Raw genomic sequence first — 47,675 nt, 5'->3', positions numbered from 1 at the left:
GGCCAGCCACCCGTCGCCGTCACGACCGGCCCGACGCGCCACCGCCAGCGCGCGTCCGGCCACGACGACCCCGCCCCGCAGGAGCACGGCCGCCCCGTGACCGTCGGGCCCACACACCACGTTGGCGCACAGGTGGATGCCGTGGCTGCGATAGACGTACAGGTGCCCCGGTGGTCCGAACATGACGCGATTGCGTGCGGTCGGGCCACGGAAGGTGTGGGACGCCGGATCGTCGCGGTCGTAGGCCTCGACCTCCTCGATGCGCACGGTCACCGGCGCCTCGTCGTGGGCCACCGACAATTCCATGCCCAGCAGCCGGGGAGCGACCTGCTCGACCGGGCCGTCGAGCAGGTCAGCCGAGGGACCTGACCAGTCGACCTCGCTCACGTCGCGCCCGGGGACGGACCCATCACCCTGCGCGCACCGCTGCGACCCAGGTCTCGAAGTCGCGCAAAGACCGGGTGTTGGCGATGCGCGCCCTCCGGGCGCGTTCGAGTTGCTCGCTTCGCTCGCAACGTCGCGTTCCTGCCGTCATCCCCCGCTCCGGACAGATGCCACCCAGTCTTCGAAATCAGCCGTGGGCCGGGTGTTGGCGATGCCGTCGGGGGCGAGACCGGCGCGGCGGGCCTGGGCGGCGCCGTGGCGTGCCCGGTCGAGCTCCCGGATCGCGTGCGAGTCGGTCGAGATCACGAACGTGACCCCGGCCTCGATCCCGGCCCGGACGACGTCGACGCTCGCGTCGAGGCGGGGCAGTGCGGCGTTCATCTCCAGCGCGGTGCCGGTCTCGACGCAGGCGGCGAACACCGGCTCGAGGTCGAGCTCGATGCCGGGCCGCCGTCCGAGCTTGCGGCCGGTCAGGTGCCCGATGACGTTGACGGCAGGATTGCGGATCGCCGTGACCAGTCGCTCGGTCTGCTCGGCGACCGGCCGCGTGAAGTGGCTGTGCACCGACGCCACGCAGAAGTCGAACCGGTCGAGGAAGTCCTGGTCGTAGTCCAGCGAGCCGTCCACCCCGATGTTGAGCTCGGTGCCGTGGAACAGCCGGATGTCCCCGCGCGACTCCTCCAGTGCCCGCAGCACGCGGCGCTGCTCGAGCATCCCCTCGCGCGAGATCCCGTTGATCCGCAGGTCCTCGGCGTGGTCGGTGATCGCCGCGTAGTCCAGCCCGCGCTCCACCAGGGCGGCCACCATCGCGTCGAGGGTCTCGCGACCGTCGCCGGACCAGTCGGTGTGGACGTGCAGGTCGCCACGCAGGTGGGCCACCTCGACACGCTCCGGCAGCGTGTCCTCGGCGGCGCGCTGCACCTCCCCGACGTCCTCGCGCAGCTCGGGCGTGACCCAGGCGAGGTCCAGGGCCGCGTAGACCTCCTCCTCGGTCGCCCCGGCAACGACCTCCCCGGACTCGGCATCGGCCAGGTCGTACTCCGACAGCTTCCAGCCTCGCTCGATCGCCCGTTGGCGCAGGGCGATGTTGTGGGCCTTGGAGCCGGTGAAGTACACCAGTGCCGCCCCGAACGACGCCGGGGGGACGACACGCAGGTCGACCGACAGTCCGTCCCGGGTCACGATCGAGGTCTTGGTGGTTCCCGACCCCACCACCTCAGCGGCCAGGTCGTGGTCGCGGAACGCCGCCATCACGTCCTCGGCGTCCGCACCGTCGGCGAGCGTGGCCAACAGGTCCACGTCCCCGATCGTCTCGCGGAAGCGGCGCAGGGACCCGGCCCAGGCCACCTCCTCGACCGCGTCCAGGTCGGCGAGGTCGGCGACCAGCCGCTCGGCGACGGGCAGCACCTCGGCGACCGGTCTGCGCGACGTCTTGGACGCGAGGTGCATCCGTTCGATCGCCTTGGCGAGGTTCTCGGCGGTCTTGTCGCCCAGTCCGGGCAGGTCCGCGAAGCTGCCGTCGGCGATCGCGCCACGCAGGCCGTCGAGGTCGCGCACGCCCAGCACCTCGTCCAGCAGCCCGAGCATCTTGGGACCCAGCCCCGGGACCTGCAACAGCTGCAACTGCCCCGGTGGGTACTTCTCGCGCAGGGACTCGAGCTTGTCGATGTGGCCGTCGTCGACGAACTGGCGGATCTTCGCTGCCGTGGACTTCCCGATGCCCGAGACCTTGGCCAGGGCCGAGGCACTCATGTCGGTCACGTCGGTCGACAGGGACTCGACGGCGCGGGCGGCCCGCTCGTAGGCCCGGACCCGGAACGAGTTCGGGTCCTGCTCGTCGACCTTGGTCAGCCGGGCGAGCTCGTCCAGGGCCGCCGCGACGTCGTCGTTGGTCCGCGGCATCAGGCACCCCCCTCGCGGCCCGGACGGTCGTCGGACTGCGCACCGACCAGCCGGCGTGCGTGCTCCAACTGCACCCGGACACTGCCGGGGGCCGTCCCGAGCGAGGCGTCCCGTCGCTCGACCGCCGCGCGCACGTCCAGCAGCTCCGCCACCGAGGTGTCGAGCGCATCGTGCGCATCGGCGATCACTGCCGGGTCGAGCCCGTCCAGGTCCACGCCGGCCTGCTCGGCCCGGCGCACCAGCCCGCCCACGACCTCGTGGGCGTCGCGGAACGGCACGCCACGGCGGACCAGCTCCTCGGCGAGGTCGGTCGCCAGCGAGAACCCCCCGGCGGCCGCCGTCGCCAGCCGATCGACGTCGAACTGCAGCGACGCGATCGTCCCGGCCAGCGCGGGCAGGACCAGTTCGAGCGTGTCGACCGCGTCGAACACCGGCTCCTTGTCCTCCTGGAGGTCGCGGTTGTAGGTCATCGGCAGCCCCTTGACGGTCGTCAGGAGGGCGACGAGGTCGCCGACGACCCGACCGGTCTTGCCCCGGACGAGCTCGGCGATGTCGGGGTTGCGCTTCTGCGGCATGATCGACGAGCCGGTCGAGAAGGCGTCCCCGACCCGGGCGTAGCCGAACTCCGCGGTCGACCACAGCACGAGCTCCTCACCGATGCGCGAGCAGGTCACCGACAGGATCGCCGCCGCTGCCAGGAACTCCGTGGCCCCGTCGCGGGCGGCGACCGCGTCCATCGAGTTCGGTGCCACCCGTGCGAACCCCAGCGACGCGGCGTAGGCGGCCGGGTCGAGGTCGAGGGTCAGCCCGGCCAGTGCGCCCGAGCCCAGGACGGACTCGTCGATGCGCGCCCGGGCGTCGAGGAACCTCCCGGCGTCACGCTCGAGCATCCAGACCCAGGCGAGCAGCAGGTGCGACAGCAGCACGGGCTGGCCCCGCTGCAGGTGGGTCATCCCCGGGGCCAGCGTGGCCGGCCGGTCGTCGGTGCCCAGGTGGACCTCCGCCTGGTCGAGCAGGGCGCGCTGGACCCCCCGGATCCCCGCCACGACGCCGGTGGTGGCGTCCTTGAGGTACAGCCGCAGGTCGTTGGCGATCTGGTCGTTGCGGGAACGGCCGGCCCGCAGCTTGCCGCCGAGGGGCCCGAGGTCGTCGACCAGCCAGCGCTCGATCGCCCCGTGGACGTCCTCGTCGTCGTCCCGGAAGGGGAACGCCTCGTCGGCGAACAGGTCGGCGCACCGGTCGAGCGCGGCGAGCAACCGATCGTGCTCGGCGTCGTCCAGCACGCCGATGCGGTGCAGTTCGCCCGCGTGCGCACGCGAGCCGGCGAGGTCCTGGCGCCACAGTCGACCGTCGACGGCCGTGGACACGCCCAGTGCCCATGCCGCGTCGGCCGGCGCGGCCTGCAGGCGTGCCCCCCAGAGCCGGCCGGCCCCGGTCGCGTCGGTTCCCATCCTGCCTCCCGGTCACGGGCTCGTCGTGGGCCGCCGGTGCGACCATCGACGAGCCTACTTGTCGGCCGTTGCGACTCGACCAGCGTGGTCGGACAGCTCCCGGGACGTATCCTCCCGGGACACCGGACCCGGAGCACCCCGTGCGCATCCTGATCGTCGGCTCGGGCGCGGTCGGCAGCTACCTCGCCGAGCGCCTGTCCAACGAAGGCCAGGACGTCGTCGTCATCGAGAACGACGACGTCCGCGCAGCCGTGGTCCAAGAGCACCTCGACGCGCTCGTGCTGACCGGCAACGGCGCCAGTCCGGCGGTCCTGCGCAAAGCCGGCGCCTCCCGCGCCGACCTGATGATCGCGGTGTCCAACTCCGACGGCGTCAACGTGCTGGCCTGTCACGCCGCCCACGTGCTGGGCACCAAGCGCACCGTGGCACGGATCGAGGATCCCGACCTGATCGCGGGTGTCGAGGACCTCGGCGTGGACGTGGTCATCGACCCGGGCGAGATGGCGGCCCACGAGGTGCTCGACCTGGTCAGCCAACGTGGTGTGTCGGACCTGGTGCCGTTCGTCGACGGACAGCTGACCCTGGTCGGGGGGATCGTGCGTCGGGACAGTCCGCTGCTGGACCGTGCCCTGGTGGACCTGCGCGCGACCCACGACGGCTTCGACTGGGCGGTCGCCGCGATCGTGCGCCACGGCGAGACGGTGCCGGTCCGTGGTGACACGGTCGTGGAGGAGCACGACCACGTCCTGCTGATGTCGCGGACCGAGGACCTTCCCCGCGCCCGCTGCCTGCTGCGCAAGGAACGTGAGCGCATCCAGCGGGTCGTCGTGATGGGCGCGACCCGGATGGCCGAGCTGGCCACCGACCTGCTGCTCGCCGAGCACCACGAGGTCGTGCTGGTCGACCACGACGAGGCCCGGTGCCGCCGGCTCGCCGATCGCCATCCCAAGGCGCTGGTGATCAACGGCAATCCGACCGACCCGTCGGTGCTGTCGGACCTGTCGCTGGGTGAAGGGGACGCGGTCGCGGCGCTGTCGGGCTGGGACGACGTCAACCTGACCGCCAGCCTGGTGGCGAAGGCACTCGGGGCCTCGACGGCGCTGGCTCGCTTCCACCGGCTCAGCTACGTGGGACTGATGGTGGGCTCCGACATCGACGCGTCGGTGTCGAGCCGACTCGCGGCCGCCAACGCCATCCTGCAGTTCGTCCGGCGGGGCCGCATCCACTCGGTCGCGACCTTCAAGGACACCGACTCGGAGGCCCTCGACATCGAGGTCGCACCGGGCAGCGACGCCGACGGCCTGCGGGTCCGCGACCTCGACATCCCGACCACGGCCGTGATCGGTGGCGTGGCCAAGGACGGACATGCCGCGGTGCCGACCGGCAACACCCCGGTGGGGGCCGGCGACCGCCTGATCGTGTTCGCGCCCGCCAGCGCGATCCACGAGATCGAGGCGATGTGCACGGCCTGACCGACCGGCCCCCCGACGACGACTCCCCGGTCCGGTCCCGGCCGCTGAGGTCCCGGGTCCGCACGTCCCATCGTCGCCAGTTCCGCCGGCTGCTCTACATCATCGGCGCGGTCGTCGGTGCCACCGGTGCGGCCATGCTGGTGCCGGCCGCGGTCGCGCTGGTCTCGCGCGAGTGGAGCGACGCCGGGGGCATCGCCGCGGCGGCCGGCGTCGCCATGGCGGGCGGCCTGGCGATGTGGCGCGGGGTCGGACGGCCCGGCGAGCTCACCACCCGCGAGGGCTTCGCCGCGGTCGGCCTGGCCTGGGTCGCGATGTCGGCGGTCGGCACGTTGCCGTACCTGTTCACCGGGGCCATCCCGTCGATAACCAACGCCTTCTTCGAGACGACCTCGGGCTTCACGACGACCGGCGCGTCGATCCTGGAGGACCCGGGCGCGCTCGGCAACGGCCTGGTGCTGTGGCGATCGCTGACCCAGTGGATCGGCGGCATGGGCATCATCGTGCTGTCGATCGCGGTGCTGCCGTTGCTGGGCGTCGGCGGGGTCGAGCTGGCCCGGGCCGAGTCCCCCGGCCCACGACCCGACCGGCTCACGCCACGGTTCCGCGAGACCGCCAAGCGACTGTGGCTGGTCTACCTCGGCCTGACCGTGCTGGAGATGGTGCTGCTCAGCTTCGGTGACATGTCGGTGTTCCAGGCGATCAACCACTCGCTGACGACGATGTCGACCGGCGGGTTCGGCACCGAGTCGACCTCGATCACCGGGTTCGGGCCCTACACCCAGTGGGTCATCATCCTGTTCATGTTCGCCGCGGGCGCGTCGTTCGCCCTGCACTTCCGGGCGCTGCGTGACCCCGGGGTCTACAAGCGCTCGGGCGAGTTCCGGCTCTACGCCTCGATCGTGGTGGCGGCGATGGTCCTGCTGGTCATCGGGCTGGTCGACGGCGGCGACGTCGACCCGGCGGTGTCCGGCATCGAGCAGCTCGTCCGAGACGGGCTGTTCACCGCCCTGACGATCGTCACCACCACCGGGTTCGCGACCGCGGACTTCGGCACGTGGGTGCCCGGACTCCAGATCCTGGTGGTCGGGCTGATGTTCGTGGGTGGCATGGCCGGGTCCACGGCCGGCGGGGTCAAGAGCTTCCGGGTGGGCGTGCTCACCCGGTCAGCCGCGTCGGACCTGCGCCGGCTGGTCCATCCGCGGGGCGTCTTCGTGACCCGCTTCGACGGGCGGGCGGTGCCGCCCGACCTGGTCCGCAACGTCCAGTCGTTCTTCCTGTTCTACATGTTCCTGTTCATGACCGGGACCTTCGCGCTCAGCGTCATCGAGTCCCGGGCGATCGACGTCGTGGGGCTCGACCTGGTCACGTCGGTGTCGGCCGTGGCCAGTGCACTGGGCAACATCGGGCCGGGGCTGGGGCTGGTCGGGCCCACCGAGAACTTCGCCCTGGTCCAGCCGGCCGGCAAGTGGCTGCTGTCCGGACTGATGCTGGTCGGCCGGCTGGAGATCTTCCCCATCCTGCTCCTGCTCACCCCGGACCTGTGGCGCCGCTAGGCGCCGGTGAGCCATTCGCGCAGGGCGGCGTGGGTCCGCGGCTGCGCGAAGATGCTGGAATGGTGCACGCCGTCCTCGGGCGCGAACACCAACGGGTCGGCCACGATCGCGTCCGGGTCGTCGTCGGTGCCCGACACCCCGATGGTCGGCACGACCAGGTCGTTGGCGATCGGTCCCATGACCCGGTCGACGATCGCGTCCTTCACGCGGTGCTTGAACGCCACCTCCAACGCACCCGTCGGCTCGTAGTCGGCGGCGATGGCACGGTGCACGACGGTGCTGTCGGGAGCGGACCGCACGCCGGCCAGCCACTCCCCCTCCGGCGCCATCGCGCTGATCCCCGGCAGGGTGGCGATCCCGCCGGTGACGGTGGCCTTCACGGCCGTCATCAGTGCCTCGAGCACCACCCGCACCACGTCCGACGGACCACCCGGGAACAGGTTCAGCAGGCTGGTGAGTCGGTCGAGGTAGGTGCCCACGTGGTCCGGGTCGGCCAGCGGCGTGCCGTGGTTCGGGGTCGCGCCGTACACCAGCGTGCCGACCTTGACGCCCGGGACCGGCCCGGCCTGGCCGGCCAGCACCCGCCCGACCAGCCCCCCTCGGCTGTGGGTCAGCACGTCGAGGTCCAGTGCAGGCCCGTCGCCCAGCCGTTCGGACAGCCAGGCGACGTTGTCCACCGGGCTGATCGACATCGACGGGTGCTCCAGCGCCACGACCCGTCCCCCGTAGGCGTGGTGCAGGTCCCCCAGCAGGTCACGTGGCAACTGGCCGAAGCCGGCGACCGCGGTCGAGAAGGTGCCGTGGACCAGCAGCAGGCCACGCCCCTCGCGCAGCCGGGCGAGTCCCTCGCCGTCGACGTCCGCGCCGTCGGCCCGATCGGCCCCGGGGCCGTACCAGCGCAGGCGGGGCGGGCGCTTGGACGCCTCCCACTTGCCGGCCAGCGACTGGACGGCTCGGCCGGCGGCGTCACGCAGCAGGGGGAACACGAACACCTTGAGCAGGGTGGACCCGGCCAGTCCGAGCAGCCCGCGCTGCGTGTCGCCGTCGGCATCGGGATCCGTGGTCGGCGTGGTGCCGGCCTCGGGCAGGCGGATGCGGAAGGTCGTGGTGGCGCCCGCACCCCGCGTGGGCCCGCCGAGGCTGGACTGGTCGGCCGGAGGGTGCCAGGTGACGGCCCCGCCGGGATGGACGGCCATGACGACCTGTCCGACCGTGTCGCCCAGGTCGGGCACCTCCAGCATCACCGTGTCGGCCGCCTCGGCCGGCGGGGCACCACGGGTCGGACCACCGGGGCGCGTGGTGCGCGCCCGGACCTCCAGCAGCTGCACCTCGCGCATGTCGGCTGCATCGAGTGCGTCGACCAGGGCCTCGGTCGGTTGCTCGATGGTGGGGGCCCGGGTGCCGCCGGGCGCGGCAGGGTGGGCCTCGACGTCTCCTTCGAGGCTGGGTGCCGTGACCCAGTAGCCGGGTGCGACCTCGCGTCGCGTGGCGTCGATGCGTGCCATGGTGGTCGCTCCTGGCCCTCAGGGCCGGTCGGGTGCCGGCTGGTCCGGCGTGGGTGCGTCGGTGGCGGCCCCGTCGGCCAGCGACAGTCGCAGTCCGGGATGGCCGTAGTAGACGTAGGACAGGCGAGTCGACTGGCCCTCGACGAAGCCGGCACGGAACCGCCGCATCGCCTCGGACACCGGCAGTCCGCCCTCGAGCGTGTCGGCGTAGAACTCCAGGGCGGCCCGGTTGGCGAGGTCGTCCGCCACCTCCCACAGCGGTGCGACGAACCCGGTGGCGCCCTCGCGCACGAACGCGCCGGCCATGCCGCCGTAGCCCCCGGGATCCGGCGCTGCCTGGCCCACCTGGCAGGCGTTGAGGAACACGAAGGGGTTGCGGCGCTGTGACAACGTCGAGCCCCGCACGGTCGTCGGGCTGAGGGTGCGCCGGTCGTCGGACAACACGATCCCGGTCTCGCGGACGTCGTCGCTGACCCGGCCGTGGCAGGCCAGGTGCAGTGCGTCGATCTCCACCGGACGACCCTCGACGACGATCCGGTCGCCCAGCACCGCGGCCAGGTCGGTGGCCGTCGCGGACTTCCAGACGTAGGGGTAGCGGCGCTTGAGCTCGTCGCCCTCCGCCAGGGCCGCGGGCAGCGGGCGCTGGCCGTTGGCAGCCAGGTAGTCGCCGATGACGAGGCAGAGACGGCCGACCGTGTGGTGGTCCAGCGGTGGCAGCACCGGGGCGGTCATGCGTCCGACCTTGCGCTGTTCGAGCCAGCGGGCGACCCGGAACTGGGCACCCAGGAACATCGGGACGTCGGCGTCGACGACCTCGGGTGGCAGGTAGGCAGGCTCGGTCGAGGCCAGCTCCCACGGGATCCACGCATCGGCCGTGACGAGGAACAGCGAGGGGATCTGGTCCACGACGGCGGCCACGGCGGCCAGGGCCTCCCAGAACTCCGGTGGCATGACGTCGGCCACGATCCGGGACACGCCGGCAAGCTCGGTGCCCTCGAGCTCGGACCCCGCCGACTGGCCCAGCCGCACGACCTGCTGGTGGGCGAAGTCCCGGGCGTCCGCGGCGTCGAGCCCGCGGTCGGCCTGCTCGGGGATGTCGACGTCGTGGGCCGTGAAGAAGCTCCAGGTCAGGACGTCCGGGCGTGGGCCCTCACTGACCATCACGGTCAGGTCCGCCCAGTTGGCCGGGTCCGACACGGTCACCGCGGCCGCGCCCGTCTCGACGGTCGCCTCGACCCGCTCGTCGGTGGGGGTCACCACGACCTCGCGCCAGGCCTGGCCGATCGGCATGCCACCGTGGACGTACTCGACTCGGACCGTCGTGCGGCGGGCCTCCTCCACGGCCGGTGCCACCAGTGGGACCGTCACCGAGGACGCCGAGGGGTCGTCGGTCCGCACGTGCAGGAAGCGACGACCGCCTGCCGGCATGGTGAAGTCGGGCGCCACCACCTGGATCTCCAGGTCCACGGTGGGACCGGCAGCCACCACCCGCATCGGCCCACCCTCCGGTGCGTCCCCGGTCGTGGGCATCGGTGCGTCCCCCAGTCCGACGACCAGTTCGAGCGTGGTGGCCGCCGTCACCTGCTCCGGCGCCTCCATCCGGGGGAAGGTGGTCAGGTCCTGGGTCACGGCGCCGTCGTCCGCTGCCGCCTGGTCCCCGCCGTCCGACTCCACACCCTCGTCCTGCGCCGCGCCGACCTCCCCGTCTGCGCCCGCGCCATCGTCGACCTCCCCGGCCGCACCGGCGCTGGGTGGCTCCGGCATCGGCGGCTGGGGTGGCTCGGCCCCCGATGTCGGCGGGGGGTCCGACCGTGTCGTCGGGGTGTCGGGGAACGTGACGGCCGGCGGCCTGGCGTGGTCCGCGCCCCCGTCGCCACGCAGCGTCGGAGGTGGGTTCCACGAACGCGTGGTCGGCCGCTCGTCCGTCCCGGCGTCGTCCTCGCGACCCGGCAGGAAGAACCCCCGGCGGGGAGGATCGGCCGCCGCGGCGGTGGGCTCGAGCTGGTCGAGGTGCAGCGACCCCACCGGACCGTCCGGACCCACGACGCATGCGGGGCCGTCCGGTCGGGCGACGTCGTCGCCCGGATCCCACGTCGTGACGTCCGGCGCGGCATCCAGGTCCAGCGCCTCGCCCACGGGCACCTCGTCCGGCACCGTGCGGACCTCCCCGACCCGCACCGCCGTCCAGGACGTGTCCAGTCCACGGCGGGTCACCAACACCCAGTCGGCGTCGTCGAGACCCTCCACGGCTCGGTGGGCATGCCTGCCCAGCGTGCGTGCGTCCAGGACGACCACCGGATCCATCGGAGCCCCTCACGTGTCGCGTGCCCATCACTCCGAGCCCGGCGCGGGCGGCGTGATACGTCGACCACCACACCGCGCGAGGACCTGGATCCACCCTAGACGGCGATGGCTCGGTCGAGAAGCCCGAGATCGAGCCCGACGGCGACCTGGTCCCGGGCAGGGGGTTCAGGTGCTCGCCGCGACCAGCTTCTCCACGGTGTTGTGGTTGCGCATCGTGCCCACCACCTGGAGGTGACGTTCGAACCAACTGCCCTGGTAGCGACTGCCCTGGGAGCCGTCGGCGAAGGCCACGAACACCTCCCGTCCCGAGACCGCGAACAGGTCGTCGGAGTCGTCGCGGGCGAGCGAGGCGATCGCCTCGGCGACGGGCTGGGACTGCAGGAACATCGTGTGGACGAACCGGCCCTCACGCGTGCCGGTCCCGACGTCGGCCGCCCACGGGTTGCGCGCCACGGCGTCGGCCAGCTCGGCGTGGGTCCGCATCACCACGTCGATCGGACCGAAGCCCTCGGCCAGCGCCTCCGCCAGGGTGCGGCGCGTGTGTTCGAGGTCGTCCGGTTCCGCCATCACGACGTTGCCGGTGGCGAGCACCGTCTCGACCTCCCGACAGCCCGCCGCCGTGGCGAGCTCGCGCAGGAACGCCATCGTCATCCGGTTCCCACCGACATTGACACTGCGCAACAGGGCCACGGCACGGGCCACGGGAGCTCCTTCGTCCACTCCCGCACGACGCTAGTCAGGCTCGGCGGGTCATCGCGAGGAGGCTGGTGCCGCAGCGACCGCCGCCGGGCGCGTCGGCTCACACGGTGTCGCTGAACCGTTCCATCAGGGTGGGCGGGGGTTCGTGGGCGGCGAACCCGAACCGCTCGTAGAGCGTCTGGGCATCGGAGGTGACCAGGGCCCAGCGTCGCACCTCGGCGAGGTCGGGCGCTTCCACCAGGAAGGCAGTGACGGCCGTCCCGAGTCCCCTCCCCCGGTGGTCCGGCTCGACCCACACGTCGGCGAGCCAGGCATGGGTCACCCCGTCGGTCACCGCCCGGGCGAACGCCACGGTGGCGCCGTCGGCGTCCAGCGCGACCGCGACGCGGGAGTTCGCGAACGCGCGGTCATGGTCGGCACGGGTGCGGCCCCGCGCCCAGTACGAGTCATGCGACATCGCCCGATGCGCCAGGTCCATGTCCAGCGCAGCCAGGTCGCCGACGATCCGGTACTCCCCCACGCGCTCCATGCCTAGTCCGTGCCCCATTCCATGGCGGCGTCGTCCAGGGCGGACTCCTCGTCGCCGGTCACCGACGGGTTGCGGGTGATCCGGTCGGCTCCGCCGGGGGGCAGCTCACCGAACAGGGTGCCGTTCTCGACCAGCAGGGTCCCCTGGTCCAACGGCTGGCGGGCGTACATCTCCAGCTTGTCGCGCGAGTCGGCGATGTCGAGGTTGCGCATCGTCAGCTGGCCGATCCGGTCGGTGGGGCCGAACGCGGCATCCGCGACCCGCTCCATGGACAGCTTCTCCGGGTGGTAGGAGAAGTGGCGACCGGTCGTGTCCAGGATCGTGTAGTCGTCGCCCCGACGCAGCCGCAGCGTCACCTCGCCGGTCACGAGCGACGCGACCCACCGCTGGATCGACTCGCGCACCATCAGCGCCTGGGGGTCGAGCCAGCGACCCTCGTACATCAGGCGACCGAGCGTGCGGCCCTTGTCGTGGTAGTAGGCGATCGTGTCCTCGTTGTGGACCGCGTTGAGCAGCCGCTCGTAGGCGATCCACAGCAGGGCCATGCCCGGCGCCTCGTAGATGCCACGGGACTTCGCCTCGATGATCCGGTTCTCGATCTGGTCGGACATGCCCAGCCCGTGGCGGCCACCGATCGCGTTGGCCTCGTAGACCAGTGCGACCGGGTCGTCGAAGCGCTGCCCGTCGATCGAGGTCGGCCGCCCGTCCTCGAAGCCGATGGTGACGTCCTCGGGCGCGATCTCCACCTCCGGGTCCCAGAACCTGACCCCCATGATCGGCTCGACGCTCTCCAGCGACACGTCGAGGTGCTCGAGGCTCTTGGCCTCGTGCGTGGCACCCCAGATGTTGGCGTCGGTCGAGTAGGCCCGGGCCGCGCTGTCGCGGTAGGGCAGGTCACGCTCGGCCAGCCACTCGCTCATCTCGGCACGCCCGCCCAGCTCGGCCACGAAGTCGGCGTCCAGCCACGGCTTGTAGATCCGCAGCCGCGGGTTGACCATCAGCCCGTAGCGGTAGAACCGCTCGATGTCGTTGCCCTTGAAGGTCGACCCGTCACCCCAGATGTTGACGTCGTCGTCCTGCATGGCACGCACGAGCATCGTCCCGGTGACGGCCCGGCCCAGCGGCGTCGTGTTGAAGTAGGTGCGCCCCCCGGAGCGGATGTGGAAGGCGCCACAGGCGATCGCGGCCATCCCCTCGTTGACCAGCTCACGCCGGATGTCGAGCGTGCGGGCGATCTCGGCGCCGTACTGGGTGGCGCGCTCGGGCACCCCGGTGACGTCCGGCTCGTCGTACTGGCCGAGGTCGGCGGTGTAGGTGCAGGGAACGGCGCCCTTGTCGCGCATCCACGCCACCGCGACGGACGTGTCGAGGCCACCGGAGAACGCGATCCCGACGCGTTCCCCGCGGGGCAGGCTGGTGAGGACCTTGCTCATGGCGTGTGCTTTCCCGGTCGTGGTGGAATCGGGTGCGCGACCCGTTGGTCGCGATCGGTGACGGTAACCCTGCGGGGCCTCGTGTGCAAATTCATGCATTCACTATGCGTTGGTCGACATCACCGGGCTCAGTGGCCGAGGTGGGCGCGGATCCGCTGGGCGAGGTCGGCCCCGGCGAGCCCCTCCGCAGCCACGACCAGGACGGTGTCGTCACCCGCGATGGTCGCGATCGCGCCGTCCACGCCGCCCAGGTCGATCGCCGACGCCACCGGGTGCGCGCACGCGGGCGGGGTGCGCAGCACCACCAGGTTCCCGCTGGCGGTGATGTCGACGACGAACTGGCGGATCGTGGCCTCGACGTCCGCCCAGCCCGAGTCGACCAGGTCGGCCCGGACGCGATAGGACTGGCTGCCGTCGACCCCGCGGACCTTGACCGCCTTGAGGTCGTCGAGGTCACGCGACACGGTCGCCTGGTTGCAGGCGATCCCCTCGGCGGCGAGCGCGTCGACCACGTCGGCCTGCGACTGCAGCGCACGAGTCGCCAGCAGGTCCCGCAGCACGCGCTGGCGTTGGACCTTGTCGACCGCCCGCGCATCGCTCACGGTCGTGCCGTCCCACGGCTCGAGCCGTGGCCGGCCCCCAGCAGGTGCGCCAGCAGGGCCTTCTGGGCATGGAGGCGGTTCTCGGCCTGGTCGAAGACCCGCGACGCGGGCCCGTCGATCACCGCCGCGTCGACCTCCTCGCCCCGGTGGGCGGGCAGGCAGTGGAGGAAGATGGCGTCGTCGGCCGCCAGGTCCATCAGGTCGGTGGTGACGCGGAACCCGTCGAACGCGGTGGCCCGCGCCGCGGCCTCGGCCTCCTGGCCCATCGAGGCCCAGACGTCGGTGTAGACCACGTCCGCCCCCTCGACACCGGCTCGGGGATCGGTCGTGGTGGACACCGAGCCCACCTCACCGACCAGGTCCCGGGCGGCGGCGACCACGTCGTCGTCGGGGGCGTAGCCATCCGGATGCACCACCCGGACGTGCATCTCGGCCAGGGCCCCGGCCAGCAGCAGCGAGTGCGCCACGTTGTTGCCGTCGCCGACGTAGGCCAGCGTGCGCCCGGCGAGGTCGCCGAACACCTGGCGCACGGTCTGGAGGTCGGCCAGCGCCTGGCACGGGTGCTCGTGGTCGGACAGCGAGTTGACGATCGGGACGTCGACCGCCGCGGCCATCTCCACCAGGTTGTCGTGGGAGAACGTGCGGATCACGATGCACTGGACGTAGCGGGCCAGCACCCGGGCCACGTCGGACACCGACTCGCGCCCTCCCAGGTTGATCTCGGTGTTCCACATCGGCAGGGTCGCGCCACCCAGTTCGTGGACCCCCACCTCGAACGACGCCCGCGTGCGCAGCGACGGCTTCTCGAAGACCAGCGCGACGGTGCGCCCGTCGAGCACGTCCGCGGTGACCGGCGACCGCCCGGCGGCCAGGGCCGCGTGGCGTGCGAGCCGGAGGTCGTCGGCGCGGTCGAGGATCGCCTCGAGGTCGGCGGGGGTGGCGTCCGCCACGGACAGGAAGTCCTGCATCGTCAGCTCCAGCTCGTCGGTGCAACGGTGAGTCGGTCCTCCCGGCATCCAGGACCGGGGGCGTCAGGCGTCGTGGGTCGCCAGGGCGGTGTCCAGCGCCTGGGTCAGGGTCGTGATGGCGGTCGCGATCTCGGCGTTGGAGACCGTCAGCGGCGGTGCCATCCGGACCACGTCGTCGGCGACCGCGTTCACGATCAGTCCACCCTCCTCGGCGGCCTGCTCGACGTGGCGCGCCACCGGTGCGGTCAGCTCGACCCCCAGCAGCAGGCCTCGGCCGCGCCAGCCGGCGACCAGGTCGTGGCGCTGCGCCAGGCCGTCCAGCGCCCCGGTGAGGCGGCGCGAGCGGACGTCGGCCGTGGTCAGCAGCCCGTCCCCCTCGATGGTGTCGATCACGGCGTTGGCCGCCGCGGCCGTCACCGGGTTGCCCCCGAAGGTGGTGGCGTGGTCACCCGGCCCGAACACGTCGGCGGCGGCGCCGTGGGCGACACAGGCGCCGATGGGCAGGCCGTTGGCGAGCGCCTTGGCCAGCGTGATGACGTCCGGCACGACGTCGGTGGTCTGGAAGCCGAACCACTCCCCCAGGCGCCCCATGCCGGTCTGGACCTCGTCGACGATCAACAGGGCGTCGTGGGCGTCGCAGGCCGCCCGTGCCGCGGACAGCACGGCCGGGTCGAGCGGACGCACGCCGCCCTCGCCCTGCACCACCTCGAGCATGACGGCGCAGTGCTGGTCGGTGACGGCGGCGGTCAGCGCCTCGGGGTCGTCGAACGGCACGGTGTCGACGTAGCCCAGCAGTGGCGCGAAGGGGGCGTGCTTCTCGGGCTGGCCGGTGGCCTCGAGGGTCGCGAAGGTGCGGCCGTGGAAGGACCGGTCGAGCGTGACCATCCGGACCTTGTCGTCGGCGATGGCCTTGCCGTGGCGGCGGGCCAGCTTGATCGCGGCCTCGTTGGCCGTGGCGCCGCAGTTGGCGAAGAAGGTCCGCGCGTCGTCCCACCCGGTGATGCGCGCGAGTCGCTCGGCCAGGCCCAGCATCGGCTCGGTCAGGAACAGGTTGGAGGTGTGCTGCACCGCGCCGACCTGCTCACGCACCGCGCCGGCGACGGCGGGGTGGGAATGGCCGAGCACCGTGACGGCCAGCCCCCCGAGGAAGTCGAGCCAGCTGTCGCCGTCGGCGTCGAACAGCACGGTCCCCTGGCCACGGACGAACACCGGGGCACGTCGGGCGTAGGTGCCCATGACGTGGGCGGCATCACGCTCGTGGGCGGCCGCGGTCGCGTCGGACAGGTCGGACGACGTGGTGCTCATGGCGTGCTCCCGGGGGTGGAGGCGGACTCGTCGGAGACGTCGGGGGGCGCGGCCGCGCGTTCCGCCCGTCCGGCCTGCTTGCGGTGGGACGGGATGCCGTCGGGCGGTGCGTCGACGCCGGCCGCGGCACGCGTGGTGTCGCGCGGTGACGGGTGCTCGGGGTCGTGGTCGGACGCGAAGGTCAGTCCGGACGCAGTGACGGCACCGCGGCTCACCATCGTGCCGATGCCCTCGTCGGTGAACAGCTCGATCAGGGCGGCGTGGCGCACCCGGCCGTCCAGGAGGTGGGCCTGCGGCACGCCCGCGTCCAGCGCGGCCAGCACGGACCGGACCTTGGGCAGCATCCCGCTGTGCAGGTCGCCGTGGTCGAGCATCTCGCGCAGCCGCTCGGGGGTGACCTGCCCGATGAGGGAGCCCCGGTCGGGGTCGATGCCCTTCTCGGCGTCCCCGAAGTCGAGGTACAGGCCGGGGACGTCGGTCAGGTAGATCAGCTTGGCCGCACCCAGCGCCCCGGCGATCGCCCCCGCGGCCAGGTCGGCGTTGACGTTGTGGTCCACGCCGTGCTCGTCACGGCCGGCCGTGGCGACCACCGGGAGGAACCCGTCGTCCAGCAGGTCGTCGAGGATGGTCGTGTCGACCGACGCGACGTCGCCGACGCGTCCCAGCCTGGTGCCGCCGGGCGAGGTGGCGGGGGTCACGGTCAGCAGCCCGGCGTCCGTGCCGGCCACGCCGACGGCGGGGGCCCCGGCGCGCTCGACCAGCCCGACCAGCTCGGGGTTGACCTCGCCGAGCAGGGCCATGCGCACGACGTCCATCATCGCGTCGTCGGTGATCCGCAGTCCGTCCACGAAGGTGGACTCGATGCCGAGACGGTTGGCCAGGGCCGAGATCTGGGGTCCCCCGCCGTGGACGATCACCGGGCGGAGCCCGACGAAGTGCATCAGGGCGACGTCGGCGGCGAAGGACTGCTTCAGCTCCGCGTCGACCATCGCGTTCCCGCCGTACTTGATCACGACCGTGGACCCGTGGAACTGGGTGATCCACGGCAGCGCCTCGCGCAGCACCGCCGCCTTGTGCTGCGCCGCCGACTCCCGCGTCGTCAAACGGTCCGACTCGAAATCGCTCATGTCGTGTACGCACTGTTGAAGTGGACGTAGTCCTCGGTCAGGTCGCAGGTGAGGAGGGTGGCGGAGGCGCGGCCGAGCTGGAGGTCGATCTCGATGGTGACGGCGTCGCGGTCCATCGCGCGGGCGGCCTGGCCACGATCGAACGACGCGGCGACCCCGAACCGGCACACCGCGATGCCGTTGCAGGTGACCTGGACCCGTGCAGGGTCGAAGTCGGCGTCGGCATTGCCCATCGCCATCAGGATCCGTCCCCAGTTGGGATCCGCACCGTGGATGGCCGCCCGGACCAGGTTGGAGGTGGCGACGCTGCGGGCCAGCGACTCCGCCTGGTCCTCGTCGGTGGCACCGGTGACGGTGATGGCGGCGATGCGACTGGCGCCCTCGCCGTCGGCCACGACCAGCGCCGCGAGGTCGGCGCACACGGCATGCACGCCACGCGCCAGCGCCTGCAGGCCGGGTGGGTCCGGCGCGGTCCCGGTCGCCAGCAGCACCAGCTGGTCGCTGGTGGACTGGTCGCCGTCGACGCTGATCCGGTTGAAGGTCGCGTCCGCAGCGCGTCGGACCAGCTGGCGGGCGACCGCGGCCGGCAGGGGGGCGTCGGTGGCGACCGTGACGAGCAGGGTCGCCATGTTCGGCTCGATCATCCCGACGCCCTTGGCCATCCCGGCGACGACGCACCGTCCACCCGAGTCGTCGGTCACCTCGAACGCGACCTGCTTGGGACCCGAGTCGGTGGTCATCATGGCGGTGGCTGCCCGCAGGCCGCCGTCGTCGGACAGGTCGGCCACGACGGCGGGCACGGCGGCCTCCACCTGCTCGATCGGCAACGGCACGCCGATGACCCCGGTCGACATGACGACGACCTCGTCGGGGTCGATCCCGGCCTCGGCGGCCACGGCGGCCGCGAGCCGGTCGGTGTGGGCGTGGCCGTCCCGGGTCGCCACGTTGGCGTTGCCGGAATTGACCACCACCGCGCGCGCCGTGCCGCGACGGGCGATCTCGTCGGTCCGGACCGCGCTGGAGGCCTTGACCCGGTTGGAGGTGGTGACCGCAGCGACGGTGGCCGGACCACTGGCCAGCACCAGCGCGAGGTCCGGCGCCCCGGACTCCTTGACGCCACTGGTGGCGGCGCCGGCCGCCAGTCCGCCGACCGCGGTCAGCCCCCCGTCGAGCGGGCGCAGGCCGGACCGGTCGTCCGGCCCCCAAGCCCGCAGGGCGGTGCGCTGGGTCGGCCCGAGCGCCAGGGGCTGCGGTGCTCGGGGCTCCGGGGTGGGCGAGCCGGTCACGGGTAGGTCCCGACGGTCGGCAGGCCGGCACGCTCGTCCAGGCCGAGCATCATGTTGGCGTTCTGGACGGCCTGCCCGGCCGCGCCCTTCACGAGGTTGTCGGTGACCGAGGTGAGCGTGGCCCTCCCGGTCCGGTCGTCGACCTCGACCGCGACCTGGGCACTGTTGGACCCCGCCACCGCCTTGGTGACGGGCTGGGTGCCGGCCGGCAGCACCGTCACGAACGGCTCGTCCGCGTAGCGGGTCTCGAGGGCGTCTCGCAGGTCGTCACCCATGACCCCGTCGGCCAGCCGGGCCACCGAGGTGGTCAGCAGGCCACGGACCATCGGCACGAGATGGGGGGTGAACGTGATGGTCGGGCGGTCCACCTCGCCGAGCAGGCCCAGGTGCACCTCGATCTCGCCCGTGTGGCGGTGCCCCGGGACGCCGTAGGCCGTGATGCTGGCCGTGACGTGCGACACGTGCATGCGGTCCGAGACCCCACGCCCCGCACCCGACGTCCCCGACTTGCCGTCCACGACCAGCGTGGACAGGTCCAGCAGCGACGCGACCGGCACCAGCGACAGCAGCGCGGTGGTCACGTAGCACCCGGGATTGGCCACGACCGTGGCGTCGGCGACCCGGTCACGAGCGAACTCGGTCAACCCGTAGACGGCGGGCGTGTCGTCCGGCCGCGGGTGGGCCTGCCCGTAGAAGGTCGCGTAGTCCTCGGCGGGCAGGCGGTGGGCGGCCGACAGGTCCACCACGCGCGTGCCGGCGGCGACGAGGTCCGGGACCAGGTCCAGTGCCGGACCGTCCGGCGTCGCGACGAAGACCAGGTCGAGGCGGCCGAGCGCGTCGACGTCGATCGCGTCGAACCGGCCTCGCCCCTGCAGGTTGGGGAACAGGTCCGCCACCGGCGTCCCGGCCCCGGAATGGGCGGCCAGCGTCTCGACCTCCAGGTCGGGATGGCCGTCCAGGAGCCGCACGAGCTCGGCGCCCCCGTATCCGGAGGCGCCCACGATGCCCACACGTGCCACGGTTGGTTCCTCGTCGTCGCGAGTGCGGATGGTAGACCCACCCCAGCACGAACTGCAAGTTCATGCACGCTCTATGCGAACACCCACGAATCCCCCCGTCCCTGGCACGTGTCGGGTGGTCGTACGGGTTACGCGGGTGGCTGGGGGTTCTGGCGAAGACGCTTGACCTCGCCGCGGTGCCGCTTGTTCTCGACCCGGCGACGCTTGGAGGCCCGGCTGGGACGGGTCCGGCGGCGGCGCTTGGACACGCGCAGCGCGTCGACGAGCCACTCCTTCAGACGCTGGCGCGCCTCCTCGCGGTTGCGGTGCTGGCTCTTGTGCTCGCTCGCCCGCACGATCAGGCAGCCGTCCTTGGTGATCCGGTTGGACAGCTTCTTGCTGATGCGCCGCTTCTCGTCGGGCGTGAAGGCCCGCGAGGCCTCCGGGTACCAGCGCAACTCGACCGCCGAGTCGGTGGTGTTGACGCTCTGGCCACCCGGCCCAGACGACTTGGACGCCCGCATGTCGAGCTCGTAGTCCGGGATGCGGTGATTGGCATCGACGTGCAGCGACGACATGCTCGACCTCCCGGTTGCGTCTCGACACGACCACGGCCCGGCTCCGGGCGCCCCACCAGCCTATGCCCCGGTCGCCGACGCCTGGGTCAGCCGGGCGTGACCGGATCGTGCAACAGTGTGCAGTGTTCCATCACGCTCGGCGGGGGGTCGGCGGGCGGGCGTCACCGGCGCATGCGACCGCCGGCATCGGCGACCGCGGCCTCGACCCCGTCCAGGACCCGGGCCTCGTCGTCACCGGTCAGCGCACGGTCCGCGGCCTGCAACCACAGGCGGGCCGCGATCGACCGGTGGCCCTCCGGCAACGGGTCACCCCGGTAGACGTCGAACACCTTGAGGTCGACCAGCAGCTCGCCGACCGTGTCCCGCACGGCTGCCGCGAGGTCGGCCCAGGCGACCTCGTCGGGGGCCTCGACCGCGACGTCGACGATCATCGTCGGGCGGGTGACCAGGGCCGCGGTGGTGGTCGGCCGGCGGCCGGCGGCCAGGGCACGCAGGAACGGCTCGACGACCAGCTCGCCGACCACGACCGGCTCGGGCAGGTCCCGACGCGCGGCCTCGGTCGGGTGCAGCTGGCCGACGACGCCGACCTCGACCGGCGCCCCGTCACCCGCGCGCACCTGCATCGCCACGGTCCGGTACGGGTGGAGACCCGCGCGCTCGACCGGCACCCGGTCCAGCACGAGCTCGTCCGGCTCGTGGCCCAGGCGGCGCACCACCTCGTCGAACACGGCGAGTGCGTCCTGGGCGCTCCAGGTGACGTCGTCGAGTCGGCCCGGCGCGGTCCGGCGCCCCTGCAGGGCGACCCCGATGGCCTTGGGCTGGGTCGGCAGGAGGCTGTCGTCGGGCAGGCGCCAGCGCCACTCGGCCAGGTCGCCCGGCAGCTCGTCGGCGCCGTCCGGCTCGAGGGCGTCCATCACGTCGTCGAGGGCGTCGCCTGCGGGGCGGAAGATCCGCCCGACCTCGAACACCGCGACCCCCGGACGGGACTGTCCGACGTTGCGGCGGACCACGCCCAGCAGTCCCTCGAGCAGGCTGGGGCGCATCGCGTGGGCGTCCTTGGCCAGGGGGTTGGCCAGCACGACCAGCCCGTCGGACGGCACGGTCCCGGCCAAGTGGTCGTCACCGACGAACGGCCGCGTCACGACCTCGTCCAGGCCGAAGGCGGTCGCGACGGTGCGCAGGTCGCGCTCGGCCTGCTGGTCGGCCCGCAGGCCACCACGCTGCAGGATCGGGGGGAGCTCCGCCGGGATGCGGTCGTAGCCGTGCAGGCGCGCAACCTCCTCGGCGACGTCGGCCATGCGGGTCAGGTCACCACGCCACGACGGCGGCGTCACGACCAGGGCGTCACCGTCCCGCTCGGTGCCGACCGACGCCCGGGCGAGCAGGGCCGCCTGCTCGTCGGCGTCCAGCGACAGTCCGAGGAGCCCGTTGACCCGCGCCGGGTCGACCTCGACGGACGGTCGCCGGTCGACCGGGGCACCTGCCTCGGCCAGGCCGACCGGGGTCGCCGTGCCGATCGCGGCCAGCAGCTCCCAGGCGCGCGCGACGGCGCGACGAGCACCCGCCGGGTCCACCCCGCGCTCGAACCGCAGGGACGCCTCCGACGTCAGCCGCAGGGAACGGGCGGTGTGCCGGATCGTCCCGGGGTCCCACACGGCGGCCTCCAGCACCAGCCGACGGGTCCGCGGCGTGACCTCGGTGGCCTCGCCACCCATCACGCCCGCCAGCCCGACCGGTCCGGCGGCGTCCGCCACCACCAGGTCCCGGGTCGACAGGGCCCGGTCGACGTCGTCGAGCGTGGTGAGGTGCTCCCCCTCGTTCGCCCACCGCACCCGCAGGTCGCCGTCGAGCTCGTCGGCGTCGTAGGCGTGCATCGGCTGGCCCAGCTCCATCATGACGTAGTTGGTGATGTCCACCAGGGGGCTGATGGCGCGCACGCCGACCTGGGCCAGGCGCTGGCGCAGCCACCAGGGCGATGCGTCGGGCACGGTGACGTCGTCGAGGGTCAACGCGACGAAGTGGGTGCAGCCCTCCGGGGCGTCGATGACCACGTCGACCGCGTCGTCGCCAACGTCGGGCAACGACGGGTCGGGGGCCCGCAGGTCGGTGTCGAGCACGGCGGCCAGGTCGCGGGCCGCGCCCAGCACCGACAGCACGTCGCCCCGGGCACCCTTGACCTCGAGGTCGATGACCGGCTCGCCCAGCGGCAGCACGTCGTGGACGTCGACGCCCAGGGGCGTGTCGGGGTCGAGCACCATGATCCCGTCGTGGTCCTCGCCCAGCTGCAGCTCGCGTGCCGAGCACAGCATCCCGTTGGACACGACCCCGCGGAGCTCGCGCGCCTCCAGGGTCATCCCGGGGATCGAGCCGCCGACCCCGGCGTGCACGACGACGTCACCCGTGTCGAAGTTCGACGCGCCACAGACCAGTTCGACGACGTCGTCGCCGTGGGTGATGGTGACCACCCGCAGGCGATCCGCGTCGGGGTGCGGGGCCCACGACTCCACCCGGGCCGTGCTCGTGCCGGTCACGCCGGCGCCGGGCGTGTCGATCGCGTCGACCTCCAGCCCGAACCGGCCCATCGTCTCGGCCAGGTCGGCGACGGGACCGTCGGGCAGGTCCACGAACGTGGCCAGCCAGGAGAGTGGGAGCTTCATCGTGTCCTCGTGAGACGGCGGATCGACGGGAGGTCGGACAGGGGTGGAGCAGGGGACGCGCCTCCCACGCGGGAGGCACGGCCGGCTCAGAAGACGGCGGAGAACCGGGCGTCGCCCTCGTAGAGATCGCGGATGTCGTGCAGGTCGTGGCGCAGCATGGCCACCCGCTCGACGCCGATCCCGAAGGCGAAGCCGGTGAAGCGGTCGGGGTCGACCCCGCACCACGACAGGACGACCGGGTCGACCATGCCCGACCCCAGGATCTCCAGCCACCTCGTGGTGCCGTCGGGGTTGGTGCCCCAGGACACGTCGACCTCGGCGGACGGCTCGGTGAACTCGAACTTCGAGGGCCGCAGGCGGATCTCGCGGTCCTCGCCGAACATCGCCCGGGCGAAGGCCAGCAGCGACCCGTGGAGATGGGCCATGGTGATGCCCTCGCCCACCACGAGGCCCTCGACCTGGGTGAACACCGGCGAGTGGGTCGCGTCGACCGTGTCGTTGCGATAGGTCCGCCCCGGGATCACGATCGCGATCGGCGGTTCCTGGGTACGCATCACCCGGGCCTGCACCGGCGAGGTGTGGGGCCGCAGCACGACCTCCGGCAGGCCGAACTCGTCGGTCCGGCCGTCCTGGAGGTAGATCGTGTCCATGTCCTGGCGGGCCGGGTGGTCGGGCGGGATGTTCATCGCGTCGAAGCAGTAGGCGGCCGACTCGACCTCGGGGCCGTCGGCGACCCGCCAGCCGAGCGCGACGAACGTGTCGACCATGGCCTGCTCGGTCTGGGTGATCAGGTGCGGGCGGCCGGGCGGCACGGCTGCGGGCGGCACGGTGAGGTCGATGCGCTCGTCGACGAGCCGGGCCTCGAGCGCAGCCGCCTCGAGCACGGCCCGACGCTGGTCCAGCGCACCCTCGACCTCGGTCTTGAACGCGTTCAGGGCCTTGCCCAGCACCTTGCGGTCCTCGGGAGCGATCGAGCCCATCGTCTTCTGGACGTCGGCGAGCTCGGACTTGCGGCCCGTGAAGGCGACCCGGACCTCGTCGAGCTCGTCGAGCGTGGTGGCGCCGTCGATGGCGGCCACGGCCCGGGCCTGCAGGTCTTCGAGGTCGGCGACAGCCGTCGATGCGGACACTTCGGACACCTCGTGGGAACGGTGGTCGGCGGGCTCGCAGCGTAACGCCGCGCGGCGACGACCCGCCCGGAGCCGTCCCGAGGCAGTCGCTCCCGGTCAGCGGGTGCGGACCCGTCCCAGTCCGCCGTCGACCCCGAGCACCTGGCCGGTGATCCAGTCGTTGTCGGGATCGAGCAGGAACAGGATCGCGTCGGCGACGTCGGCGGGCTCGCCCAGGCGACCCAGCGCATGCATCGCCCGGGACGTCTCGGCCTGCGTCTCGTTGTCGGTCAGCCGGGCGGTCTGGGGCGTGCGGACCAGTCCGGGCGCCACGGCGTTGCAGCGCAGGCCCCGGCGCCCGTAGGTCGAGGCAGCCGAACGGACCAGGGCGTCGATGCCGCCCTTGGAGGCCGCGATCGCCTCGTGGTTGGCCAGGCCCGTCGTCGCGGCCGCGGTCGACACCAGCACGACGCTGCCGCCGTCGCGCATGGCCGCCCCCGCGGCACGCACCGTGGCGAACGCCGTGGTCAGGTTGGTGCCCACGATCGCGACCCACTCGTCGGGCGTCGTCAGGTGCGCCGGCTTGATGACCACGCTGCCGGCCGCGTTGACAACGCCGTCGAGTCGACCGTGTTCGTCGACGATCTCGTCGAAGACGTCGGAGACCGCGTTGAGGTCACGGGCGTCGAGCTGGCGGGTGTGCGCGCCGACCTCGTCGGCGATCGCCTCCAGCGACGCCATGTCCCGCCCGGCGACCACGACCGTGCCCGGCAGCCGACGTGCCACCTCGCTGCCGATGCCCCCACCTCCACCGATCACCAGCGTCACGCGTGGGGAGGGGCCGGCGTCGCCGGAGCCATCTGGCGAGTCGGGCGACGGGGCTGGGGTGGTCACGGTGGGACCTCTCGGCTGCGGCGGGGACGTCGAGCCGGCGTGTGCCCACCGCACCGCCGAACATCCTGCACGGTATCGCCGTCGACCTGGCCGTCCGGGGTCCGACAGCCGCCCTCAGGAGTCGCCGGGGGGCGAGGTCACGGCGTACAGGGCGACGGCCGTGGCAGCGGCGAGGTTGAGGGACTCGGCCCGGCCGCGGATCGGGACGTACGCGATGCCGTCGACGGCAGACAGGACGTCCGCGGGCAGGCCGTGGGCCTCGGAGCCCATCACCAGCAGGTCCCCGCCCGGGTGTGGGCCGGCGGCCAGCAGGTCGAGGTCGCCGGAGCCGTCCAGGGCCAGCGTGCGCCGTCCGGCGGCGCGGGCGGCGTCGACCACGGCGACCGGGTCGTCCGCCATCGCCAGCTGCAGGTGCGAGACGGACCCCGCGGCCGCACGGACCGCCTTGGGGTTGTGCGGATCGCACGACCCCGTGGTCAACACGACGGCCCGGGCGCCGGCCGCGTCGGCGGTGCGCACGATCGCCCCGACGTTGCCGGGGTCGTTGGCATCGACCAGCAGGACGGTGACGGCGGTGCCGGCCACCGCCTCCGCCGGGGTGCTCCACCGCTGCCGGGCGACCGCGACCATGCCCTGGGGCGACCGGGCGTCGGCGATCCGCTCCAGCACGTGGTCGGCCACCTCCACGACCTCGACCCGGTCGGCGCCGGGCAGCGCGACGACCTCGTCGCGGCGGTCGGCGGTCACGAAGACCGTCTCGGCGAGTCCGTCGGCCAGCACCTCGGCGACCGGGTGCTGTCCCTCCACCAGGTAGGTGCCGCTGGCGTCGCGCCGCTTCTTGGCGGACAGGCCGGCCGCGGCGACGACCCGGTCGTTGCGCACCGACGTGATCGGTTCGGGTCGCCCCATGTCAGGCATCCCCGCCGGGGGCATCGCCCCGCACGGCCAGGACGCGCTCACCCCGGAATCGTCGCGACACGGGGTCCCAGGGGAACACGATCACCACCGTGAACGTGACGGGCTCCCCGGTGGCGGGCCAGCCGGCGAAGGACCCGACCTGTGTGGCGGAGACCCGGGCGACCTCGGTCACGCCCTGGGGGCCGACGGTGATGTCCTGGAGGAAGAAGGCCACGTCGGGGAACGCACCGAGGAACTCGGTGTAGAAGCGCCTGGCACCCTCGTGGCCCTCCCAACGGTGACCCGGCTCGACGTCGCCGCCGACCAGTTCGTAGACGCAGTCCGGCGCGAGCGTCGCGACAAGCCCGTCCAGGTCGCGGGCGTCCTCGGCGATCGAGTGCGCCTTCCACAGCGCCAGGATCTCGTCGTAGTCCCCGGTGTCCAACCGCGCCTGCAGCTGGTCACGCACCCGCGGGTGCACGGCGGGTCCGGATTCCATGGCGACGTCCTCGGAGTCGGTGGGTCCACGAGCCTAGGCCCGGCCACCCTGCCCCGAATCCGGACCACGCCGCACGACGGTGTGCCGACCACGTGCCCCCGCGCACGAGAAGCGCACACCATCCCCGCCACGACCCCCGACTTCGGGCCACGCCGCACGATGGTGTGCCGACCACGTGCCCCCGCGCACGAGAAGCGCACACCATCCCGGCGACGGCCCTCGACAGTTCCCCTGGACCCGCTGACACGAACGACGCCCACCACCCGCGTGGGGTGGTGGGCGTCGGGTCGGACGTGGTCGGTCCTACTCGTCCTCGGACTCGTCTGGCGCGTCCTCGGGCTCGACGACCTCGACGTCGTCGTCCGCGGCGGCCTCGTGGTCCCAGCGCTCGAAGCCGGCCGCGTCGGCAGCCTGCTCGGTCTCGAACCAGACCTCGGCCTTGGTGCGGTCGTAGTAGGGCGACTCCTCGGTGTGGTAGAGCATGGAGTCGGCGTTGCCCTTGACGGTCCAGCCCTCGGGACCGGCGCCGTCGTCGTCCGCGGCGGCCGAGCCCTCGCCGTACGGCGTGGCGTCCTCGTCGTCCAACTCGCCGTCGGCGTCGCTGTCGACGGGCTCGTCCTCGGCATCGCCTGCCTCGTCGACGACCTCGTCGGCCTCGTCGGCCTCGTCGGTCTCGTTCGCGGCCTTCTCCGCCGCCGACTCGACCTCCTCGTCGGGGGTCGGGGAGTCGTCGGTGTCGGTGTCACCCACCGACTGTGCGACGTCGGCCGAGGTCTGGACCCCGGCGTCGTCACCGGTGTCGGCCGACGACCCGTTGCTCGACGAACCGTTGGTCGAGGCACGACGCGCCGCACCCTCGGTCCCGTCCGCCTCGACGCCCAGGGCGTCCTTGGCGACCAGCACCAGGGCGGTGAAGCCCTCCGGCTCGCGCACGGCCATGTCAGCGAGGATCTTGCGGTCGACCTCGACCTCCGCGAGCTTGAGCCCGTGCATGAAGCGCGAGTAGCTCAGGCCGTCCATGCGGGCCGCGGCGTTGATCCGCGTGATCCACAGACGACGGAAGTCCCCCTTGCGGGCGCGCCGGTCGCGGTACGCGTACCGCTCGGCGTGCATGACGGCTTCCTTGGCCACCTTGAACCGGCGGCTGCGTGCACCGCGGAAGCCCTTGGCGCGGTCCATGACCGACTTGTGCTTCTTCTTGGCGTGAACGCCACCCTTGACACGTGCCATGACTGGCTCCTTACTTGTTCAGCAGCCGCTTGACGCGCTTGGCGTCGGGCTTGGCGACCTCGGTCTGGCCCTTCAGGCGGCGCTTGCGCGAGGCGGACTTCTTCTCGAGGATGTGGGCGCGGTTCTTCTGCTTCGTCATCACCTTGCCGTTCTTGGTGACGCGGAAGCGCTTCTTGGCACCGCTGTGGGTCTTCTGCTTTGGCATGGTGGCCTCCTGGGTGGCAGGCGGACGGATCGGGATCTGTGTGGTGCGGGTCGTTCGCCGGGCAGGCCGACGTCGGGGCCCCGAGGGGCCGCTCGCGGCGTGTTCGGTTCGTGCCCCGGCAGGCGGGGTCTCGGGCTCGGGTCCTGGGCGACGGTCGCCGACCCGGTGGGTCAGGCCTTCGCGCCCTCGGCCGACTTGTCGCGGATCGGGGCGAGCACCATGACCATGTTGCGGCCGTCGACCTTGGGGTAGGCCTCGACCGTGGCCAGCTGCTCCATGTCCTCGGCCAGCCGGTCCAGCAGGTTGCGTCCCAGCTCGGTGTGGGTCATCTCCCGGCCGCGGAACATGATCGTCGCGCGGACCTTGGAGCCGTCCTCGAGGAAGCGCCGGACGTGGCCGGACTTCGTCCCGTAGTCGTTGTCGGAGATCTTGGGGCGCATCTTGATCTCCTTGACCGTGATCTGGCTCTGCTTCTTGCGGGCTTCCTTCTCCTTCTGGTCCTGCTCGTAGCGATGCTTGCCGTAGTCCATGATGCGGCAGACGGGCGGGTCGGCCTGTGGTGCGACCTCGACCAGGTCGAGGTCCAGCTCACGGGCCTGGCGGAGGGCAGAAGCCAGCTGGACGATGCCGACCTGCTCACCGGCGGCGTCGATCAGGCGGACGCGCGGTTCCTTGATGTCGGCGTTGAGACGGTGCGGTTGCTCGATGGTGGTGTCTCCCGGTGCGTGGGTGGAGGTCGTTGGGCGGCGGGCACCGGCGCATCGCTCGTGGCGAACGTCGCCGACACGGAAACGGGCGACCCCGTGGGGTCGCCCAGACAGTTCCCACGCCCTGCCAGCCGCCGACCCCGTGGAGTCGACGACGCCTGGCACGGCGTCGGGTGTGGTGTGCGACCCGGGGAGGGTTGCCCCTGCCGGGTGGGACCGGGCGGCCTCGCGACCGTGGTCCACTTCGACCTGTGTTGTTGTGTCGAGGAGTGTAGCGCACGGCGCACGGGCGACGTGCGCAGTGATGACCGGACGACCACGTCGTCTCGGCCGGCGAGGTCAGCGACCCGGGATCCACAGCTTGTCGAGCGGCGAGTTCCCGCCGGGCTGTTGGCCGCGCTGCTGTGCCCCGGGCTGCTGGCCGCCGGGCGCCTGCCGCGGGGTGGCCTGCTGGTCCGGGGTCGTGGGCTCGGTCGCGTCGTCGGCCCCCGCCCCACCGTCACCGGCGGAGCCACCGAGGTCGTTGGGCTCCTCGCGTCCGGCCTCGGCGACCTCCTTCTCGGCCTCGACCTGGGCCATCTTCAGCTGGGACAGGGCCTCGTCGACCTGGCCGGCAAGATCGCTGGACAGCGCCGGACGCGACTGCTCGACCAACGCCGTGGCGGTGTCCAGCAACAGCCGACCGTCACGTCGACCCAGCTTGATCTGGGCCGCGTTGAGCAGTCCCTGCAGGACCTCCGCGAGGACCTGCTCGACCGGGGCACCACGCATCTGGGCGAGGTACTGGCGCACCTCCTCCTCGGAGGGCTGGCCGGTGGGCTGGCCACCGAGGTCGGCGGCCATGTTCGGGTCGATCGGCATGTCACTCATCGAGTGCTGCTCCAGGCGAGGTCGCGAGTCGGGCTGCGGAGATGTCGAGCACGGGTCCCGGTCCACGCGGACGTGGTCGAGCCGGGCGTGCCGGCCCGGCGACGAGCCGTCCGCACGGCGGCGTGTCCGGGCTCAGCGGGCTCAGTGGTGGGCGTCGGCGCGTGGGATGCTGCCCGGCGAGGCGTCGGCGAACACGCCGACCGCCGCCAGGAAGCCCAGGCCGATGGCCAGGATGGTCCCGGTCCAGTCCGCGTCGGCCTCGGCCTCTGCCGGGTCGCTCTGGGCACCCTCCGTCGCCATGGCCGGCACGGCCAGGGCGAACACGCAGAAGACGCTGGCCAGCAGTGCGGCCAGGGCGAGGGGCAGGCGACGAGTCACGATGGGTTCCTTGGCGTCGGTCGCGCGTCGGCGCGGACTCCGGGCGGCTGGGGGGCGGACTGGGGGCGGACTGGGGGCGCGGTTCACCGGACGAGGACCGGTCGCCGCGCACCGTGCAGCATAGGTGGGAGCCGTCACGGGTGCCATCCGGCAGGACCCGCCGATAGTGTCCGGATCCACCCCTGCCGCCGCGTCGGCGCCGTCGTGACGGCCGGGGCCGCCGACCGGACCGACCACCCGCCCCACGGGCACAGGACTGCACCCATGAAGAGCTTCGACGACCTGTTCGCGGAACTTTCCGACAAGGCACGTACCCGCCCCGAGGGCTCCGGCACGGTCGCGGCGCTCGACCAGGGCGTCCACGCCATCGGCAAGAAGGTCGTCGAGGAAGCCGCCGAGGCCTGGATGGCGGCCGAGCACGAGGGGACCGACCGGACCGCCGAGGAGATCAGCCAACTGCTCTACCACGTCCAGGTCCTCATGCTGGCCGTCGGACTGACGACCGACGACGTCTACGCTCACCTGTAGACGGGCCCGACCCGACCGACCCCCGCGCTGCGGCGACGTGCACCCCGGCCGCGCGTGGTCCCTCACCGCCACCCGCCACGGAAGACCCATGCTGCGTGTCGCCCTGCCCCACAAGGGGACCCTGTCCGACGCCTCCATCGACATGCTGCGGGAGGCCGGCTACCGGCAACGCCGGGACCGTCGTGATCTCGTCCAGGTCGACCCGGACCTCGACGTGGAGTTCTTCTACCTCCGCCCGCGTGACATCGCGACCTACGTCGGCACCGGGGCGCTGGATGCCGGGATCACCGGGCGGGACCTGCTCCTGGACTCCGAGGCCGCCGCCCACGAGGTCCTGCCGCTGGGCTTCGGGCGCTCGACGTTCCGCTACGCCGCCCGGCCGGGGACCGTCGAGGGCGTGGCCGACCTCGACGGGCGTCGGATCGCCACGTCCTACGTCGGGCTGGTGCGCAGCAACCTCGCGGCCAACGACATCGACGCCGAGCTCATCCACCTCGACGGTTCGGTCGAGACGGCGCCACGCCTGGGCGTGGCCGACGTGGTCGCCGACGTCGTGTCGACCGGCACCACGCTGCGCCAGGCCGGGCTCGAGATCGTGGGCGAACCGATCCTGGAGTCCGAGGCCGTGCTGATCGGCAGCGACGGCAACGGCGACAACCCGGCGGTCGACCAGCTGATGCGGCGACTGCAGGGGCTGATCATCGCCCGCCAGTGGGTCATGATGGACTACGACGTGCGGGTCGAGGCCGTCGACGAGGCCTGCGCCCTGACCCCCGGCATCGAGTCCCCGACGGTCTCGCCGCTGCACGACAAGGGCTGGGTCGCGGTCCGGGCCATGGTCGAGCGCGCCCACACCAACTCCATCATGGACGAGCTCTACGGGCTGGGCGCCCGCGGCATCCTCGTCACCGAGATCCTCAGCTGCCGGCTGTAGTCCCCCCGCTGCCCGCAGCGCCTGACTGCATGACGTTCCACCTGGCCACCACCCGGGGCGAACGCCGACGGGCCGCGCCCCCGGCGCGGTTGAACCGGGGCGGGTCGTCGTGCGTAGGGGGTGGGGGTGGCCGGGCCCGGTCGCCCGACGAGCCGTCGGGGCGCGGCCCCACCTTCGCGTCCCGGCGGCGTCACGACAGGGACATCCCATGCGAACACGACTGACGATCGCCGGTGCCGTCCTGGCACTGGCCGCAACCGCGGTGGTGGCTGACGCCGCGCCCCCCGTCCACACCGCCCATCTCACCGGCGCCCAGGAGGTCGCGCCCGTCGACACCGCCGCGCGCGGCCAGTTGATCCTGCGCGAGTCCGCCGACGGGACCAGCATCGACTACCGGCTGATCGTGGCCAACATCGACGACGTCCTGATGGCCCACCTGCACCTCGCGCCCGCCGGCACCAACGGCGGCGTGGTCGTGTGGCTGTACCCGGACGGTCCCCCGCCACAGCTGATCCCCGGCCCGACGAACGGCACGCTCGCCACCGGCACGATCACGGCCGACGACCTGGTCGGCGCCCTCGCCGGGCAGGACCTGGACGCGCTGGTCGACGCCATCGAGGCCGGCAACGTCTACGTCAACGTGCACACGCCCGACCATCCGGGCGGGGAGATCCGCGGCCAGCTCTAGCACCGCGTCCGCGCAGTCCATGGCAGTCGACCTCGGCCGGGGCGGGGTCTCGTAGGCTCGCCTCGACGCCGAGCCGGGACCACCCGCCGTGCCACCCGTGGACTGCGAACGACTGGTCGAGGGCTTCCTCGGCCAGCCGGTCAACGCCCTCACCAGCCTCGCGTTCGTCGTGGCGGGGCTGGTCGTGCTCGTCCGCACTCGGCGTGCCTGGCTCGCCGCGGCGCTGGTGTCCACGGGCGTCGGGTCGGTGCTGTCGCACGGGCCGATGCCCCCGGGCTCGGCCTGGGCCCACGACGTGAGCCTGACCTGGCTGCTGGTCGTGGCCGGCGCGTCGGGCACCCCTGTCGAGCGGTGGTCGACCTGGCCCGCGCTGGCGGCGATCGGCCTGGCCGTCGCCGTCGTCCCCACCGCTGCCGTGCCGCTGGCCGTCGTCGCCGCGGTCGGCGCGCTCGGTGCGATCCTGTGGCGCGATCGCTCACCCCGCACGCTGGCGGCGCTGGCACTGCTCGCCACGGGAGCGGCGGTGGGGCGCCTCGCCGCGGCGGGCGTCCTGTGCGATCCGGACTCCCTGCTGCAGGGCCACGGCGTGTGGCACCTGGCCGCGGCAACCGCCGTGGCGGTGTGGGCCACCGGCCAGCATGATGACCGGGCGGCGACGGCGACGTCCAACGAGGCCGATCGGGGCGCGACGACCGACATCACGAGCGGTCGGTGACCCCGGCCCGCAGGACGCGGACGGTCTCGACGACGGGCGTCGGCGCGGGTCCGGCCCGTCAGGCCACGCGCCACCACAGTGCGCCGTCCATGATCGCCACGATCCTGCCGTCCGCAGGCCCCGGTGACCCGCCCTCCTGCTCCTCCCACCGTCGCACGTCGCGCATGTGCACGACGTCGTCCAGACGCCCCGGAGGCATCGGCGTCCGCGCCCACTCGCCGTCGCCGGGCACGAACAGGGCCGGCCCGTCGGCCGTCTCGATGCCGAGTGCGGGGTCCCGGTCGATGCCGGGGTCGGCCACCAGGACCGCGGCGTCCTCCCCGGCCAGCGCGACGTCGGGCAGGTCGAGCGCCTCCCCGTCGAGCACCCATGCCGCCGGTGCGTCCTCGTGGACGCCGGCGACGAACAGGTCCAGCTCCCACCCGTCGACGTCGGTCACGACGTCGAACCGGCCGTCGAGGTCGACCTGCGTCCACGCACGAGGCTCGGCTGGGTTTCCACCGGTGCCGGGTTCGGCGATGGTGGGCATGGTCCAGGCCCGGTCCCGGCGTGGGAGCCGGCCGGGATCCGGTCCGAGCCGTCCGACCGCCAGGAGCATGCCCTCCCGTGCGCTGATCCGGACCGTGTCGAGCCGGTCCGGCGCGACGTACAGGGACGGCTGGGGATCGAGCTCCCCCGAGCCCCACTCCATCGGGTGGATCCCCACGTCGCCGTCGGGGGCGCGGTAGCCGATCACCGGGATCGGGCCCTCGTCCTCGTGACCCCACCACAGCGCCACCGGCTCCAGTCCGGGGACCGGCGGTGGGAGCTCGAACACGATGAACTCGTCCCGTTCCGGGTCGACGACCTCGTGGAGCAGCACGGTCCCGTCCGGGGCGACGGTCGCGACCTGGGGCCCGACCTCGCCCGGCAGGAAGCCCAGCACGGGCTCGTCACCGGCAGGCATGGCGACCGGCTCGGCCACCCCGGTCCAGCCCAGCCGGACGGCGCCGACCTGGCCGTCCGCAGCGGTCTGGACCACGACACCGTCGGGCCCGACCCACCCGATCGAGGACGCGGGGGCGTCCAGCTCCGCGCGGTGCCATCCGTCCGGTTCCGCGGCGGCGCCCTCGCCACCGCCACATCCGGCCAGCAGCGGTGCGATCAGCGACGCAGCCACCACGAGGAAGGCCACTCGCGCCCGCAGCGGGACCCGGACTCCACGCCGTGGGCGGCGGTCCGGGCTCATGCGGCGTGCAGCACGCGGACGGTCTCGACGACCGCCTCGGCGGCCTCGCGGCCCTTGTTGCCGTGGGCGCCACCGGCCCGGTCGGTCGCCTGCTCCCACGTGTCGGTGGTCAACAGTCCGAAGCCGATCGGCGTGTCGTGGTCACGGGCCACGGCCTCCAGGCCCGTCGTCGCCGCCTGGCAGACGTAGTCGAAGTGTGGCGTGCCCCCGCGCACGACCGCACCGAGCGCGACCACGCCATCGACGTCGGGACGAGCGGCGAGGCGAGCAACGACGACCGGCAGCTCGAAGGCACCGGGGACACGCACGACTGGACACGCGTCCGGATCGGCACCCAGCTCGACCAGGCGCTCGAGTGCGCCGTCGACCAGCACGTCAACCACCTCGGCGTTGAACCGGGACGCGACGATCGGGATGGACAGGCCGGTCGCGTCCAGGTCGCCCAGCACGTCGGGTGCGCGGGTGCTCATGCCGACTCCTTCGACAGGTCGTGGACACCCGGACCGGGGGGCGGTGGGTCACCGTCGTCCCGCCGGGCGTCGTCGGTCGGTGCGACCCGGGCACGCACCTCGTCGGGCAGCCCGTCGCGCAGGTCGTCACGCAGGTAGTGGACCCGTGGGGCCATGGCGAGACCGTGGACCTCGTCGTCGCCCCGGGCGCGATCGCCCATGCCGCCGGAGACGACGCCGTGGCCGGTGAGCTCGTGGCCCATGCGCTCACGCTTGGTCGCCAGGTACTCGGCGTTGCGGGCACTGGGCTCGATCTCCAGCGAGACACGCTCGACGATCTCCAGGCCGAAGCCCTCCAGCCCGGCACGCTTGGCCGGGTTGTTGGTCAGCAGCCGCAGCCGGGACAGCCCGAGGTCGGCCAGGATCGACGCGCCCACCCCGTAGTCGCGGGCGTCGGCGGGCAGGCCCAGGGCCAGGTTCGCCTCGACCGTGTCCGCACCCTCGTCCTGCAGCCGGTAGGCATGCAGCTTGTTGAGCAGGCCGATCCCGCGTCCCTCGTGGCCCCGCAGGTACACCACGACACCACTGCCGGTGCGCTGGATCTGCTCCATGGCCACGTCCAGCTGGGCGCCGCAGTCACATCGCCGCGACCGGAACACGTCCCCGGTCAGGCACTCGGAGTGCATCCGCACCAGCACCGGTGCGTCCACGTCGGGCTCGCCGTGGATGGCGGCCACGTGCTCGGTGCCGTCCAGGACGTTGCGGTAGCCGACCATCCGCCACTCGCCGTAGGCCGTGGGCAGGGGCACCTCGACCACGCGCTCCACCAGGGACTCGGCCCGACGCCGGTGCGCGACCAGGTCGGCGATGCTGATCACCGGCAGGCCGTGGACCGCCCCGAACTCCAGCAGGTCGGGCAGCCGCGCCATCGACCCGTCGTCGTTGACCACCTCGACGAGCAGCCCCGACGGATGGCGGCCGGCCAGCCGGGCGAGGTCGACCGCCGCCTCGGTGTGGCCGGGCCGTCGCAGCACGCCTCCCTCGGTGTAGCGCAGCGGGAAGACGTGGCCGGGCCGGTGGAACTGGTCGGCGGTGGCGGCGGGGTCGGCCAGCAGGGAGATCGTCCGGGCACGGTCGGCGGCACTGATGCCGGTCGTCGTCCCCACCGCCGCGTCGACGCTGATGGTGTAGGCCGTCTGCTTCGGGTCCTCGTTGACCGTGACCATCATCGGCAGGTCGAGGCGGTCGAGGTCGGCGGGCAGGAGCGGCGCGCACACCACGCCCGACGAGTGCCGGATGATGAACGCCAGCGCCTCGGGGGTGGCGGCGTCGGCCGCCATGATGAAGTCGCCCTCGTTCTCGCGGTCCTCGTCGTCGACCACGATGACCATGCCGCCGTCACGGATCGCCGCGACGGCCTCGTCGATCGTTGCCAGGTTCATCGGTGACTCCCTGTGTCGGGGCGAGACGGTGCCGCGGCGTCGGACGACCCGCCGGGGACCGGGTCCCCGCCGACGTGCACGGAGGTGATGCGCTCGACGTACTTCGCCAGCACGTCCGCCTCCAGGTTGACCCGGTCACCGACGGCCAGGCGGCCGAACGTGGTGTGCGCCAGCGTGTGCGGGATCAGTCCGACCCGCAACGTCGCGGTCCGGTCGTCGTGGTCGGTGACGTCGACGACGGTCAGGCTCGCGCCGGCCAGCGTGATCGAGCCCTTGGCGACCAGGTACGGCGCGACCTCGGCCGGCGCACGGACCGACAGCCACGTGGTCCCCGGGTCGTCCTGCCGGCCGGTGACGGTGCCGACGGCATCGACGTGGCCCTGCACCACGTGACCACCGAAGCGTCCGTCGGCGGCCATGGCCCGCTCGAGGTTGACGCCGTCGCCCACCGCCAGGTCGCCCAGGGCGGTGGCGCGCAGGGTCTCGGCCATGAGGTCGGCGACGAACCCGTCGTCGCGCAGCCGGGCGACGGTCAGGCAGCAGCCGTCGACGGCGATGGAGTCACCCTCGCGTGCGTCCGAGGTCACGGTCGTGGCCGCAACGACCAGCTCGGCGTGACCGTCGGCCACCTCGATGGCCGTGACGGTCCCGACCTCCTCGACGATCCCGGTGAACATCAGCGACGTCCTCTCGACAGCTCGTGCACGGCGGACCCGAAATGGTCGCCGAGCGGCCGCCGCCACGTCCACTCGACGTCGTCGCCCAGGCGCCGCCTGGTCTCCAGCAGGAACTCCGGGGGCGGGGAGACCGCCGGCGTCCACGGTCGGTCGTCGTCCACCCGCGTGCCCGCGACGTGCAGCACGAGGGTGTCGACGAGGTCGGCGGCGACCAGGGCGCGACCGAGGGTCGTCCCCGGCTCGGCCAGCACGGCCGCGACGTCGAGGTCCCGGAGCCGACGGAGCCCGTCGCCCAGGTCGTCGGCCACGACCACCTCGACGCCGGCGGACGCCATGACCGCGCGCCAGTCCGGGTCGGCGGTCGACGCCGTCAGCACGATCGTCCCGGGTCGCACGACCTCCAGGTCCGGTGTCGACCGTCCCCGTCGGTCGACGACCACGGCGCGGGGCGGGCGTGGCCCGGGTGCCGCGTCGCGCACGGTCAGGGCGGGATCGTCGGCCAACGCGGTGCCCGAGCCGACCAGGACGGCGTCCACCTCGGCCCGCAGCCGGTGGACCCGTTGCCGCGCCACCGGTCCCGTCAGCCAGCGCCGGCCGACCTGGTCGGGACGCGTGGCACCGTCGGGGAGCTGGGCGAGCTTCAGGGTCACGTGCGGCCGGGCGTGCTCCACGGTGGTGAGGAACACGGCCTGCTGCGCGGCGACCTCGGCGTCCAGCACGCCGACGGTGACGTCGATCCCGGCCGCGCGGAGTCGTTCGGCTCCACCCGCGGCCAGCGGGTTCGGATCGGCCAGGCCGACGACGACGCGGGCGATGCCGGCGGCCGCGATCGCCGCGGTGCACGCCGCGGTGCGTCCGACGTGGGCACAGGGCTCCAGGGTCACGACCAGGGTCGCCCCGTGGGCCCGCTCACCGGCCTGCTCCAGCGCCCGCACCTCGGCGTGGGCCGTCCCGGCCGGTCCCGTGGCACCGACCGCCACCTCGTGGTCATCGGCCACCACCACGGCCCCCACGAACGGATTCGGTCGCGTGCGGCCCCGGGCGACCTCGCCGACCGCGAGCGCACGACGCATCCAGCGCACGTCGTCGGTGGTGGGTGGTGGGCCGGTCACGTCATCGTCCGGTGGTCGCCCTGGCCGTGCGGGTTCGCACGCCGTCGGCGCCTGCGGGCACGGGAGGCAGGACGTGACACCGGACGGACCGGTCGCCACGGTCACGGTCACGCCCACCCGGATCCGGACAGGCCGCACCGCGACGTCTCCTCCCATCCGGACTCTCACCGTCGGCCCCGGGATTCCACCGGGTCTGCCACGGACCGTCGCGGTGCGTTCGACGCCACCTCGACGACCACGGCTCGCGGGCTCTCACCGCCGGCCAGGACTTCCACCTGCCCCGAAGACGTCACCACGGATGATATCTGCGCCTGCCCCACGGGCGGACGGGAGCCACTCGCCTCGTTCAGGCCGGTGGTGGCCGACGAGGTGTGCCGCGTGGGCCGGGGGTCGTGGCCAGGGCCGTGTCGGGGTCGGCGTCCAGGTCGGTGGCCGCCCCGGCGAACTGGGCCGCGTGCAGCGCGGCGTAGGTCCCGTCCGCCGCCAGCAGTTCGTCGTGCGTCCCCTGCTCGACGATCCGGCCGGACTCCATGACCAGGATCAGGTCGGCGTCGCGGATCGTCGACAACCGGTGGGCGATCACGAAGCTGGTGCGGTCCGAGCGCAGGGTCGCCATCGCCTGTTGCACCAGCAGCTCGGTGCGGGTGTCGACCGACGACGTGGCCTCGTCGAGGATCAGCAGGGACGGCTGGGACAGGAAGGCCCGCGCGATCGTGATCAGCTGGCGCTCCCCCGTGCTGATGTTGCTGGCCTCGTCGGCCAGGACCGTGTCGTAGCCGTCGGGCAGGTTGTGCACGAAGTGGTCGACCCGGGCGGCCTCCGCGGCCGCCTGCACGTCGGCGGCGCTGGCGTCGGGGCGCCCGTAGGCGATGTTGTCCCGGATCGTGCCCTCGAACAGCCACGCGTCCTGCAGGACCATCCCGATCCGACCCCGCAGCCCGTGGCGGGTCATGTCGGTGATGTCGACCCCGTCGAGCGTGATCCGTCCGTCGTCCAGCTCGTAGAAGCGCATGACGAGGTTGACCAGGGTGGTCTTGCCGGCCCCGGTCTGGCCCACGATCGCGACCATCTGGCCGGGTTGCACCACCAGGTCGACGTGCTCGAGCAGGGGCTCGTCCGGGTGGTAGGCGAAGGACACGTCGTCGAAGACCACCTCGCCGGACGGGTCGTCGATGACCACCGGGGTGGTCGTCTCGGCACGCTGCTCGGGGCCGTCGAGCACCTCGAAGACCCGCTCGGCCGAGGCGACCCCGGACTGGAGCACGTTGGCCATCGAGGCCACCTGGGTCAGTGGCTGGGTGAACTGCTGGGAGTACTGGATGAACGCCTGGATCTCGCCCAGCGAGATCTGGCCGGAGGCCACCCGCAGGCCCCCGACGACCGCGATGATGACGTAGTTCACGTTGCCGATGAACATCATCGCCGGACGGATGATCCCGGACACGAACTGGGCACCGTAGGACGCGCGGTACAGCTCGGCGTTCTTGGCGTCGAAGGTCTCCTGCACCTCGCGCTGGCGCCCGAAGACCTTGACCAGGCCGTGCGCGGTGAACGCCTCCTCGACGATCGCGTTGAGCTCACCCGTGCTGCGCCACTGCTGGACGAACAGGGCCTGGCTGCGACGGGCGATCAGGCGCGTCACGACCAGGGACAGCGGCACCGCGACCAGCGCCACCAGCGCCAGCACCCACGAGATCCAGAACATCATCCCCAGCACGGCGACCACGGTCATCAGCGACGTCAGCAGGCCCGAGAAGGTCTGCTGGAGGGACTGGCCCACGTTGTCGAGGTCGTTGGTCACCCGGCTGAGCAGTTCGCCGCGTGGCTGGGAGTCCACGTGGGCCAGGGGCAGGCGGTGCAGCTTCTCCTCGACCTCCTGGCGGAGCCGGTACATCGTGTCCTGGATCACGCCCTGCAGGATCCAGCCCTGCAAGGCCTGGAAGGCCGACGACGCGAGGTAGATCGCCAGGACCAGCAGGAGCACCCGTCCGAGCGCATCGAAGTCGATCCCCTGGCCCGGCGTGAAGTCCACCCCGGTCAGCAGGTCGGCCATCTGGTCGTCACCGGCCGCACGGGCGGCGTCGATGGCCTGCTCGCGCGTGCCACCGGCGGGCATCCGGGACCCGATGAACCCGGCGAAGACCAGGTTGGTGGCACCTCCCAGCACCCTCGGCCCGACCGCCGCCAGCGCCACGCTCACCACGCCCAGGACCACCACGACGGTCACCCGCACCCGGTGGGGACGCAGCCGGGCGAGCAGGCGACGGGCCGACGGGACGAAGTCCATGGACTTCTCGCTGGGTCGGCCCATCGCCATCGGGCCACGCGGCGGTGGACCGCTGCCCGGTCCGCGACGCGCCTCGGCCGCCTTCTCCTCCTCGCTGCGCACGCCCTCTGCCATCGGGTCAGCCCCCCACCCCGGCGTCGACCGCTTCCTGGGAGGCCACGATCTCCTGGTAGGTCGGGCAGGTCTCCACGAGGGCGTCGTGATGGCCCTGGCCGACGATCCGGCCCCCCTCGAGCACGACGATGTGGTCCGCGTCCACGATGGTCGACACGCGCTGGGCGACCACCAGCACGGCCACGCCGCCGGCGTGGTCGGCCAGGGCCCTGCGCAGGCGCGCGTCCGTGCTGACGTCCAGCGCCGAGAACGAGTCGTCGAACAGCAACACCTCGGGGTCCCGGACCAGCGCCCGCGCGATCGCCAACCGTTGGCGCTGGCCCCCGGAGACGTTCGTGCCCCCCTGGGAGACGGCCGTGTCAAGACCCTCGGGCATGGCCCGGACGAAGTCCGCCGCCTGGGCGATCTCCAGGGCCGACCACAGCACCTCGTCGGGGGCATCGGGGTCGCCGTAGCGCAGGTTGGACGCCACCGTCCCGGTGAACAGGTACGGGCGCTGCGGCACCAGCCCGATCCGGGACCACAGCGTGTCCGGGTCGGCCTCGCGCACGTCCACTCCGCCGACGGTCACCCGGCCCGACGTCGCGTCGAACAGGCGCGGCACCAGGCTGACCAGCGTGGACTTGCCGGACCCGGTCGAGCCGATGATCGCCGTCGTCGCCCCGGGCCTGGCCGTGAAGGTGATGTCGGCGAGGACCGGCTGGCTCGCACCGGGGTAGGTGAAGCCGACGTGGTCGAACGACACCGCGGCCGGCGACTGCAGGGCGGTGACCGGGGAGGTCGGCAGGTGCACGGACGTCTCGGTGTCGAGCACCTCCATGATCCGGTCGGCCGACACCGCGGCGCGGGGGACCATCGTGGCCATGAAGGTCGCCATCATCACCGCGACCAGGATCTGCATGAGGTAGGCCATGAACGCGGTGAGGCCACCGACCTCGATCCCCCCTGCCGCGACCTCGCGGCCCCCGAACCACAGCACGGCCACGCTCGACACGTTCAGGACCAGCATGACGATCGGGAACATGAAGGCCATCAGCCGTCCGACGGCGAGGCCGGCGTCGGTGAGCTCACCGTTGGCCACCCCGAACCGGGCCGCCTCGTGGTCCTCGCGGACGAACGCGCGGACCACGCGGATGCCGGTGATCTGTTCACGCAGGACCCGGTTGACGGCGTCGAGGGAGGTCTGCATCCGCCGGAACTGCGGGATCATCCGGCGGATCAGCAGCCCCAGCGGCAGTCCCAGCAACGGGACCGCGACGACCACCAGCCACGACAGGCCGACGTCCTCGCGCAGGGCCATGACGATCCCGCCCACCATGGTGATGGGGGCCGTCACCATCAGCGCCAGGGCCATGAACACCACGGTCTGGACCTGGGTGACGTCGTTGGTCGAGCGCGAGATCAGCGTCGGCGCCCCGAACATGGTCACCTCGCGCGACGACAGCTCGGCGACCCGGTGGAACAACCCGCCACGGACGTCGCGGCCCATCCCCATCGCCACCGCCGCGGCCAGCCGGACGGACAGCACCATCGCCACGACCTGGACCAGGCTGACCACCAGCATCCACCCACCGGTCCGCACGATGTAGCCCGTGTCGCCGGTGGCGATCCCGTCGTCGATGATCCGCGCGTTGAGGGTGGGCAGGTACAGCGTCGCCATCGTCGACGCGAGCTGGAGGACGACGATCCCGCCGATCGGGCGCCGGGCGGGATCCAGGAACCGGCGCAGCAGCCGGGTCATCCCCCGCCCTCGACACCTCGGCCACGCTGGGCCGCGGCACGGATCGCCCCCACGGCGGCCGTCCGGTCGTCGTGGCCGAACACCGCGGAGCCGGCGACGAGCGTGTCGGCCCCGGCCCGGGCGACCGCGACGGCCGTCTCCGGGTCGATGCCACCGTCGACCTCCAGCCGGAACGACAGGTCGTGCTCGTCGCGGAACTCCGCGGCCTCGACCAGCTTGGGCAGCACGTCGGCCCGGAAGGACTGCCCGCCGAAGCCGGGTTCGACCGTCATGACCAGCACGAGGTCGACGTGGGGCACCAGCTCGACGACGGACGACAACGGGTGGTCGGGCTTGATCGCCACGCCGACCCGCGCACCCATCTCGTGCAGGCGGTCGACCAGGGCCCGCGGGTCGTCGGTGACCTCGGGATGGAACGTGATCGAGTCGGCACCACGCTCGACCAGCTGCGGTGCGTAGGTCGCCGGGTCGGTGATCATCAGGTGCAGGTCCAGCACCAGGTCGGTGGCGGCGCGCAGGCTCGCCACCACGGGGTTGCCCAGGGTGATGTTGGGCACGTAGTGGCCGTCCATCACGTCGACGTGCACCCACTCGACCGCGGGCGCGACGTCGGCGACCTCGGCCCCGAGGCGCGCGAAGTCCGCCGCGAGGATCGACGGCGAGATCACGATGTCGTGCAGCACGGACACGTCGGACTCCCGGGACGCGACGAGGGTTGGCTCGTGCAGGCTACTCCCCCCGCCGTTGCCACCTGCCGCCCCTCCCCGACCTCCCCTCTCCCCCAGGCGTGATGGACCCTTCCGGGTCACCGGAACCAGGCATCACGCCGCGAGCCCTCGCCACCCCCGATCCACCGGCTGTGATGGCTCACTCCGGGTCACCGGGACCAGGCATCACACCGCAGGATCACGACGGGCGCACCTGCCAGGTGACGTGGAACATGCCGTCGGTGTCGTGGAGGTCCGGGCGGAGCTGGCGGGTCTCGAGGCGGTGCAGTGGCCGGGGCGACGCCGCCTCGACGGCATCGGCGACCGCGGTCGTCTCCGCCATCGTCCAGGTGCACGCGGCGTAGGTCAGGTGGCCGCCGTCGCGGACCAACTCGAGGCCACGCAGGACCAACTCCTGCTGGAGGGTGGCGAGCTCGTCGGCGTCGGCCGGTGTGCGTCGCCAGCGGACCTCGGGTCGACGTCGACCAACCCCCAGCCCGGTGCACGGGGCGTCCACCAGCACGACGTCGACATCGGTCGGGAGGTCGGCGGTGCGGGCGTCCCCGACCACGACGTCGAGGTCCACGTCGACCCGGGCGGCAGCCTCGCGGACGAGGTCGGCGCGGTGGTCGTACAGCTCGACCGCGGTGACCCGGCCATCGGGTCCGACCCGGTGGGCGAGGTCGGTCGCCTTGCCCCCGGGCGCGGCACACAGGTCCACGACCCGGTCGCCCACCCTCACCCGGGTGGCCTCGACCACCAGCATGGACGCCTCGTCCTGGGGCACCGCCCGCCCCGCAGCCACCGCGTCCAGCCGGCGCGGGTCCGTCCCCGGTGCCCGCACGCCCAGGGCCGCCAGGGCCGTCGGCGTCGCGTCGACGCCGGCCGCGGCCAGCTCGTCGACCAGCTCGTCGCGGTCGCCCACGGCCCGCAGGGTCAGGCCCGGGGGTTCGTCGTCGGCGGCGAGCAGGCTGGTCACGTCGGCGAGGTCGCGTCCGGCGTCGAGCCGTTCGTGCACCATCCACGGGGGATGGCCGGTCTGGAGCGCGACCCGGTCGACGTCGTCGAGCTCGGCCATCCGCGTGTCGATCTCGACCTCGCGTCGCGACAGGCCACGCAGGACCCCGTTCACGAAGCCGCCCGCACCCTTCGCCCGCGACGCGGGCACGGCCCGGCGGGCCAGCGCGACCGACGTGTCGACGGCGGCGCGGGCCGGCACGCGGGAATGGCGCAGCTGGAACGCCCCGAGGCGGAGGATCCGGGCCAGCGGTTCCTCGACGTCGGCCAGTGGCCGGCTGAGAACCTGTTCGAGGGTCCAGTCCAGCGTCCCGCGCCAACGGATCGTGCCGTGCGCGAGGTGGGCCGCCAGGGACCGGTCACGCTCGTCGGGCAGGTCCGCGATGGCGTCGGGGACGGCCACCGTCGACCAGGCGCCGCCGTCGACGGCCGCGACGGCCTCGAGCGCGGCTGCCCGCGGTTCCACGCCGACCGTCACGACGGGTCCCCGTCGTCGGCGCCAGCGCCTGGGCCCGGCGACCCGAAGCGGGTGCCCGGCTCCGGCTGGTAGCCGTTGGCGAAGTCCCCGGCCGTCATCGCGGCCTTGCCGGCCGGCTGGACGAGCGTGGCCCGGATCGCGCCCAGTCCACACGCGATGACCAGCCCGTCGGGTCCCGCGTCGACCAGCTCCCCCGGCAGTGCCTCGCCGGGATCGGTGTCGGCCACCACGGCACCGAGCAGCTTGAACCGTTCGCCCTGCCACGTCGTGTGTGCCCCCGGACGGGGGGCCGCGGACCGGACCAGTGCCGCCACGGCCGTGGCGATGTCGGTGAAGTCGATCCGGACGTCGTCGGGACCGATCCGATGTGCGTAGGTGGCCAGCTCGTCGGGCTGGGGTTGCGGGACGGCCCCGTCGACGAGGTCGCGCAGGGACTGCAGGAGGACCGGTGCGCCGGTCACCGCGAGCCGGTCCAGCAGCTCGCCGGCCGTCTCGTCGGCGCCGATCCCGGTCTCGACGACGTCGAGCAACGGGCCGGTGTCCATCCCCTCGTCCAGGACGAAGGTCGAGATCCCGGTGGTCGAGTCGCCCGCGCGGATGGCCCACTGGACCGGCGCGGCGCCACGCCACCGGGGAAGACGGGAGAAGTGCAGGTTCACGAACCCGTGGGTCGGCACGGCCAGGACGTCGGCAGGCAGGATGGAGCCGTAGGCGACGACCGCGCACACGTCCGGTTCGGCCGCGGCCAGGTCGTCCCGCACGTCACGACCGCGTTCTGGCTGCCACACTGGGACGTCGGCAGCCAGCGCGGCCTGCTTGACGGCCGACGGCCGGGGGGTCGCGGACCGTCCCCGGGGTCGGTCGGGGTTGGTCACCACGGCGACCACCTCGACGTCGTCGGCGTCGAGGAGCGCCTCCAGGGAGGGCACCGCCACGTCAGGGGTGCCGAAGAAGACCAGTCGCATCAGGACACGCCGCCCGTCACGAGCCACCGCCGCCGAGCAGGAGGCCACCGGGCCGGGTCGGGTCGGGCTCCTCGATGCCACGCTCCGTGCGGATCCGGCGCATCTCCTTCATGGCCGCCCGACGATCGTGGCGGGCCAGGTGGTCGATGAACAGGATCCCGTTGAGGTGGTCCATCTCGTGGAGCCAGATGCGGGCCAGCAGCCCCTCGAGCTGGACGACGTGCTCCTCGCCGTGCAGGTCGCGATGGCCGACCTCGACCCGCAACGGCCGGTCCAGCGGGTAGTACAACCCCGGGAAGGACAGGCAGCCCTCGTCCCCCTCCTGGAGCTCCTCCGAGGCGTCGCGCAGGACCGGGTTGACCACGCTGCCGCGCTCGTCGTCCTCGTCGCCCACGCCCCAGGTGAACAGGCGCTTGAGGATGCCCACCTGGTTGGCGGCCAGGCCCACGCCCTCGGCGGCGGCCATCGTCTCGTGCATGTCGCGGGCCAGCCGTGCCAGGCGGTCGTCGAAGTCGGTGACCTCGCGCGCCTCCTGGCGCAGGACGGGGTCCCCGAACAGGCGGATCTCGAGCGTGCTCACCAGCAGTCCTTCCGTGGCCGCCCACTGTAAACGATCGGCTGCAGGACGACGACGGCGGCGATCATCCTCCCGCGGGCACACCTCGGGCGCTCGCGGTGGCGTCGATGACCGGCAGGAGCGACACGGGCAGGTGATCCACCAGGGTGCCCGCGGACCCGCCCACCAGCCGGGCGACACCGGCCAGGACGGGCCCCTTGCGAGCGGCGAAGGCGGGATCGCCGAGGACGCGGTCGAGGTAGGCATGGGTGGCCCGACGATCGAACGTGACCGCCACCCCCCGCGCGGCCAGGGCCCGGGCCAGGCCACGCTGGGTGGGCCACGACAGCTCGTCCCACAGGCCCTGCGGATCGGGCATGTCGGCGGTGTCGATGCGACGGGAGAACAGCCGCCCGGTCCACGGCTTGGACCAGACGGTCGGGATGTTGAAGTGCGGCTCGTACGGGACGGCGTAGTTCGGGCAGATCACCCGGTAGGACCCCGCGGGCCTGAGCGACGCCACGACCTGCTGGACCAGCCCGGCCGGATCCGCGACGTGCTCGAGCACGTTGAGCGACAGGGCGACATCGACCGGTCGGGCGGGATCCAGCAGGTCGGGGGCGAACACGGTGTCGTGCCACTCCACGACGGGGTCGGGACCGGCCCAGCACGCCCGGAGGAGGTCCCGGATCGCCCGGTTGTGGTCGAACCCGGCGGACTGGGGCTCGAAGGCCACGACGTGGTGACCGTCTGCGGCCAGCCGCATCGCCAGCAGCCCGACCCCCGCTCCCACCTCCAGGACGGTCAGTGGTCCACGCCCGGACAGCGACGTCGTGACGAGCGGGTGGAAGAAGTCCGCCTCGGCGACGTAGGTCCGCACGGCGCGGGCGAAGGCAGGCGACTCGTCGCGGAGGCGCCGCTGCAGGACATCGCGGTCGAGCTCACTCACCCCCGCGGGCCCCGGGCGACGACGACGGCGTGGCTGTAGGGCACCCGCAGCAGGTCGGTGTGGAGGTGCAGGTCCACCTCCGCGAAGTGCGTCCGCGCGAACGCCGCGTACTCCTCGGGACGTCGCACCGCCTCGCCTCGATCCCGGTGTGCGAGCCACGCCGCCACGGGGTGCTGTCCGGCGTGCAGCGTCGGGTCCATCGTGATCACGACCGTGCCGGGTCCCGAGACCCGCGCGGCGAGGGCGAACAGGGCGTCGGCCGTCCGGTCGTCGACGTGGTGGAGGACGCCCCGGGACAGCACCCGGTCGACGGGCTCGTCACCGAGCGCAGCCGGGTCGAAGTCGTCGATGCCGCAGGCCTGGAAGGTGGCCCGCGCGCCGAACCGCTCGCGCGCCGCCTGGACGTAGGCCTCGCTGATGTCGAACCCGAGGTAGTCCGTCGGGGGAAGGTGGTCCAGGATGGTGCCCGGACCACACCCGATGTCCAGCACCCGCATGCCCGACTCGGGCCGGACGTACTGGGCCACGAACCGATCGCGACCGCGCCGGGCCCCGATCGCCCGCTGCGCCAGCTCGTAGACGGCGGGCAGCGACAACACCGAGCGAATCCCGGAGGTGGTCTCGGACACGGAGGGATCCAGGGTCTGGGTCGGGCGGGAGGATACCCGTGGGGGTGCTGGTCCCCGTCAGGCGAGGTCGACCGGGTCGACGTCGACGACCAGGGTCACGTTGTCGGCCGACAGGTCACGGCGACGTGCGGACAGGCGATCGACGACCTCCGGGCGGTCGGTCGTCAGCACCAGCAGACGGTGACCGCCCTCCGCCGGGGCGGGACCGAGGACGAGGGTCGCGACGCCGTCACCCAGGGCCGCGGCCAGCGCGGTGGCGGTGTCGCGGTCGGGGGCGGTCACGGCGACGGCGGAGCGTGCCGGCGGGAACGGCTCCCGCTCGGACGCCTCGCTCCGCCAGAACCCGCCGGCGTCCCAGCGGCGCAGTGCGACGACGGCCGGTGCCTCCGGCTCGCGTGTCACCACCGACATCGTCGCGTCGGTGCCGCCGATCCACGACCCCAGCGCCATCAGCAGTCGCAGGGTGTCCTCGGGAGCATCCACGCTGGGTCGGCGCATCAGCGTGTCCACGTCGCCGACCACGATGCCGCCGACGTCGCCCGGGGCCTCGTCCAGCACCGATCCACGGGTCATCACCAGGACCGCGGGCGCCGGTGGCACGTCCGCGTCGTAGCCCTCCAGCACCGCCACCGGGACGTCCACGGCCGCGCGCAGCTCGTCGGCGAGCCGCCGCGTGCCGGCGGCCAGTGGCACGAAGGTCGTCCCGCCACAGTCCCGGCACCGTCGCCCGGACGTCCCCCAGCCACAGGTCCGGCACACCAGCCCCCGCCCGGCGCCGGCCAGGGACGACCCGCACTCCGGGCACACCGGCCGGTGGCCGCAGTCGGCGCACACCATCGCGGTGCCCTCGCCACGCCGTGCGGCCAGGACCACGGCGTGGCGGCCGGCCCGGACGGCGTCGCGCACGACCCCGAGCC

The 47,675-nt window shown here is 73.0% G+C and carries 43 protein-coding genes, 3 pseudogenes and 1 riboswitch; of the genes and pseudogenes, 6 read left to right on the top strand and 40 right to left on the bottom strand.

Annotated elements, in window-relative coordinates; all coding sequences use genetic code 11:
* From KR546_RS15135 to argH, 3 genes are all read right to left on the bottom strand, one after another.
* Positions 1–387: DNA-3-methyladenine glycosylase (locus KR546_RS15135; RefSeq protein WP_238445555.1), on the bottom strand; the 387-nt coding region annotated here is incomplete at its 3' end.
* 144 nt (positions 388–531) lie between these two features.
* Entirely contained in the window at positions 532–2,286 is a 1,755-nt protein-coding gene (gene polX / locus KR546_RS15130; protein ID WP_238445554.1) for a DNA polymerase/3'-5' exonuclease PolX, read from the bottom strand.
* Positions 2,286–3,737, bottom strand: coding sequence for an argininosuccinate lyase (gene argH, locus KR546_RS15125; protein ID WP_238445553.1), 1,452 nt, complete (start codon positions 3,735–3,737; stop codon positions 2,286–2,288). Before argH ends, polX begins: the two co-directional genes overlap by 1 nt.
* Before the next feature lie 140 nt (positions 3,738–3,877).
* Between argH and trkA the strand changes: the two genes are divergently transcribed.
* Together trkA and KR546_RS15115 are read left to right on the top strand one after the other, a co-directional pair.
* Entirely contained in the window at positions 3,878–5,209 is a 1,332-nt protein-coding gene (gene trkA, locus KR546_RS15120) for a Trk system potassium transporter TrkA (RefSeq protein ID WP_238445552.1), read from the top strand.
* On the top strand, positions 5,197–6,762 hold the full coding sequence (locus tag KR546_RS15115; RefSeq protein WP_238445551.1) for a TrkH family potassium uptake protein: 1,566 nt from the start codon (positions 5,197–5,199) through the stop codon (positions 6,760–6,762). Before trkA ends, KR546_RS15115 begins: the two co-directional genes overlap by 13 nt.
* Here KR546_RS15115 and KR546_RS15110 read toward each other — a convergent pair.
* The 23 genes and pseudogenes from KR546_RS15110 to KR546_RS15005 all read right to left on the bottom strand — a co-directional run bounded on the left by KR546_RS15110 (position 6,759) and on the right by KR546_RS15005 (position 29,542).
* Positions 6,759–8,267, bottom strand: coding sequence for a DUF7379 domain-containing protein (locus KR546_RS15110; RefSeq protein WP_238445550.1), 1,509 nt, complete (start codon positions 8,265–8,267; stop codon positions 6,759–6,761). The genes KR546_RS15115 and KR546_RS15110 overlap by 4 nt on opposite strands.
* An 18-nt stretch (positions 8,268–8,285) precedes the next feature.
* Positions 8,286–10,571, bottom strand: a complete 2,286-nt coding sequence (locus KR546_RS15105) for a CHAT domain-containing protein (protein ID WP_238445549.1) — start codon at positions 10,569–10,571, stop codon at positions 8,286–8,288.
* A gap of 165 nt (positions 10,572–10,736) precedes the next feature.
* Positions 10,737–11,273, bottom strand: a complete 537-nt coding sequence (locus tag KR546_RS15100; protein ID WP_238445548.1) for a DUF1697 domain-containing protein — start codon at positions 11,271–11,273, stop codon at positions 10,737–10,739.
* Positions 11,274–11,370: 97 nt separating this feature from the next.
* Positions 11,371–11,799, bottom strand: coding sequence for a GNAT family N-acetyltransferase (locus tag KR546_RS15095; protein ID WP_238445547.1), 429 nt, complete (start codon positions 11,797–11,799; stop codon positions 11,371–11,373).
* Positions 11,800–11,801: 2 nt separating this feature from the next.
* Positions 11,802–13,232 (bottom strand): argininosuccinate synthase, encoded by a 1,431-nt coding sequence (gene argG, locus KR546_RS15090; protein ID WP_238445546.1) that lies wholly within the window; start codon positions 13,230–13,232, stop codon positions 11,802–11,804.
* Positions 13,233–13,360: 128 nt separating this feature from the next.
* A complete protein-coding gene (locus tag KR546_RS19795) occupies positions 13,361–13,834 on the bottom strand; it encodes an arginine repressor (RefSeq protein WP_238445545.1) in 474 nt (157 codons plus the stop codon).
* Positions 13,831–14,802: an ornithine carbamoyltransferase gene (argF, locus tag KR546_RS15080; RefSeq protein WP_274388165.1), complete on the bottom strand. Its 972-nt coding sequence runs from the start codon at positions 14,800–14,802 to the stop codon at positions 13,831–13,833. Before argF ends, KR546_RS19795 begins: the two co-directional genes overlap by 4 nt.
* 63 nt (positions 14,803–14,865) lie before the next feature.
* On the bottom strand, positions 14,866–16,107 hold the full coding sequence (locus tag KR546_RS15075) for an acetylornithine transaminase (protein WP_238445544.1): 1,242 nt from the start codon (positions 16,105–16,107) through the stop codon (positions 14,866–14,868).
* Between the two features lie 212 nt (positions 16,108–16,319).
* Positions 16,320–17,234, bottom strand: a pseudogene (gene argB, locus KR546_RS15070) (acetylglutamate kinase); the annotation flags it as partial.
* A complete protein-coding gene (argJ, locus tag KR546_RS15065) occupies positions 17,231–18,520 on the bottom strand; it encodes a bifunctional glutamate N-acetyltransferase/amino-acid acetyltransferase ArgJ (protein WP_238445543.1) in 1,290 nt (429 codons plus the stop codon). The gene argJ and the pseudogene argB, both read right to left, overlap by 4 nt.
* Positions 18,517–19,539 (bottom strand): N-acetyl-gamma-glutamyl-phosphate reductase, encoded by a 1,023-nt coding sequence (gene argC, locus KR546_RS15060; RefSeq protein ID WP_238445542.1) that lies wholly within the window; start codon positions 19,537–19,539, stop codon positions 18,517–18,519. Before argC ends, argJ begins: the two co-directional genes overlap by 4 nt.
* A 128-nt stretch (positions 19,540–19,667) precedes the next feature.
* Positions 19,668–20,096 carry an alternative ribosome rescue aminoacyl-tRNA hydrolase ArfB gene (arfB, locus tag KR546_RS15055; protein WP_238445541.1) on the bottom strand — a complete coding sequence of 143 codons (429 nt, stop codon included), beginning with the start codon at positions 20,094–20,096 and terminating at the stop codon, positions 19,668–19,670.
* Positions 20,097–20,257: 161 nt separating this feature from the next.
* On the bottom strand, positions 20,258–22,753 hold the full coding sequence (gene pheT / locus KR546_RS15050; RefSeq protein WP_238445540.1) for a phenylalanine--tRNA ligase subunit beta: 2,496 nt from the start codon (positions 22,751–22,753) through the stop codon (positions 20,258–20,260).
* 86 nt (positions 22,754–22,839) lie between these two features.
* The gene (gene pheS, locus KR546_RS15045) at positions 22,840–23,883 is read right to left on the bottom strand and encodes a phenylalanine--tRNA ligase subunit alpha (protein ID WP_238445539.1); all 1,044 of its coding nucleotides are present in this window, start codon (positions 23,881–23,883) and stop codon (positions 22,840–22,842) included.
* Positions 23,884–23,979: 96 nt separating this feature from the next.
* A complete protein-coding gene (locus tag KR546_RS15040) occupies positions 23,980–24,690 on the bottom strand; it encodes an SDR family NAD(P)-dependent oxidoreductase (RefSeq protein WP_420804258.1) in 711 nt (236 codons plus the stop codon).
* Positions 24,691–24,870: 180 nt separating this feature from the next.
* A complete protein-coding gene (locus tag KR546_RS15035; RefSeq protein WP_238445537.1) occupies positions 24,871–25,665 on the bottom strand; it encodes a TrmH family RNA methyltransferase in 795 nt (264 codons plus the stop codon).
* A 1-nt stretch (position 25,666) separates the two neighbouring features.
* The gene (locus tag KR546_RS15030; protein WP_238445536.1) at positions 25,667–26,152 is read right to left on the bottom strand and encodes a nuclear transport factor 2 family protein; all 486 of its coding nucleotides are present in this window, start codon (positions 26,150–26,152) and stop codon (positions 25,667–25,669) included.
* 303 nt (positions 26,153–26,455) lie between these two features.
* Positions 26,456–26,863, bottom strand: a pseudogene (arfC, locus tag KR546_RS20005) (channel accessory protein ArfC, sunset domain variant); the annotation flags it as partial.
* A gap of 147 nt (positions 26,864–27,010) precedes the next feature.
* Positions 27,011–27,382 (bottom strand): annotated as a pseudogene (gene rplT, locus KR546_RS19970) (50S ribosomal protein L20); the annotation flags it as partial.
* Between the two features lie 10 nt (positions 27,383–27,392).
* Positions 27,393–27,587, bottom strand: a complete 195-nt coding sequence (gene rpmI / locus KR546_RS15020) for a 50S ribosomal protein L35 (protein ID WP_238445535.1) — start codon at positions 27,585–27,587, stop codon at positions 27,393–27,395.
* A gap of 170 nt (positions 27,588–27,757) precedes the next feature.
* Positions 27,758–28,459, bottom strand: coding sequence for a translation initiation factor IF-3 (infC, locus tag KR546_RS15015; RefSeq protein WP_238445534.1), 702 nt, complete (start codon positions 28,457–28,459; stop codon positions 27,758–27,760).
* Positions 28,460–28,633: 174 nt separating this feature from the next.
* Positions 28,634–29,164, bottom strand: a complete 531-nt coding sequence (locus KR546_RS15010) for a hypothetical protein (RefSeq protein ID WP_238445533.1) — start codon at positions 29,162–29,164, stop codon at positions 28,634–28,636.
* A 141-nt stretch (positions 29,165–29,305) separates the two neighbouring features.
* Positions 29,306–29,542 carry a hypothetical protein gene (locus tag KR546_RS15005; protein WP_238445532.1) on the bottom strand — a complete coding sequence of 79 codons (237 nt, stop codon included), beginning with the start codon at positions 29,540–29,542 and terminating at the stop codon, positions 29,306–29,308.
* 264 nt (positions 29,543–29,806) lie between these two features.
* Here KR546_RS15005 and KR546_RS15000 point away from each other — a divergent pair, with 264 nt between their 5' ends.
* From KR546_RS15000 to KR546_RS14985, 4 genes are all read left to right on the top strand, one after another.
* Positions 29,807–30,070, top strand: coding sequence for a phosphoribosyl-ATP diphosphatase (locus KR546_RS15000; protein WP_238445531.1), 264 nt, complete (start codon positions 29,807–29,809; stop codon positions 30,068–30,070).
* A gap of 88 nt (positions 30,071–30,158) precedes the next feature.
* Complete coding sequence (gene hisG / locus KR546_RS14995; protein WP_238445530.1) at positions 30,159–31,004, top strand: ATP phosphoribosyltransferase; 846 nt, start codon at positions 30,159–30,161, stop codon at positions 31,002–31,004.
* Positions 31,005–31,212: 208 nt separating this feature from the next.
* Positions 31,213–31,692: a CHRD domain-containing protein gene (locus KR546_RS14990; protein ID WP_238445529.1), complete on the top strand. Its 480-nt coding sequence runs from the start codon at positions 31,213–31,215 to the stop codon at positions 31,690–31,692.
* 88 nt (positions 31,693–31,780) lie between these two features.
* On the top strand, positions 31,781–32,407 hold the full coding sequence (locus tag KR546_RS14985) for a hypothetical protein (RefSeq protein WP_238445528.1): 627 nt from the start codon (positions 31,781–31,783) through the stop codon (positions 32,405–32,407).
* Positions 32,408–32,465: 58 nt separating this feature from the next.
* Here KR546_RS14985 and KR546_RS14980 read toward each other — a convergent pair whose 3' ends face one another.
* The 14 genes from KR546_RS14980 to KR546_RS14910 form a co-directional block, all read right to left on the bottom strand.
* On the bottom strand, positions 32,466–33,635 hold the full coding sequence (locus tag KR546_RS14980; RefSeq protein WP_238445527.1) for a hypothetical protein: 1,170 nt from the start codon (positions 33,633–33,635) through the stop codon (positions 32,466–32,468).
* Positions 33,632–34,105 (bottom strand): 6,7-dimethyl-8-ribityllumazine synthase, encoded by a 474-nt coding sequence (gene ribH, locus KR546_RS14975; protein ID WP_238445526.1) that lies wholly within the window; start codon positions 34,103–34,105, stop codon positions 33,632–33,634. The genes KR546_RS14980 and ribH overlap by 4 nt, the downstream gene beginning before the upstream one ends.
* Positions 34,102–35,526: a bifunctional 3,4-dihydroxy-2-butanone-4-phosphate synthase/GTP cyclohydrolase II gene (locus KR546_RS14970; protein WP_238445525.1), complete on the bottom strand. Its 1,425-nt coding sequence runs from the start codon at positions 35,524–35,526 to the stop codon at positions 34,102–34,104. Before KR546_RS14970 ends, ribH begins: the two co-directional genes overlap by 4 nt.
* A complete protein-coding gene (locus KR546_RS14965) occupies positions 35,523–36,203 on the bottom strand; it encodes a riboflavin synthase (protein ID WP_238445524.1) in 681 nt (226 codons plus the stop codon). The genes KR546_RS14970 and KR546_RS14965 overlap by 4 nt, the downstream gene beginning before the upstream one ends.
* Positions 36,203–37,315, bottom strand: coding sequence for a bifunctional diaminohydroxyphosphoribosylaminopyrimidine deaminase/5-amino-6-(5-phosphoribosylamino)uracil reductase RibD (gene ribD / locus KR546_RS14960; protein ID WP_238445523.1), 1,113 nt, complete (start codon positions 37,313–37,315; stop codon positions 36,203–36,205). Before ribD ends, KR546_RS14965 begins: the two co-directional genes overlap by 1 nt.
* Before the next feature lie 140 nt (positions 37,316–37,455).
* Positions 37,456–37,607, bottom strand: a riboswitch (FMN riboswitch).
* 54 nt (positions 37,608–37,661) lie between these two features.
* Positions 37,662–39,716, bottom strand: a complete 2,055-nt coding sequence (locus tag KR546_RS14955) for an ABC transporter ATP-binding protein (RefSeq protein WP_274388163.1) — start codon at positions 39,714–39,716, stop codon at positions 37,662–37,664.
* A gap of 4 nt (positions 39,717–39,720) precedes the next feature.
* Positions 39,721–41,457: an ABC transporter ATP-binding protein gene (locus KR546_RS14950; RefSeq protein WP_238445522.1), complete on the bottom strand. Its 1,737-nt coding sequence runs from the start codon at positions 41,455–41,457 to the stop codon at positions 39,721–39,723.
* Positions 41,454–42,140, bottom strand: coding sequence for a ribulose-phosphate 3-epimerase (rpe, locus tag KR546_RS14945; RefSeq protein WP_420804257.1), 687 nt, complete (start codon positions 42,138–42,140; stop codon positions 41,454–41,456). The genes KR546_RS14950 and rpe overlap by 4 nt, the downstream gene beginning before the upstream one ends.
* Positions 42,141–42,363: 223 nt before the next feature.
* On the bottom strand, positions 42,364–43,659 hold the full coding sequence (locus tag KR546_RS19370; RefSeq protein WP_338019163.1) for a transcription antitermination factor NusB: 1,296 nt from the start codon (positions 43,657–43,659) through the stop codon (positions 42,364–42,366).
* Complete coding sequence (gene fmt, locus KR546_RS14930) at positions 43,656–44,624, bottom strand: methionyl-tRNA formyltransferase (protein ID WP_238445521.1); 969 nt, start codon at positions 44,622–44,624, stop codon at positions 43,656–43,658. The genes KR546_RS19370 and fmt overlap by 4 nt, the downstream gene beginning before the upstream one ends.
* A 16-nt stretch (positions 44,625–44,640) precedes the next feature.
* Positions 44,641–45,204 (bottom strand): peptide deformylase, encoded by a 564-nt coding sequence (def, locus tag KR546_RS14925; RefSeq protein WP_238445520.1) that lies wholly within the window; start codon positions 45,202–45,204, stop codon positions 44,641–44,643.
* 61 nt (positions 45,205–45,265) lie between these two features.
* On the bottom strand, positions 45,266–46,129 hold the full coding sequence (locus KR546_RS14920) for a class I SAM-dependent methyltransferase (RefSeq protein ID WP_238445519.1): 864 nt from the start codon (positions 46,127–46,129) through the stop codon (positions 45,266–45,268).
* A complete protein-coding gene (locus tag KR546_RS14915) occupies positions 46,126–46,758 on the bottom strand; it encodes a class I SAM-dependent methyltransferase (RefSeq protein WP_238445518.1) in 633 nt (210 codons plus the stop codon). Before KR546_RS14915 ends, KR546_RS14920 begins: the two co-directional genes overlap by 4 nt.
* A gap of 57 nt (positions 46,759–46,815) precedes the next feature.
* Positions 46,816–47,675: primosomal protein N' (locus tag KR546_RS14910; RefSeq protein WP_274388162.1), on the bottom strand; the 860-nt coding region annotated here is incomplete at its 5' end.

Origin of the sequence: Salsipaludibacter albus (genome assembly GCF_019798055.1) — a bacterium.
GTDB classification, from domain to species: Bacteria; Actinomycetota; Nitriliruptoria; order Nitriliruptorales; family Nitriliruptoraceae; genus Salsipaludibacter; species Salsipaludibacter albus.
The sequence above is the reverse complement of the archived record's forward strand: the minus strand, read 5'-3'. Positions and strand labels throughout refer to the sequence as shown.

Coding starts and splice junctions, on each gene's coding strand:
- polX (WP_238445554.1), bottom strand. CDS start 2,286: ATGCCGCGGACCAACGACGACGTCGCGGCGGCCCTGGACGAGCTCGCC.
- argH (WP_238445553.1), bottom strand. CDS start 3,737: ATGGGAACCGACGCGACCGGGGCCGGCCGGCTCTGGGGGGCACGCCTG.
- KR546_RS15110 (WP_238445550.1), bottom strand. CDS start 8,267: ATGGCACGCATCGACGCCACGCGACGCGAGGTCGCACCCGGCTACTGG.
- KR546_RS15105 (WP_238445549.1), bottom strand. CDS start 10,571: ATGGATCCGGTGGTCGTCCTGGACGCACGCACGCTGGGCAGGCATGCC.
- KR546_RS15095 (WP_238445547.1), bottom strand. CDS start 11,799: ATGGAGCGCGTGGGGGAGTACCGGATCGTCGGCGACCTGGCTGCGCTG.
- argG (WP_238445546.1), bottom strand. CDS start 13,232: ATGAGCAAGGTCCTCACCAGCCTGCCCCGCGGGGAACGCGTCGGGATC.
- argF (WP_274388165.1), bottom strand. CDS start 14,802: ATGCAGGACTTCCTGTCCGTGGCGGACGCCACCCCCGCCGACCTCGAG.
- KR546_RS15075 (WP_238445544.1), bottom strand. CDS start 16,107: ATGAGCACCACGTCGTCCGACCTGTCCGACGCGACCGCGGCCGCCCAC.
- arfB (WP_238445541.1), bottom strand. CDS start 20,096: ATGTCGTCGCTGCACGTCGATGCCAATCACCGCATCCCGGACTACGAG.
- pheT (WP_238445540.1), bottom strand. CDS start 22,753: ATGAAGCTCCCACTCTCCTGGCTGGCCACGTTCGTGGACCTGCCCGAC.
- KR546_RS15035 (WP_238445537.1), bottom strand. CDS start 25,665: ATGGGGCGACCCGAACCGATCACGTCGGTGCGCAACGACCGGGTCGTC.
- KR546_RS15030 (WP_238445536.1), bottom strand. CDS start 26,152: ATGGAATCCGGACCCGCCGTGCACCCGCGGGTGCGTGACCAGCTGCAG.
- rpmI (WP_238445535.1), bottom strand. CDS start 27,587: ATGCCAAAGCAGAAGACCCACAGCGGTGCCAAGAAGCGCTTCCGCGTC.
- KR546_RS15010 (WP_238445533.1), bottom strand. CDS start 29,164: ATGAGTGACATGCCGATCGACCCGAACATGGCCGCCGACCTCGGTGGC.
- KR546_RS15000 (WP_238445531.1), top strand. CDS start 29,807: ATGAAGAGCTTCGACGACCTGTTCGCGGAACTTTCCGACAAGGCACGT.
- hisG (WP_238445530.1), top strand. CDS start 30,159: ATGCTGCGTGTCGCCCTGCCCCACAAGGGGACCCTGTCCGACGCCTCC.
- KR546_RS14990 (WP_238445529.1), top strand. CDS start 31,213: ATGCGAACACGACTGACGATCGCCGGTGCCGTCCTGGCACTGGCCGCA.
- KR546_RS14980 (WP_238445527.1), bottom strand. CDS start 33,635: ATGAGCCCGGACCGCCGCCCACGGCGTGGAGTCCGGGTCCCGCTGCGG.
- ribH (WP_238445526.1), bottom strand. CDS start 34,105: ATGAGCACCCGCGCACCCGACGTGCTGGGCGACCTGGACGCGACCGGC.
- KR546_RS14970 (WP_238445525.1), bottom strand. CDS start 35,526: ATGAACCTGGCAACGATCGACGAGGCCGTCGCGGCGATCCGTGACGGC.
- KR546_RS14965 (WP_238445524.1), bottom strand. CDS start 36,203: ATGTTCACCGGGATCGTCGAGGAGGTCGGGACCGTCACGGCCATCGAG.
- KR546_RS14955 (WP_274388163.1), bottom strand. CDS start 39,716: ATGGCAGAGGGCGTGCGCAGCGAGGAGGAGAAGGCGGCCGAGGCGCGT.
- KR546_RS14950 (WP_238445522.1), bottom strand. CDS start 41,457: ATGACCCGGCTGCTGCGCCGGTTCCTGGATCCCGCCCGGCGCCCGATC.
- fmt (WP_238445521.1), bottom strand. CDS start 44,624: ATGCGACTGGTCTTCTTCGGCACCCCTGACGTGGCGGTGCCCTCCCTG.